Annotated in this window: 37 protein-coding genes and 2 pseudogenes; 21 read left to right on the top strand and 18 right to left on the bottom strand. The window is 69.6% G+C overall.

Going from position 1 to position 57,671, the window contains the following annotated elements:
* Window positions 1-3: 3 nt before the first annotated feature.
* Window positions 4-762 carry a LysR family substrate-binding domain-containing protein gene (locus ACIPPM_RS19545; protein ID WP_401449229.1) on the bottom strand — a complete coding sequence of 253 codons (759 nt, stop codon included), beginning with the start codon at window positions 760-762 and terminating at the stop codon, window positions 4-6.
* A gap of 58 nt (window positions 763-820) precedes the next feature.
* Between ACIPPM_RS19545 and ACIPPM_RS19540 the strand changes: the two genes are divergently transcribed.
* The 10 genes from ACIPPM_RS19540 to ACIPPM_RS19495 all read left to right on the top strand — a co-directional run bounded on the left by ACIPPM_RS19540 (window position 821) and on the right by ACIPPM_RS19495 (window position 17,644).
* Complete coding sequence (locus ACIPPM_RS19540; protein WP_401449227.1) at window positions 821-1,213, top strand: DUF5997 family protein; 393 nt, start codon at window positions 821-823, stop codon at window positions 1,211-1,213.
* A gap of 108 nt (window positions 1,214-1,321) precedes the next feature.
* Window positions 1,322-2,176 carry a DUF4132 domain-containing protein gene (locus tag ACIPPM_RS19535; protein ID WP_401449225.1) on the top strand — a complete coding sequence of 285 codons (855 nt, stop codon included), beginning with the start codon at window positions 1,322-1,324 and terminating at the stop codon, window positions 2,174-2,176.
* The gene (locus tag ACIPPM_RS19530) at window positions 2,173-7,164 is read left to right on the top strand and encodes a hypothetical protein (protein ID WP_401449222.1); all 4,992 of its coding nucleotides are present in this window, start codon (window positions 2,173-2,175) and stop codon (window positions 7,162-7,164) included. Before ACIPPM_RS19535 ends, ACIPPM_RS19530 begins: the two co-directional genes overlap by 4 nt.
* A 35-nt stretch (window positions 7,165-7,199) precedes the next feature.
* Window positions 7,200-8,357: an AAA family ATPase gene (locus ACIPPM_RS19525; RefSeq protein WP_401449220.1), complete on the top strand. Its 1,158-nt coding sequence runs from the start codon at window positions 7,200-7,202 to the stop codon at window positions 8,355-8,357.
* Between the two features lie 5 nt (window positions 8,358-8,362).
* Window positions 8,363-11,845 carry a DUF5682 family protein gene (locus tag ACIPPM_RS19520; protein WP_401449218.1) on the top strand — a complete coding sequence of 1,161 codons (3,483 nt, stop codon included), beginning with the start codon at window positions 8,363-8,365 and terminating at the stop codon, window positions 11,843-11,845.
* Entirely contained in the window at window positions 11,842-13,548 is a 1,707-nt protein-coding gene (locus ACIPPM_RS19515; protein ID WP_401449216.1) for a hypothetical protein, read from the top strand. Before ACIPPM_RS19520 ends, ACIPPM_RS19515 begins: the two co-directional genes overlap by 4 nt.
* A gap of 43 nt (window positions 13,549-13,591) precedes the next feature.
* Entirely contained in the window at window positions 13,592-14,332 is a 741-nt protein-coding gene (locus ACIPPM_RS19510; RefSeq protein ID WP_401449214.1) for a class I SAM-dependent methyltransferase, read from the top strand.
* Window positions 14,333-14,687: 355 nt separating this feature from the next.
* Window positions 14,688-15,893: a metallophosphoesterase gene (locus ACIPPM_RS19505; RefSeq protein WP_401449211.1), complete on the top strand. Its 1,206-nt coding sequence runs from the start codon at window positions 14,688-14,690 to the stop codon at window positions 15,891-15,893.
* A 71-nt stretch (window positions 15,894-15,964) separates the two neighbouring features.
* Window positions 15,965-16,558: a YdeI family protein gene (locus tag ACIPPM_RS19500; RefSeq protein WP_401450120.1), complete on the top strand. Its 594-nt coding sequence runs from the start codon at window positions 15,965-15,967 to the stop codon at window positions 16,556-16,558.
* A gap of 144 nt (window positions 16,559-16,702) precedes the next feature.
* On the top strand, window positions 16,703-17,644 hold the full coding sequence (locus ACIPPM_RS19495) for an amidohydrolase family protein (RefSeq protein ID WP_401449209.1): 942 nt from the start codon (window positions 16,703-16,705) through the stop codon (window positions 17,642-17,644).
* 81 nt (window positions 17,645-17,725) lie between these two features.
* Here ACIPPM_RS19495 and ACIPPM_RS19490 read toward each other — a convergent pair whose 3' ends face one another.
* The gene (locus ACIPPM_RS19490) at window positions 17,726-18,670 is read right to left on the bottom strand and encodes an amidohydrolase family protein (RefSeq protein ID WP_401449207.1); all 945 of its coding nucleotides are present in this window, start codon (window positions 18,668-18,670) and stop codon (window positions 17,726-17,728) included.
* A gap of 67 nt (window positions 18,671-18,737) precedes the next feature.
* On the opposite strand from ACIPPM_RS19490, the gene ACIPPM_RS19485 reads away from it, so the two are divergent.
* Entirely contained in the window at window positions 18,738-19,259 is a 522-nt protein-coding gene (locus tag ACIPPM_RS19485; RefSeq protein ID WP_401450118.1) for a MarR family winged helix-turn-helix transcriptional regulator, read from the top strand.
* 21 nt (window positions 19,260-19,280) lie between these two features.
* Here ACIPPM_RS19485 and ACIPPM_RS19480 read toward each other — a convergent pair whose 3' ends face one another.
* From ACIPPM_RS19480 to ACIPPM_RS19460, 5 genes are all read right to left on the bottom strand, one after another.
* Window positions 19,281-19,760, bottom strand: coding sequence for a hypothetical protein (locus tag ACIPPM_RS19480; protein WP_401449204.1), 480 nt, complete (start codon window positions 19,758-19,760; stop codon window positions 19,281-19,283).
* Complete coding sequence (locus tag ACIPPM_RS19475) at window positions 19,744-20,235, bottom strand: RNA polymerase sigma factor (protein ID WP_401449202.1); 492 nt, start codon at window positions 20,233-20,235, stop codon at window positions 19,744-19,746. The genes ACIPPM_RS19480 and ACIPPM_RS19475 overlap by 17 nt, the downstream gene beginning before the upstream one ends.
* A 133-nt stretch (window positions 20,236-20,368) precedes the next feature.
* Complete coding sequence (locus ACIPPM_RS19470) at window positions 20,369-20,968, bottom strand: class F sortase (protein WP_401449200.1); 600 nt, start codon at window positions 20,966-20,968, stop codon at window positions 20,369-20,371.
* Complete coding sequence (locus tag ACIPPM_RS19465) at window positions 20,965-21,375, bottom strand: sortase-dependent protein (protein WP_401449198.1); 411 nt, start codon at window positions 21,373-21,375, stop codon at window positions 20,965-20,967. The genes ACIPPM_RS19470 and ACIPPM_RS19465 overlap by 4 nt, the downstream gene beginning before the upstream one ends.
* Before the next feature lie 358 nt (window positions 21,376-21,733).
* Window positions 21,734-22,126 carry a hypothetical protein gene (locus ACIPPM_RS19460; RefSeq protein ID WP_401449195.1) on the bottom strand — a complete coding sequence of 131 codons (393 nt, stop codon included), beginning with the start codon at window positions 22,124-22,126 and terminating at the stop codon, window positions 21,734-21,736.
* Window positions 22,127-22,504: 378 nt separating this feature from the next.
* Here ACIPPM_RS19460 and ACIPPM_RS19455 point away from each other — a divergent pair, with 378 nt between their 5' ends.
* Window positions 22,505-22,972 (top strand): DUF5959 family protein, encoded by a 468-nt coding sequence (locus tag ACIPPM_RS19455; protein ID WP_401449193.1) that lies wholly within the window; start codon window positions 22,505-22,507, stop codon window positions 22,970-22,972.
* Between the two features lie 28 nt (window positions 22,973-23,000).
* Here ACIPPM_RS19455 and ACIPPM_RS19450 read toward each other — a convergent pair whose 3' ends face one another.
* Window positions 23,001-23,180 (bottom strand): hypothetical protein, encoded by a 180-nt coding sequence (locus ACIPPM_RS19450; protein ID WP_401449191.1) that lies wholly within the window; start codon window positions 23,178-23,180, stop codon window positions 23,001-23,003.
* 214 nt (window positions 23,181-23,394) lie between these two features.
* Here ACIPPM_RS19450 and ACIPPM_RS19445 point away from each other — a divergent pair, with 214 nt between their 5' ends.
* A complete protein-coding gene (locus tag ACIPPM_RS19445; protein ID WP_401449189.1) occupies window positions 23,395-23,559 on the top strand; it encodes a hypothetical protein in 165 nt (54 codons plus the stop codon).
* Between the two features lie 82 nt (window positions 23,560-23,641).
* Here ACIPPM_RS19445 and ACIPPM_RS19440 read toward each other — a convergent pair whose 3' ends face one another.
* Together ACIPPM_RS19440 and ACIPPM_RS19435 are read right to left on the bottom strand one after the other, a co-directional pair.
* Complete coding sequence (locus ACIPPM_RS19440) at window positions 23,642-24,151, bottom strand: hypothetical protein (protein WP_401449187.1); 510 nt, start codon at window positions 24,149-24,151, stop codon at window positions 23,642-23,644.
* A 149-nt stretch (window positions 24,152-24,300) separates the two neighbouring features.
* The gene (locus ACIPPM_RS19435; protein WP_401450116.1) at window positions 24,301-24,528 is read right to left on the bottom strand and encodes a hypothetical protein; all 228 of its coding nucleotides are present in this window, start codon (window positions 24,526-24,528) and stop codon (window positions 24,301-24,303) included.
* A 128-nt stretch (window positions 24,529-24,656) separates the two neighbouring features.
* Between ACIPPM_RS19435 and ACIPPM_RS19430 the strand changes: the two genes are divergently transcribed.
* A complete protein-coding gene (locus ACIPPM_RS19430; protein ID WP_401449185.1) occupies window positions 24,657-26,057 on the top strand; it encodes a DNA-binding protein in 1,401 nt (466 codons plus the stop codon).
* Between the two features lie 158 nt (window positions 26,058-26,215).
* Window positions 26,216-26,581 carry a DUF6221 family protein gene (locus tag ACIPPM_RS19425; protein WP_401449183.1) on the top strand — a complete coding sequence of 122 codons (366 nt, stop codon included), beginning with the start codon at window positions 26,216-26,218 and terminating at the stop codon, window positions 26,579-26,581.
* A gap of 367 nt (window positions 26,582-26,948) precedes the next feature.
* Here the strand turns inward: ACIPPM_RS19425 and ACIPPM_RS19420 are convergent, their stop codons facing one another.
* From ACIPPM_RS19420 to ACIPPM_RS19405, 4 genes are all read right to left on the bottom strand, one after another.
* Window positions 26,949-27,761: a hypothetical protein gene (locus tag ACIPPM_RS19420; protein WP_401449181.1), complete on the bottom strand. Its 813-nt coding sequence runs from the start codon at window positions 27,759-27,761 to the stop codon at window positions 26,949-26,951.
* Window position 27,762: 1 nt separating this feature from the next.
* Entirely contained in the window at window positions 27,763-32,142 is a 4,380-nt protein-coding gene (locus ACIPPM_RS19415; protein WP_401449179.1) for an AAA domain-containing protein, read from the bottom strand.
* 819 nt (window positions 32,143-32,961) lie between these two features.
* Window positions 32,962-33,369 (bottom strand): GNAT family N-acetyltransferase, encoded by a 408-nt coding sequence (locus ACIPPM_RS19410; RefSeq protein ID WP_401449177.1) that lies wholly within the window; start codon window positions 33,367-33,369, stop codon window positions 32,962-32,964.
* A gap of 132 nt (window positions 33,370-33,501) precedes the next feature.
* Entirely contained in the window at window positions 33,502-34,551 is a 1,050-nt protein-coding gene (locus tag ACIPPM_RS19405; protein WP_401103255.1) for a hypothetical protein, read from the bottom strand.
* A gap of 126 nt (window positions 34,552-34,677) precedes the next feature.
* Between ACIPPM_RS19405 and ACIPPM_RS19400 the strand changes: the two genes are divergently transcribed.
* From ACIPPM_RS19400 to ACIPPM_RS19390, 3 genes are all read left to right on the top strand, one after another.
* Complete coding sequence (locus ACIPPM_RS19400) at window positions 34,678-39,993, top strand: sacsin N-terminal ATP-binding-like domain-containing protein (RefSeq protein WP_401449175.1); 5,316 nt, start codon at window positions 34,678-34,680, stop codon at window positions 39,991-39,993.
* Window positions 39,994-40,488: 495 nt separating this feature from the next.
* A complete protein-coding gene (locus tag ACIPPM_RS19395; RefSeq protein ID WP_401449173.1) occupies window positions 40,489-40,956 on the top strand; it encodes a hypothetical protein in 468 nt (155 codons plus the stop codon).
* The gene (locus ACIPPM_RS19390; RefSeq protein WP_401449171.1) at window positions 40,953-41,891 is read left to right on the top strand and encodes a hypothetical protein; all 939 of its coding nucleotides are present in this window, start codon (window positions 40,953-40,955) and stop codon (window positions 41,889-41,891) included. Before ACIPPM_RS19395 ends, ACIPPM_RS19390 begins: the two co-directional genes overlap by 4 nt.
* A gap of 139 nt (window positions 41,892-42,030) precedes the next feature.
* On the opposite strand, the gene ACIPPM_RS19385 is transcribed toward ACIPPM_RS19390, so the two are convergent.
* The gene (locus ACIPPM_RS19385; protein ID WP_401449168.1) at window positions 42,031-42,294 is read right to left on the bottom strand and encodes a hypothetical protein; all 264 of its coding nucleotides are present in this window, start codon (window positions 42,292-42,294) and stop codon (window positions 42,031-42,033) included.
* A gap of 393 nt (window positions 42,295-42,687) precedes the next feature.
* On the opposite strand from ACIPPM_RS19385, the gene ACIPPM_RS19380 reads away from it, so the two are divergent.
* A complete protein-coding gene (locus ACIPPM_RS19380) occupies window positions 42,688-46,230 on the top strand; it encodes a hypothetical protein (protein ID WP_401449165.1) in 3,543 nt (1,180 codons plus the stop codon).
* Window positions 46,231-46,268: 38 nt separating this feature from the next.
* Window positions 46,269-46,577, top strand: a pseudogene (locus ACIPPM_RS19375) (transposase family protein); the annotation flags it as partial.
* A gap of 196 nt (window positions 46,578-46,773) precedes the next feature.
* Here the strand turns inward: ACIPPM_RS19375 and ACIPPM_RS19370 are convergent.
* From ACIPPM_RS19370 to ACIPPM_RS19360, 3 genes are all read right to left on the bottom strand, one after another.
* The gene (locus tag ACIPPM_RS19370; RefSeq protein ID WP_401449163.1) at window positions 46,774-47,031 is read right to left on the bottom strand and encodes a hypothetical protein; all 258 of its coding nucleotides are present in this window, start codon (window positions 47,029-47,031) and stop codon (window positions 46,774-46,776) included.
* A gap of 982 nt (window positions 47,032-48,013) precedes the next feature.
* Window positions 48,014-54,157, bottom strand: coding sequence for a hypothetical protein (locus ACIPPM_RS19365; protein WP_401449160.1), 6,144 nt, complete (start codon window positions 54,155-54,157; stop codon window positions 48,014-48,016).
* A gap of 204 nt (window positions 54,158-54,361) precedes the next feature.
* Window positions 54,362-56,656, bottom strand: coding sequence for a hypothetical protein (locus tag ACIPPM_RS19360; protein WP_401449157.1), 2,295 nt, complete (start codon window positions 56,654-56,656; stop codon window positions 54,362-54,364).
* A 256-nt stretch (window positions 56,657-56,912) separates the two neighbouring features.
* Here ACIPPM_RS19360 and ACIPPM_RS19355 point away from each other — a divergent pair.
* A pseudogene (locus ACIPPM_RS19355) lies at window positions 56,913-57,587 on the top strand (IS5 family transposase); the annotation flags it as partial.
* Window positions 57,588-57,671: the final 84 nt, after the last annotated feature.

Here is a 57,671-nt window from a genome sequence, read left to right as displayed (position 1 = left end):
GGCTCAGGGCTTGCGGCGCGGCTTCCCCGTACGGCCGCCGGAGCGTCCGCGCGCCGGGCGGCCGGAGGACTTGCCGCCGCCGCTCTGCTGCCGGGCACCGCCCTGGTCGGGCCGCTTCTTCTGCTGCTTGGGCTGCGGGGGCGTCGCCCCGGAGCGGCCTCGGGTGCTGTTGGCGGTGCGGCCCCGGACGATGCCGATGAAGTCCTCCACCTGGTCGGTGGTGGCCTCCTCGGGCCAGGAGAGCGCGATCTGCGACTGCGGGGCGTCGACGACCGTGCGGTAGGTGAGGTCCTTGCGGTGGTAGAGGCGCGCCAGGGACTGCGGGACGATCAGCAGACCGACGTTGGCCGCGACCAGTTCCAGCGCGTCCGGGGTGGTGGCGGGCCGCTCGAAGGCGGGTTCACCGGGCGGGGCGTCCCAGTCGAAGACGTCGTCGAGCGGGTGGAAGAGCACCTCGTCGGCGAGGTCGGCGAGGGTGACCTCCTCGGCCGCGGTGATCACGTGGTCCTTGGGGACGACGACCACGGTGTCCTCGGTGTACAGCGGGATCGCGCTGAAGAAGTCGCGGTCGACGGGCAGCCGTACGAAGCCCGCGTCGGCCTCCCCGGCGCGCAGCAGGGCGTCCGCCTCGGCGGCGGGGACCTGGGTGAGGGTGAGCGGAGTGCCGGGCAGGCGCTCGTTCCAGATCCGCACCCATTTGGCGGGCGTCACTCCGGGGACGTACGCGAGCCGGAACGACGGTGATTCTTCCGAGCCTGTCACCAGGCCAGGGTATCGGCCGTGGTCGGCTCCCACGCACACGGCCGATACCCTTGACCTCATGAGTTCGCAGCAGAGCACCCAGACGATGAAGCCCGCCACCGCGGCGAAGAAGCTGGGTGTGTACCTCCCCGCCACCCCCGCCGCCTTCCAGGAGGGTGTGGTCTCGCGCGCCGAGCTGAACGAGCTGCAGACCAACCCGCCCGAGTGGCTGCGCGAGCTGCGGCAGAACGGCCCGCACCCGCGTCCGGTGGTCGCGGCCCGGCTGGGCGTGTCCATCGCCGGTCTGGCGCGCGGCGGTGTCACCGAGCCGCTGACCACCGAGCAGATCGAGGCCCTGCGCGAAGAGGGCCCGGAGTGGCTGGAGAAGGAACGCGCGACCCAGGCGGAGGTCCGCAAGGAGGCCGCCCGCGTCAAGAGGCTGCACGCGGAGAAGGACGCCAAGAAGAGCTGACGCTCCGTAGTACCTCCTGACCAGCGCCCCCGGCCCGTCCGGGGGCGTTGTCAGTGGTGCCCCCTACAGTTCGTGTCACTTGATCTTTCGGGGTGCGGGGAGGCACGTATGGGGTGGGTTCCGGCGGGCGGCTACGAGGTCGCCCTCGACGGCGGGAAAGTGGTGTGCCGCAACGCGGCCGGACGGCTGCTGAAGACGGTGCCCGCGAAGATCGCCGATGATCCGGCGGTCGTGGGGCTGCGGCAGCTCACCGAATGGCTGGAGCGGCACGAGCGGGAGTCGCTCGCCGCCGTGGAGCGGTGGATGGTCCGCTCCCTGCCGGTTCCGCTCGCGGTCGTCACGCGGGTGTGGCCCGACCCGTCCTGGCGGGCCGCGCTCAGCGATCTGGTGGTCACGGGTGAGGACGGCCGGGTCGCCGGTTTCCTGCGGGACGCCGACCCCGAGCGCGGGCTCGGCCTGGTCGACCTGGACGGCGACACGGTGCGCATCGCCCCGGAGCGGGTCCACATCCCGCATCCGGTCCTGCTCGCGGACCTCGAGGAGCTGCGGGAGTTCGCCGTCGAGCTGGGCGTGGAGCAGCGCGCCCAGCAGCTCTTCCGCGAGGTGTTCACCCGCCCGGCCACCCTGTCCGCCGAGGCGGCCGAGGTGGAGGAATACGCGGGCGGCTCGTTCAAGGAGCTGCGTTTCCTGCACGGCCGCGCCACCCAGCTCGGCTACCGCGTGCGCGGCGGCAACGCCGTCTGCTCCGTCCTGGAGGACGGCCGGGGCGTCGAGGCCCGCGTCTGGATCGGCGACTACGACGGCTACGAGGAGACCGAGACCGGCCCGCTGACCTGGACCGATCCCGCCGGGCGGGTCCTGAGTGCCGGTCAGGTCGGGCCGGTCGCCTGGTCGGAGGGCATCCGCATGGCAGCCGCGCTGTACGCCGGCCGCGACATCGAGGACGAGGAGCGGGCGGCATGACGGACAGCGCCGAGTACGACGAGACCACCCTGACCGCCCTGCTGGAGGCGGGCGCCGTCCTGCCCGTGGGCAGCACCGCGCGCGAGGACGCCGACAGCCTGACGGTGCGCTCCTACGCCCACCCCGCGCTGGCCGACCGCCCGATCGTGCGGCTGGTCCCCGGCACCCTGGGCGAGGCCGAGGACCTGGCGCTGGAGTTCCTCGGGCTGGCCCGGACGGCGGAGCCGTTCGAGGGCGGGCAGGTGCGCCGGGAGACGCTGGGCTTCCCGGCGTGGGCGCTGGTGCACGACCCGGCCAACGGCCACCACGCGCTCGCCCTGGTCAAGGACGTGGAGCGGCTCGCCCGGCAGGCCAAGTCCCGCCCCGGCAACGCCAAGGAGGGCTTCGAGGCCCTCGGCACCCGGCTCGGCCGTGCGGTGCCGCACTTCCTGCCGACCTTCTACGAGCAGGCGGCGCGGGTCTTCCTGCAGCACGAGAACACCACGTACGCCGCCGCGTTCTTCGGCAAGGCCCGCGAGGCCGAGCGGGTGCACGCCCTCGCGGTGGACGAGGAGCGGCAGCGGGCGGTGTTCCTGGAGTTCGCCTTCGCCGGGGCGCTGACCGTGAAGGCACTCAAGGAGCATGTGCGGGACCTGGGCCGTCGGCTCGATCCGGCGGCCGCCTGGGCGCAGTTCCGCCAGCTCACGGTGGAGCGGTGCGCGGCCGGGATGCCGCCGTACGCCTCGCTGCCGCAGGACGCGCGCGGGCTGATCAGGTCGGCGGGGCTGGACCGGGACGCCGAGGAGCGTGCGCTCGTCGCCGACCTGGTCGCCTCTCCGGCCGCCGTCCGGGCGCCCGCGTCGTTCTGGACTGCCTACCGCCCGGTGCTGCGCGCGCTCGCCGAGGAGCGGCCCGCGATCAGGGCGCGGCTGCTGGAGATCATGCCGAGCGGGCTGGGGCGGAAGGCCGAGGACGACGAGTCCTGGCTGGCCCTGCTCGCGGAGACCGGTGCCGACCGGCTGCTGACCGACGAGGCGGCCGCGACGGAGCACGGCGTCGACCCCGCCGACTGGCTGACCCGCTGGGAGCTGTTCCGCAAGCACGGCGGATCACTCTCCGGGCGTTCCCCCGCCACGCTGGCGCTGGTCGCGCGGATGGCCGCGCCGCTGCGCGCGGCCGGGCGTCCGGTGGACCTGTTCACCGGCCGCTGGCACGCGGGCGCCGATCTCGACCTGCTCGACCTGTGCGCGGCCGAGGGCATCGCGCTGACCCTCCCGGCCGCGGACGTGACCGTCCATATGCCGCTGCACCCGTGGCTGACCGGCACCCGGCCCGGCCGACGCGACCTGGCGGCCATGGCCGCCGACCCCCGGCTGCGGCGGCTGCTGCACCGGGCGGTGGGCCAGGTCGGTGAGGGCCGCCTCGCCGGTGAGGTGCTGGAGTCGGTGGCCACGCACCCGGTGCTCTCCGGCGTGCTGCGGGAGTGGCTGGACGAGGCCGCCGCCGAGTTCACCGGCGCGGCCGGGCTGCCCGGTGCCCGCGAGGCGCTCGACCGGCTGCGGCCCTTCCGCCCGGTGGCCGCGGGGACGGGCCCGGACGCGGTGGCGCGGGTCGCCGCGCACCCGGTGCGGACGGTGCTCGGCCGGACGCTGCGCGCGGGTGTCCTCGACGAGCTGGGCTGGCCCGCGCTGGAGGAGGCGCTGGACGTGCTGGACGCCCAGCCGCAGCGCAAGAACGCGGACAACTCGCTGTCCGTCCAGGAGGCTTGGCCCGCGCTGATCCTGTCCCGGGGGGCGAAGGCGGTCGTGGTCGGCCCGGAGCGGGTGCTCCTCGACCACGATCTGCGGCTGCCCGACGACCTGGACCGCTGGCAACGCCCCCGGTTCCGGTACGTGGACGGGGAGTTGCTGGTCATCTGGTGGCACAAGAGCAAGCAGTACGGCTACTGGTCGGCCCGCCCGACCGAGGTGTTCCCGCTCGGCGGCGAGCGGACCCCGTCCTGGTGGTCCGGCAACGACACGAGCGTCCCCTCCCTGCCGCTGCCCGGCGGCGGCCGCGCCACAGGAGGCCGCATCCTGCACGCGGGCGACACCGAACTGCCCGCCGCCCGGCCCGTTCTGGGCGACGGCACCGCGTACTGGCGGCAGGGCAGGCACGGCAAGCGGACCGTGTGGCTGGAGTACGACCCGGCCACGGGGACGCACGGCCGCGCCTCGCTGCCCGCGCTGCTGGCGTCGGGCGTCCGCGAGGGCACGGAGCTGCTGGCGGGCCGGTGCGAAGTGCTGCCGCTCCAACCGGGCCTCGAAAACAGCCCGTTCGGCACCGACGGCACCGTGCTGGGCCGCTGGGTGCGCACCGGGCGCGAGGGCGCCGAGGAACTGCGGACCGCCGGAACGCCGGACGGCCGCACGGTGTCGGTGCCGGTGGCGCCCGGCCACGGCGAGGACGGGGTGCCGGTGGGCGCGCTGCGGCTGCCCGGCGGCGTGGAGCCCGTCGTCGTCCGACTGTCGCGCTCCATCGGCCTGTTCGACCTTGACGGCACCGGCAGGCTCGGCCAGGTCACGCCGGACGACCTGGGCGGCGAGTTCGCCGCGGGCACCCGGCTGGTTCCCTCGCTGCCCTTCTGGCACGCCCTGCGCCCCCGTGACGAGGCGGGTTCGGCCGTCCTGCGCGCCGTCACCGACGCGCGGGCGGCGGAGCTGATGCACAGCGTGGCCCAGGCGCTCGGTGAGCGGCAGCGGGAGCTGGCCCGAGCCGGTGAGGACGAGGCGGCGAAGGCCGCGGTCCGGACCGCCGACGAGGTCACGGTGGACGCCGTACGCCGGGTGCTGCCGGGGATCACCGATGCCCGGCTGCTGCTCGGTGTGGCGTCACTGGTGCGCTCGGCCGTGCGGCTGGCCGACTCCGCCGCCCTGTTCGCGGCGCCGCCGAAGGAGCCGGAGGCCCGGCCGACCGCCCGGACCGAGGGCATGTTCGCCGACTTCAGCCCCGAGTACGGCGACGACAGCACCCTGCGCGAGGCGCTGTCCGGGTTCGGCGGCATCCACGGCTGGTGGCGCTCGCCGCAGTGGACCGCGCTCCGGCAGATACGCGCGGTGAACCATGTGCTGTCGGGCAAGCCCGCCGACGGCAGGCCGCTCCCGGACGTGAAGCGTCTCAACGCCCTCCGGGACGGCTGGCGGGGCGAGGAGTTCACCGTCCCGGACAGCTCCACCCGGTGGCCGGTGGTGCTGCCCCAGCTGCGGGCGCTGGCACTGCGGGCCGCGTCCCCGGTGCTGTCGGACGGCAGGCGCGAGCCCTTGCTGCTGCTGTTCGAGGCACTGGCGGAGGGACCGCTGCTGACGGCCGAGGGCACGCTGCGGACGATCGTGCTCGGTGAACCACGCGGCATCGACGCGCGGGCCGGACAGGTGCTGCGACGCGACGGCCGCACGGTGGTGATCCTCGGCGCGCAGAGCGTCGACCACCGACGCGACCAGATCGACTGGCTGGCCCTGGACCACGATCCGAGCGGGAGGTTCGGCGCGGTCGCCCACTTCACGCTCGAACGCGAGGACCGGTACGCCCTGGTGGTCTCCGCGCGGGATCTGGCCGCCGTCGCGCGGCTGGTACGGGACAAGGGCGCCGCTCCCTGGCGGCCCGAGGCCCCCGCGGAGCTGGAGGCGGCGACGGGTGGCGGGCTCGGCCCGGCGCAGGCGTCCGCGCTGCTCGCCGGTCTGCCGCGTGAGCCGGGTGCGGAGGGTCTGGCGGTGACGGGACTGAAGGCCCGTCAGTACGCCTTCGGCGTCGCCCAGGTCGAGGCGCTCGGCTCCTCGGAGCGGACGGCGCTCATGGGCGCGCTGCTGCCGGAGGACCCCGCCGACCTGTGGCTGTCGGGCCCGGACACGCGCGCGGCCGGCCGCATGTGGTCCGACCGGCTCGGCTCGCTGGTGCGGGTACCCGAGGACCTGGCCGCCGAGCTGGCCGGGGTGGGCGCCACGCACGCCGAGGACCTGCTGAACCCGGACCGCACCCCGTGGCTGAGCCGCACCACGCGCCTCGTCCTCGACAAGGAGGGCGAACTCGTCCCGGAGGACCCGGCGGCGCTCCCGTCGGCCCATGCCGTACCGGGGGCCGTCACCACGCTCGCCGCGCTCGCCTACGTCCTCCCCCACGGTCACCCGCTGCGCGCCGCGCTCCCGGCCGGTCTCGCCGCCGTACGCCGTCGGCTGGCCGACCCGGAGCTGATGCTCGACCTGGGGTTGCAGTGGAGCGAGCGGAACACCCACACCGCCGTCGAGCTGCGCAAGACGTACGGGCTGCCCGCGACCGGCGGACAGGACGCGCGAGGTCTGACCCGGATCGGCGACGCGCTCGTGCTGCGGCCGTGGTACCAGGACGCGGAGACCGTCCTGGTGCGTCCGGCCGGGCTGTCCGGCCCGGGCGACCCGGTGTTCGGCGTGCTGGAGGGGCTGGTCGGAGCGGCCCGCACCAGTGCGCTGCGGGCGCTGGCCCTGGTCCTCGGCCCGGAGCTGGACGCCGTGGTGGCGCCCGGTGCGGACACCTTCGAGGGGTACGCGCAGAACCCGGCCCTCAGCGTGCCGGAACTGGTCGCGGAGGTCGCCCGGACGCACGGTCTCGGTGAGGACGCCGCCTGCCTCTACCTCCAGTTGCTGGCGCTGCCCGACCCGACGGACCGCGACACCGTCCGTTGGAACGGCTGGAAGCCCGCCCGCGCGAAGAAGGCCCGCGCGGAGCTGGCCGCGACGGCACTGGTCGTGGAGGCCAAGCGGCCGCGTGCCGGACGCACCCTCTTCCTGCCGTGCGGCTGGCGCGACCTGAAGTCGCCCGCGCTGCCGCTGGAGACCTGGAAGGAGGGGCTGTACCCGGTGCCCGCCCACCGCAGGACGATGCCCCTGCTCACGGTGCCGGAGCTGTTCGCCCGCGCCTGGGACCGCGTCCGCGCGGGCGACGCCCCGGCGTACGAGGAGCTGACCACCCGTGCGGTCCGCAAGGGGCGCCGCCGATGACCACCGCCCGTACCCGTGTGAAGGAAGCAGTCCCGATGAGCACCGCCCCCGCCCGTCAGATCGTCCCGCCGGAGGATCTCTTCGCCGCCGAACTGGCCTTCCTCGCCGCGTACGACACCGGCCCGCGCCCGCCCGCGTGGCGGCTGACCCCGCGTGCCGTGGTCACGTTCGTCATGGGCAGCGAGGGCCGGGCGCTGGCGCTGCCCGAGGACGCGGAGGTGCCGGAGGGGGTGCCGCGCAGGCTGGAGATAGCGGGGAAGTTCGTAGGGGACCGCGCGCTGGTGGAGCGGTGCGTGGTCACGCTGGCGGGTGAGCGGGGGCTGCTGCTGGTCGGGGAGCCGGGTACCGCCAAGTCGATGCTGTCCGAGCTGCTGTCGGCCGCCGTGTGCGGTACGAGCGGCCTGGTGGTGCAGGGCACGGCGGGCACGACCGAGGACCAGCTCAAGTACGGCTGGAACTACGCCCTGTTGCTCGCGCAGGGGCCCAGCAGGCAGGCGCTGGTGCCGTCGCCGGTGCTCACCGCCATGTCGCGGGGCGGGATCGCGCGGGTCGAGGAGGTGACCCGCTGTCTGCCCGAGGTGCAGGACGCGCTGGTGTCGCTGCTGTCCGAGCGGCGGATCGCGATTCCCGAACTGGCGGGCGGCGCCGATGCGTTGGCGCATTCGGCGCCGGGCTTCAATCTCATCGCGACCGCCAACCTGCGGGACCGGGGTGTGTCGGAGATGTCGGCCGCGCTGAAGCGCCGTTTCAACTTCGAGACGGTCGGCCCCATCACGGACATCGACGCCGAGACCGCTCTGGTGCGCGGCCAGGCGAAGGCGTCGGTGGAGCGGGCCGGGGCGGCCTTCCAGGTCGACGACGCGGTGCTGGAGGCGCTGGTGACGGCGTTCCGGGATCTGCGCGAGGGGCGGTCGGCGGAGGGCTGGGAGGTGGAGCGGCCGTCCACGGTGATGAGCACGGCGGAGGCCGTGTCCGTCGCGGGCGCGCTGGGCCTGGCCTCGGCGTACTTCCCCGGCGACCGTGATGTGCTCGGGCTGCTGCCGGGCCATCTGCTGGGCGTGGTCCGCAAGGACGACCCGGCCGACGCGGCCCGGCTGCGCGGCTACTGGGACGGTCCGGTGCGGCGCCGGGCCGAACAGGGCTCCGCCACCTGGCGCACCCTGTGGGACCTGCGCACGGTGCTGGAGGGCTGAGGACCGTGGCCCACGCATCCCCCGAGGCCGTGGTGGCGGCCCTGACCGACCCGGCGGCGCCCTTCCTGATCGGCGTACGGCATCACGCGCCCTCGCTGGCGTGGGCGGTGCCGGCGCTGCTGGACGCCGCGCGGCCGGACGTGCTGCTGGTGGAGCTGCCCGCCGAGTTCCAGGAGTGGCTGCCGTGGCTCGCCCATGAGGACACGGTCGCGCCGGTGGCCCTGGCGGCGGCACCCGAGGGCGGGGGCGCGGGACCGGCGTTCTATCCCTTCGCGGACTTCTCCCCGGAGCTGGCCGCCGTCCGGTGGGCGGCCCGGCACTCGGTGCCGGTGGTCGCCTGCGATCTGCCGCTGGCGGACCGGGGGTGGGGTGAATCGTCCGGCACGTCGGAGCCCGTGGTTCCCGGTGTCGCCGCCGCGTTGCGGGCCCGGCTCACCGGTCGCCGTGACGACGACCTGTGGGACCGGCTGGTCGAGGCCACCGCCCCCGGTTCCACGCCGGAGGCGGTGCGGCGGGCCGCGCTGCTGACGGGCTGGGCGCTGCGGGAGGACGCGGCGGCCACGGGCGGGGTGCCGGAGGTGGACCTGCGGCGCGAGCACCGGATGCGGTCGTGCCTGGCCGCCGCCACGGCGGACGGCGGACGCGCGGCCCTGGTGGTGGGCGCCTTCCACGCGCCCGCCCTGCTCACCCCGTGCGACGCGTCCGCCCTGCCCACCCCGGCCGAAGTGGCACCGGCCGCCACCTGGACGACCTCGCTCATCCCGTACACCTACGCCCTATTGGACGCGCGTTCCGGTTATCCGGCGGGCATCCGCGATCCGGAGTGGCAGCATCTGGTGCTCGACGCGGCGGGTGATCCCGGCGCGCTGGAGGAGGCACTGACCGGGGCGGCGGTACGGGTGTGTGCCGGGCTGCGGGCGCTCGGCCACCCCTCCGGGCCCGCCGACGCGCGGGAGATCGCCCGGCTGGCCGGTGATCTGGCCCGGCTGCGCGGGCTGCCCGCGGCGGGCCGGGGCGAACTGGTGGAGGCCGTGCAGACGGTCCTCGCGCAGGGCGAGCCGTACGGGCGGGGGCGGGCCGTGGCGCGGGCGATGGAGACGGTGCTCGTCGGCACACGCACCGGACGGCCCGCGCCGGGCGCGCCGCGCAGCGGGCTGGCTCCGGCCGTCGAGGCCGAGCTGGCGGAGCTGGGGCTGCCCGGCCCGGTGGAGTCGGGCCGGGGTCCGGCGCGCGATCTGCGGCTGAACCCGCTCCGCTCCGACCTGGACCGCCGCCGGGAACTGCTGTTGCGGCGTCTGTCGGTGTGCGGGGTGCCGTACGCGGAGTCCAAGGACGTCGTCGGGGCGGGCGGCGCCGAGGCGCTGACCTCTCGCTGGGAGGTCCGCTGGACACCGGCGACCGCCGCGCTGCTGACGGCGGCCGGTGTCCGGGGCGTCACCCCGGCCCAGGCCGCGGAGGGGGTGCTGCGCGAACGGCTGCACGGGGAGCGGGCCGAGGGCGGTCCCACGGCCGCGCAGACGCTGCGGGGGCTGGAGGAGGCGGCGGAGTGCGGCCTGCCCGAGCTGGCCGACGAGCGGCTGACGGAGACCGGGGCCGTCCTCCCGGACGCGGGCACACTGCCGGAACTCCTGGCCGGTCTGGCCCTGTTGGACCGGTTGCGGGCCGGGCACGTGGCGGGGCTCGACACGTCGGAGGACCGTACGGCCCGTGCGGGGGCCGTGGCCGAGCTGCTGACGACGGCCGCCGTGCGCCAGGTCGACGGGCTCACCGGCTCGGAGGACCCGGCCGATGCCCGCGCCCTGCTCGAACTCGCCCACCGTGCGGATGTGTTCGGCGGTATCCGGCTCACCGACGCGCTCGCCCGGCTGGCGGCCGGGGGTTCCCCGCTGATGCGCGGTGCGGCCGGGGCGGTACGGGTGCTGCTGGGGCACGAGGAGCCGAGGCTGCTCGGGGACCGGGTGGCGTCCTGGGTGGACGGTGCCGTGGACGCCGGGTCCCGGTCGGCGCTGACCGCGCGGCTGGCCGGACTGCTCACGGCGGCCGGGCAGTTGCTGGAGTCGGCGGCGCCCGCGCTGGAACCGCTGCTGGAGCGGGTGACGGAGCTGCCCGACCCGGAGTTCGTGGCGCGGCTGCCCGCCCTGCGCGGCGGGTTCGACACGCTGAGCCCGGCCGCCCGTGAGCGTCTGCTGTCGAGCGTGGAGGAGCGCCTGGACGAGCGTCACCTCGGGGACACCGGCGGCATCGACCCGGTGGCGCTGGCCACCTGGACCGGCGCCGACCTCGCGGCTCGCGATGCCCTCGCGGCGCTGGGCCTGCTGCCCCCGCCGCGCCCCGCCGACAGCGCACCCGAATCCGCCGGGCCGGCCCCCGTGACCGGGAACCGGCTCACCCCGGCCGACCGCTGGCGCCTGGTCCTGGGCCGCCGCACCGATCGTCTCCCCGCGTCCGCCCGCCCGTTGGCCACCGCGCTGGACGAGCTGTACGGCAGCGGGCGCGGCGAGGGCAGCCGGGGCGACCTCACCGGGCCGACGGGCAGAGGCGGCCGGGAGCCGTCGTACCCCGGGGTCCGGGAGTGGTCCGAGGAGCTGGCGGCGCTGTTCGGGCCGGGTGTCCGCGAAGAGGTGCTGGCGGCGGCCGCCGACGCGGGCCGGACGGACGTGCTCACGGAACTGGACTCGGACGCCGTACGCCCCTCCGTCGGCCTGCTCCGCTCGGTGCTGCGGCACGCGGGCGGGCTGCCGGAGGCACGGCTCGCGGCACTGCGGCCCCTGGTCCGGCGTCTGGTGGACGCCCTGACCCGGCAGTTGGCGACGCGGCTGCGGCCCGCTCTGCACGGCGCGGCCCTTCCGCGTCCGAGCAGTCGGCCGGGTGGCGGACTCGACCTGCCGCGCACGCTGCGGGCCAACCTGGCCACCGCTCGCCGGGCCCCGGACGGCACGGTGCGGGTCGTCCCGGAGCGGCCGGTGTTCCGTACGCGGGCCCGGCGGTCCGCCGACTGGCGGCTGATCCTGGTCACCGACGTGTCGGGTTCGATGGAGGCGTCCACCGTCTGGGCGGCGCTCACCGCCTCGGTGCTGGCCGGGGTGCCGACGCTGTCGACGCACTTCCTGGCGTTCTCCACGGAGGTGATCGATCTGACCGAGCACGTCGAGGACCCGTTGTCGCTGCTGCTGGAGGTCAGCGTCGGCGGTGGCACGCACATCGCGGCCGGGCTGCGGCACGCGCGTGAGCTGGTCACCGTGCCGTCGCGGACCCTCGTCGTGGTGATCAGCGACTTCGAGGAGGGCTATCCGCTCGGCGGTCTGCTGGCGGAGGTCCGCACGCTGGTGGGGGCGGGCTGCCATGTGCTGGGCTGCGCGAGCCTGGACGACGCGGGCCGCCCGCGCTACGCCACCGGGGTGGCCGGTCGTCTGGTCGCGGCCGGAATGCCGGTCGCCGCCCTCAGCCCGCTCGAACTCACACGCTGGATCGGGGAGAAGATCGCATGAGCCCGCAACTCCCGCCGGTCGCACCGGCCGTGACCGCCGAACTCGTCGCCGCGCTCTCGCCCCGGCTGCGCAAACGGCTGGACGCGGGCATCGCCAAGCTGGCGGACCGCCCGGTGAGCCGCGACGGCACGACCGTACGCGTCGCCGTGGACGACACCGCGCACGTCGAACTCCGCGCCCCCGAGGGCACGGTGACCCGCGCGGACGACATCCACTGCGGCTGCCTGCTGGCCCCGGCCTGCCTGCATCGGGCGGCCGTCGCCTCGGCGGCGCCGATCGCGGAGGCGGCACCCGCCGAGACGCCTGCGGTCGATGCGGAGACACCCACACGGACGGACCGCGCCACCGCCGGGCAGATCACCGCCGCGCACGCCGTGCGGACCGCCGCGGCGGCCGTGCTCGACGCCGGTACGGACGGCTGCGGGGCGGTGCTCCAGGCGGAGTTGCTGCGCGCGGCGCACACCGCGCGGCTCGCGGGTCTCCCCCGGCTCGCGGCCTCGGCCGTCTCGGTGGTCACCGCGCTGCGCGCGGCCCGCTCCGCCGACCCCGCGTACCGGCTGGCCGACCTCGCGACCACCCTCGGCGACACCCTGGCGGTGGCCCACCGGCTGCCGGACGCCGAGGGCACGGAGCTGGCCGAGCTGCGCGGCACCGCCCGCCAGCCGTACCGCCCGGACGGCTCGCTGCGCCTGTACGGCCTCTTCTCCGAGCCGGTGCTGACGGCGAACGGCTACGCGGGCGCCGTCACCTGGACCGCCGACGCCGAGGGCAGGCTGTACCAGGTGTCGGACGTGGCACCCGGCGGCCCCGGCCGGGCGGTGGGCGCGGCGGACCGTACCGTACGTGTCGGAGACACGGCGCTGACGCACCGCGAGCTGTCGCGGGCGGGGCTGGCGATGTCCGGGGCCACGGTCTCGCCGTCGGGCCGACTGGGCGCGGGGGCGGGCGTACGGGCGGTGCGCGCGCCCGGTGTGGAGTGGCGCGCGGAGCCTGTGGACCAGCTTTGGGCGGCACCCGCGGCCGAACAGGTCGCACGTGCTCTCGCGGGCGGCTCCGACCTGCTCTTCCTCGAAGTGGCGCTGAGCGGTACGGCCCGCGAGGCGGCGGGCGACTGCCTGCTGGCGGAGTACGCGGGCGGCACCGTGCGCCTGACCTCCGCCCATGACGACCCGGCACTCCCCCACCGCGACAACCTGCGTCTGCTGGCGGCAGCCCCCGGCACCCGGCTCCGGATCGTGGCCCGCCTGACCCCGGCCCCGCACGCGCGGGCCGCCCTGCTGGCGACCGAGCACCCCACCGTCACGGGCACGCGTGTCGATGTCGGCTTGGACCGGCTCCAGCGCGCCGATCTGCCAACCACCGGGCGAGCTGCGGCCCTTGCTGTGCCGCCGGTGGAGGAGGCGCCCGTGCACCTGCTGCGCCGCCGCGTGCACCAGGCGGTGGCGGGCGGCCGTCGCACCCTCTCCTTCCCCGGCACCATGGCCACCGACGTCCGCCGTCTGAACGCCCACGGTCTCGGTACCGCCGCCGATCTCCTGGCCGAGCTGCACGCCTCGGCGACGGAGCGTTCCCGCGACGTCTTCGGCCGCCTGCTCCCGGCCGACACCACCCGGTTCGCCCGCGGCTGGCTGGCGGCGACCCGCTACACCGCGGAACTGGACCGGGCGCTGTGCGCGGCCGCGTGGGGCGCCCGGGACGAATAATCGCGTCGACAACGCCCCACCGTCCCCGGCAGAGTGGCCACCCGTGACGAGCAGCGAACTGTGGAACCGCGACAGTGCCGAGCGCTACGACGCCAAGGAGACCGAGATGTCCTCGGCGGCGGTGCTCGGCCCGACCCTGGACTTCCTCGCCGAACTGGCCGGAGAGGGACGGGCGTTGGAGTTCGCGGTGGGCACCGGCCGGGTGGCCGTTCCGCTGCGGGAGCGGGGGGTGCCGGTGACGGGCATCGAGTTCTCCGCGCACATGGCGGCGGTGCTGCGCCGGAAGGTGGACGAGGAGACGCTCCCGGTCACCCTGGGCGACATGGCCACGACGGTCGTACCGGGCGAGTTCAGCCTGGTCTACCTCGTCTACAACACCATCTCCAACCTGCTCACGCAGGACGAGCAGGTGGAGTGCTTCCGTAACGCCGCCCGGCATCTGGCGCCCGGTGGACGCTTCGTCATCGAACTCGGTGTGCCTCCGCTGCGGCTCCTGCCGCCCACGCAGTCGGCGGTGCCGTTCGACGTGTCGGCGGGGCACATCGGATTCGACACCTTCGACCTGGTGGACCAGATCCTGGTCTCCCACCACCTCACCCGGGACGGCGAGGACGACCGGTACCGCCGCTCGGCCTCCCGACACCGCTACGCCTGGCCCGCGGAGCTGGACCTCATGGCCCGCATCGCCGGCCTGAGCCTGGAGCGGCGGGTGGCGGACTGGACCGGAACCCCCTTCACGGACGCCTCGACCCGCCACATCTCGGTCTGGCGCAAGCCGCTCTGAGCGGACCAACGCCGCTCGCGGTGCCGACCCGCCCCTGCCTCCCCGGACAGCCTCTGGTCCCCTGTTACGCCCCCGGGTCCCGGCGCTTCCCCGACAACTCCCTCGACCTGGGCACCGGGTTCGACTGCTTCGACCCCCTCGCCCGCAGCGCGCCGACCGCCTGCTGCCCAAGAACCTCCTGGAGAGCCTCGGCTTCGTGGACCTGACCGAAGCCCCCGGAGGGCAGCCCTTTTCGCGGCGGCGGACAATGGCTGCACGGAAGCTCTGCGCGAGACTGCCGGGCCCACGGCCGGATGACCGGTACGAGGACCGCCTCGCGGCACTGTCCGCCGGACAGAACCTCAGAAGGGGAAGCGTGACCGAGACCAGCAGCACCCGATCCGCCGCCGACGACTCGGGCGAGGCACCACGGAGCCGGCTCCAGCAGGCGATGCGGTACATCCCCCTGGTCGCCCCCGTCCTGCTGTGGGCCGTACCGTGCTGGGTCCTCCTGTACACCGGCCAGCACTGGCCGCTCCCCGCGACCCTGATCGGCACCGCGCTGTTCGCCCTCGGCCTGGTCGGTATGCCGTTGGCGATGGCGCGCGGCCACGGGCGGCGCCAGCAGGACCGGGCGGCGATCGTCGGGGACACGCTGCTGGGCGGCGCCTGGGTCCTGTTCACCTGGTCCGTCCTGCTCGGTGTCCTGCTGCGGCTCGCCCTGGTCGTGGCGGGCGCCGGTGACGGACAGGCCCGTGCGCGCGTCGTCACCTGGGCCGTCCTCGCCGTGACCGCCGTCCTGCTCGCCTGGGGGTACGCCGAGGCTCGACGCGTGCCGCGCGTGCGCAGGCTCGACGTGCGACTGCCGCGCCTGGGCGCCGGGCTGGACGGCACCCGAGTCGTCCTGATCACCGACACCCACTACGGTCCGCTCGACCGCGCCCGCTGGTCGGCACAGGTCTGCGAGACGGTGAACACCCTGGAGGCCGATCTGGTCTGCCACACCGGCGACATCGCGGACGGCACGGCCGAACGCCGTCGCGCCCAGGCCGCTCCCCTGGGCACCGTCGAAGCGACGCGGGCCCGCGTCTACGTCACCGGCAACCACGAGTACTACAGCGAGGCCCAGGGCTGGGTCGACCTGATGGACGAGCTGGGCTGGGAGCCGCTGCGCAACCGCCATCTGCTGCTGGAACGCGGCGGTGACACCCTGGTGGTCGCCGGGGTGGACGACGTGACTGCCGAGTCGTCCGGCCTGGCGGGCCACGGTGCCCACCTCGCCGGAGCCCTGGACGGCGCCGATCCCGACCTCCCCGTCCTGCTCCTCGCCCACCAGCCCAAGTTCGTCGACCGCGCGGCGGCGCACGGCATCGACCTCCAGCTCTCCGGCCACACCCACGGCGGCCAGATCTGGCCCTTCCACCACTTGGTCCGCCTCGACCAGCCTGCCCTCGCCGGACTCACCCGGCACGGCGCCCGCACCCTCCTCTACACCAGCCGCGGCACCGGCTTCTGGGGCCCGCCCTTCCGCGTCTTCGCCCCCAGCGAGATCACCCTGCTCGTGCTCCGCTCCGCGTCCTAGGGCGGGACCCGGCCGCGTCGTCGGGCGGACGGCAGAGGACCGTGCGCGAACGCGTCATGCCGATGGGCCGGATGTGGTTCGCTGCTGGAGTGACTCAGGACTTGGAGATCGTCGCGTTCGAATCCGCAGAGGCGTTCGAGGCGTGGCTCGGTGCGAACCACGCCGCCTCGCCCGGCCTCTGGCTCAAGCTGCGCAAGAAGGGCGCCGGAATCGTCGCGCTGGACTACGCCCAGGCGCTCGACGTGGCCCTCTGCCACGGCTGGATCGACGGCCAGAAGGCCAAGTTCGACGACGAGTGGTGGCTCCAGCGGTTCACCCCGCGCACGTCGCGCAGCAGGTGGTCCAAGGTCAACCGGGACAAGGTGGCCGCCCTGACCGAGCAGGGCCGGATGCGTCCGCCGGGGCAGGCCGAGGTCGACCGCGCCAAGGCGGACGGCCGCTGGGAGGCGGCCTACGACGGCGCGAAGACCGCCACGGTGCCGGACGACCTCGCCGCGGCCCTGGCCGCCGACCCGGCCGCGGCGGAGTTCTTCGGGACACTGGACCGGCAGAACCGCTACGCGATCCTGTACCGGGTGCAGGACGCCAAGAAGCCCGAGACGCGGGCGCGCCGGATCGAGAAGTTCGTCGCGATGCTGGCGAAGGGCGAGAAGCCGCACCCGTAGACGCCCGGGTACCGCCGCGTTGCCGCGCCGGTCCGGCCGCGAGGACCACGGGCACGTTCGGGGCGGCTCGGATGGCGGGCGTGATCTTTGCGGGCTACTTTCCGAGAGGACCCATCGAGGGGGGCGTACAGAGGGAGACGCCGGATGGCGAACGCGGACCGTATCGATGTGCACACGCATGTGGTGCCCCCGTTCTGGGGCGAGGCGCTGCCGAGCCACGGCGGGGACCCGTCGGGCTGGTCCACCCCGGCGTGGAGCCCGGAGGCGCACCTCGGGTACATGGACGACCAGCAGATCGCCACCAGCGTGCTGTCACTGACCGCGCCGAGCGTGGTCGGCTGGGAGGGGCAGGAGCGCCGGGACATGGCGCGCAAGGTCAACGAGTACGTCGCGGAACTGACCACCCGGTACCCGGGCCGGTTCGGCAACTTCGCGACCGTCCCGCTGCCGGACGTCGAGGGCGCCGTGGCCGAGGCGGAGTACGCGCTGGACGAGCTGGGCGCCGACGGGGTCGTACTGCTGAGCAACTACGAGGGTTCCTATCTGGGCGACCCGAAGTACGCGCCGCTCTGGGAGGCGCTGAACCAGCGGTCGGCCGTGGTGTTCATCCATCCGGCCCGCCCGCCGATCGAGACCCTCGCGGGCGTGCCGGGCCCGCTCGTGGACTACCCGTTCGACACCACCCGGAACGCCGTGCAGATGGTGTTCACCGGGGTGCTGGACCAGTACCCGGACGCGAAGATCATCCTGTCGCACGCGGGCGGCTTCGTCCCCTACGCCGTGATGAGGTTCTGCGAGCTGCAGCCCGCCCTCGAACCCGAGGGGCCCACCACCGAGGAACTGCTGGCGAAGTTCAAGCTCTTCTACTGGGACACCGCCCTGTCCTCCGGCCCGGACGCCTTCCCCAGCTTCCTGGCCTTCGCCGACCATGAACGCATCCTGTTCGGCAGCGACTTCCCGTACGCCCCCGCGCCCGTCGCGGCGGCGTTCAACGAGCTCCTGGACACGAGCAGCGGCCTCACGGACGAGCAGAAGACCGCCTTCAACCACGGCAACGCCAAGCGGATCTTCACGCGCCTGGCCTGACGACGGCGGACGCCCTCCGTACGACGCGCCGATGCCCCGCACCAGTGGTGCGGGGCATCGATAGCGCCGGGAAGTTCCGGGTCAGCGGGCGAGGCGGGGGAAGAGCGCCTCGGCGTTGCCGCGGTCGATGGCCGCGGCCTGGCCCGGGGTGAAGTCCGGGTAGGTCTCCAGGAAGTGGTTGTAGTAGCTGCCCGCTTCCTGGGGGGCGAACGGCCAGTCGCTGCCGTAGAGGACGTGACCGGGCTCGGCGAAGGCCAGCAGGGCCGGGAGGGCGGACGGGCTCGCGGACAGGGCGGTGTCGAAGTAGAACCGCTTGAGGTCGCGCAGGATGTCGTCGGCGTTGCGGTTCCGGTCCACGACGGTGGAGGTCAGACCGGAGAAACGGTACGCCGCGTACGGCAGGAAGCCGCCGCCGTGGGACAGGATCACCCGGACGTTGCGGTACCGGTCCATGACACCGTTGAGCACCATGTTCAGGGCGGTGCGGGTGGTGTCGAAGACGTAGTCCGCGAGCGGGGCCGGGGTGCCGGGCAGCAGCGTCATCGGGGGCTGCGCGGGGTGGACGAAGACGTTCGCCGAGCGGCGGTCCAGCTCGGCCCAGAGCGGCTCGAAGTCCGGGTCGCCGAGGTACTTGCCGTGGGCGTTGGACATCAGCACCACGCCGTCGGCGCCGAGGACGTCGAGGGCGTACACGGCCTCCGCCACGGCGGCGTCGAGGTCGGGCAGCGGGATGCTGGCGAAGTGACCGAAGCGGTCGGGGTTGTCCTTGACGACCTCGGCGCCGTACTCGTTGACGGCGCGGGCCAGGTCGCGGGCGTCGGCGTCGTCACCGAGGTGGATGCCGGGCGAGGTGACGGACATGACGCCGGTGGCGATGCCCTGCTGGTCCATCATCGCGATCGCGCTCTGGGGGCTCCAGGCCGGGATGGCCCAGCCGCCGGAGGTCAGGCCGCGAGCGGCCAGGGTCTCGGCCCAGACCGGCGGGACGATGTGGTTGTGGACGTCGATGCGTGCGGGGAAGTCCATGACTTAAAGCCTCCTAAAGCTTAGCTTGCTAACGACTTCATTTAGTAAGCTAACAGTCATGCGAGAGATGAGCAACCACGAAGAGGAAGACCCCCAGGGCGCGGCCGGGGACGAGGCGGGCGTGCGCGAGCTGGCGCAGGCCGCTGACCGGCTGTTCTACGCGATGCGCCGGTCCCGGGCGGCCACCATGGGGCACTCCGGGGCCGGGCTGTCCATGGCACAGCTCACCCTGCTGGAACCCCTCTCGGCAGACGCCAAGGGCGACGGACTGCCGGTCGGCAAGCTTGCCGCCACCGCCGAGGTCAGCGTCCCGACCGCCACCCGCATGCTCAAGCAGCTCGAAGCGGCGGGCGTGGTCACGCGGCAGCGCTCCCCCCACGACGAGCGGCAGGTCCTCGTCCGCCTCACCCAGGACGGCGCCGACCGGCTCGCGGCCATGCGGGGAGATCTCCGCGCGCGCCAGGCCGAGGCGCTCGCGCACTTCACCCCCCGGGAACGCCACGAACTCGCCGCGCAGCTCCAGCGCCTGGCCGCCGTCATCGGCGACACCATCCCCCTGCCCACCGAGGGGGACACCGCTCGGCCCTGACGGGGGGCGGGTTCGAGGTGTTCAACGTGCGGCGGAGGAGCGCGTCGGGTCCGTCGACGGCGCCGTACGCAAGGCCGGGGGCGAGGACCGGCGCTCCGTAGGGGCTGCCGAGGGCAGGGCCGAGGGCGATGCGGTGACGGCCGTCGGGCGGGCGGGCCTGCTGGGCGTGCCGGTCGAGGAGCGGGCATCGGGGCGTGGACTCACGGGGACCGGCGTAGTGGGGGCGGCGGGGCTGCTCGCGGGGGGCGGGGCGAGGGGGACCGTCGGGGAGACGGGGTCCTGGAAGGCGCCGCGCAGGACGGGTGCGGCGAGGAGGGCGGCGGCCGCGCAGGCCGCACCGCCCACGACAGCGGTGCGCAGGACGCGGCGGCGGGCCGCGCCACGGCGGATCTCCTCGTACCGGCCGGGTGGCGGTGCGAGGTGCCCGGAGGGGGGCCGCATGATGACGGCGAGGGGGTCGTCGGGTTCGAAGTCCGGACCGTCGTCACTGTATGTGATCAAGGCTTCTCCTCAAGTGGGCGCGGAGCAGTTCGCGGGCCGCGTGCAGGTCGGCCTTGACGGTTCCTTCCTTGCGCCCGGTCAGTTCGGCCACCTCCCGGATCGGCAAGTCAGCGTAGTAGTGCAGGAGGGTCGGTATGCGCAGTCGTTCGGGGAGCGCCTGGACGAGCAGGCGGACCGACGGGTCGTGCTGCTCGGTGGGCGGGAGGACGGACGCCTCCACGGTGGCGCGGCGCACGGCCCGGCGTTCGCGCTCCAGGCGGCGCCAGTGGTCGCGGACGATGTTGGCGGCCGTGACGTAGAGGAAACCGCGGGGCTCCGACACTGACGTCCAGCGGGCCCAGAGGCGGGTGAACGCCTCCGAGGCGATCTCGTGGGCGGTCTCGTCGTCGTCGACCAGACGGCGGCACCAGCCGGCCAGGCGCGGATAGAGAACGGCGAACAGCTCGGCTGCCGCTTTCTCACGGGACCGTTTCAACACTCTCCAGGGGGGGTGGGGGCATTCTTCACGTCCGGTGCGCGGGGCAACCCATGGGGAAGACCCCGGACCGAGGCCGTACGCTCCACGGCGTACGTCGCGTCGGTCCGGGATCGGGGCGGGCGGCGACCGGTCAGTGAAGCGTGGTGCGCAGCGCGGCGAAGACGATCACGTTGTCGCGATAGCCGTCGCCGGTACGGGGGCCGCCGCAGGTGATGAGCCGCAACTCCGGCCGGTCGACGTCGCCGTACACCGCCTCCGTAGGGAACTCCGCCTTCGCGACGGTCCGTACGGAGGTGACGGTGAAGTCGGCCGATGTGCCGTTCTCCAGGCGCACGGTGACCTCGTCGCCCCGGCGCAGCCGGTCGAGCCGACGGAAGACGCCGTCTCCGTATGCGCCGACCGTGACATGACCGAGGATCACCGAAGGGCCCGTCTGACCCGGCGTCGGGGAGTTCTGGTACCAGCCCGCCTGGTCGTGCGCGGTGATCGGCGGCACCTGCACGGTGCCGTCCGGTGCCAGCCCGAGCCGCATGACCGGGGTGTCGACGCCGATCCCGGCAATCCGCAGGCGTACGGGGACCGAATGGCTCCGCGCGGCCTTGGACGGAGCTGCAGCGGGCCGGGGTGTCATGTGCGTGCCCTGTGCCCTGTCGCCGCCGTGGCTACCGCAGCTCACGAGGAGCGAGCCCGCCGCCGCGGTGACGAACCCGCGCCTGGAGAGGTGGGTCATGCCCCGGTCGCCCGTCGGCGGCGTACGAGGAAGACCGCCGTGCCGCCCGCCGCGAGCACGCCCGCGGAACTGCCGCCGATCAGCATGCCGCCCGAGCCGGAGCTGTCGGAGCCGGTGGTCACGCCGGTGTCGGGCGCGCCACTCGGTACGACGCCGACCTGGCCGCGTCCGTCGCCCGGCGCGACGGACGGCACGGGGGTGGCCGCCCGGCTCGGCATCCGGGTGGGGACGGCACTCGGCGCCTCACTCGGCTCCGCGCTGACCGGCACGCTCGGCCGGGCCGACGGCGCGGAGGCGGCGGGACGGGGGGTCGGGGACGAGTCCGCCCCGCTGGCGAACGCGGGCACCGTGCTCGCCAGCACGGCGACGCACGCGGCTGCCGTGGCGCTGAGGACTGTTCGGCGCATGTATCGCTCTCTTTCGTCGTCCGGCCCGGCGGGTGGCCGGACCGGCTGTGTGATGGATCGAGCGAAGAGACGAGACAGGGTCGGGGCGGGTTGTAAAGGATCGGCAAAGCCGTGCGGGGTGGGGCACGCGGTCAGGCTCGGGCAGACACTCCCTCAGCTTTCGGGAGGTCTGCACGCAGAAGCCTCCGTCCGCGTGTCTGCCACACGTCACCCAGCCCCGGGAGGTCGAAAGTTCACCTCTCCAGTGACGGCCAGGCACGGCTGCAGGCTCTTCCACTGCACGAGGAGATCGTCCACTTCCACGAAGTGGGAGACGCCTCTGAGCGGGTCACCCACCTTCCCGGACCGCGCACGACTGTCATCGGATCGCCCGGCTGAGACGCTCCGGCATCGCTTCCACGGCCCGCAGCACAGGAACCGAGGAGGCGACGACAAACAGGCCGAAGAGCGTGATGGGCAGCAGCCCTACGGGACGCAGCAGCCACGCCGGATTCTGCTCCAACTGGGGCCAGTTGGTGATCCAGTTCGCGATGACGTCCAGCCCCATGACGCCGCAGGCCAAGCGGACCCCTACCGGCCGCACGAGTCCCACCAGTACGACGACCAGCGGGTCCAAGACGGCAAGGCTGACGAAGAAGACCTGCAACGGCACCGGGGCGAAGGAGGCGTAGACGTGGATTCCACCGCCGACCAGATCCAGGAGATGGGCAACAGCCCCTTCAAGGAAGCCGATCAAGTACACCGCGAGCATCCATCTGATCCGCCGCGGCTGGCCCCTCCATCGTTCCCGCACTCCGCTCCTCACCGAGCTACAGCCCGTAGTCCTGGGCCAACTTCTCCCCATCAATGCCGCGAAGCGCAAGCTCGGCGTCCTCACCCTCAGGTACCTCCGGTGCCGGCTGGAACCAGGCGACGGCGGCGGAACCCACCATTGCCGGCTCGAGCGCCTTGGAACAGATTGCACCGACGCAGGCCATGGCAGGCAGCACTTCAACAGGACCGAAGGCTCCCCCTGCACTGCGCCCGCCGGTGGCAACACCCTGACAACTCCCCACGCGACGCCCCGGTGCGGGACGACTGTCCGCGCGAGGCATCATGGCGGCAGGCGACGTCAGCGTGGGGAGCAAGAGTGATCGAGGGCAGTGCTGTGGATTTGATCCACCTTGCTGACGAGGGAAGCGGTCTTCAGATTCGGGTCCTGGGCCGTCACATGCCGGGAGTGCCGGCCTGGCATGACTTCCTCGACGCGGAGATCGTGGTCACGGGCGGGTTCGCTCAGGGACGCCTGTCGGTGTGCCTGGCCCCGGACGATGTGGACTGCTGGTCACAGGTCCTGGATGCGCTTGCCGCAGGGCGGGAGGCGTCGTGGATGGACGATGGACGCAACCCCGAGATCCGCTTCGAGCCCTCCGGCCAGGACGGGGTGGTCGTGATCGCGGTGGAAGACCATGCCGGATCGGGGACATCGGTCCGCGTATCGGTGCGCTTGGCCGAGGGATGGGCCGTGCGGCATCGCGATCAGTTGCGGCGCGTCCGGGACACCTGGCCGCAGGAGGTCGTGCAGACATCCCCAGGCACCTACGAGTGGCGCCGCTGACTGCCGTGCAGGTGGGCTGAGCCGCGTTTCACGAGCCACCGCCGGGCACCCGGTCGTACCCGCGGTCGACAAGAACGACGGCCAGGCGCCGACGCGGCCGGGCGTGCTTGCCTCGCGCAAGCAGCACGGCCTGAAGCAGTGGGGTGAGCTGGGTGACGTCGTTGTGATGGCCGCCCGTCAGCGGCCGGGTGGAACTCGTCGTCCTCAAGGAGCTGTTGGGTCACGCCCGATGCCGGCGTCCTGGTGGTCGACCGGCGGAGCGGCAAGGTGGGCGTGGTGATGGGGCATGTGGGGCCGTACGTGCAGCTTCGGCCGCCGTGCGGTGGCCGGGAGTGGGACATGCCGCCCGAGGACGTACGTATGCCGACTCAGACGGAGGAGTTGCGCGCGAAGGTGGCCGCGGCCAAGCGGAGGTGGGGACGGTGACCCCTCGCTCGGTCCTGCGCTACGAGGCCTGGACTCTCCAGCCCGACCGCGAGCCGGACGCGAAGCCGGTCCTGTACGCGATGCAGTGCGCCGTGGACGGAGAGACCTCGCCGACTAGCGAGGACTTCACCGAACCGCAGAGCACGGCCGCCACCCCGTAGCAAGCTCGCCGGAACTACCTTCGGTCGGGATTTCCTGGCACATTAGGCAGCAACGCATGAAGAGTAGACACTGCTTCGAAAATTACCTTCCCACACTCTCGTGACTTCCCCGACAGCGGAATTTTTCAACGCGCCGAAGAAACGCATTGTCTCCAAGCTCTGGATGAGCCGACAGGATCTCACACATGGCCGAATCGAGCAATTCAGCAACGGATTTATGGTATTCCGTAACAGGAATACAGACGCTTTCCTCTGCTCGATCTGAAGCGATCCTCAAACCCTTCGAGTCCCGGATGAAGTACATGCGGAAAGAGCCAGTGGCTGACTCAACCTGAGATCCTCGATGAGCCTGCAGCTCCCGGCAGCCAAGATTTAGCATCAGACAATAATCAAGCAGGGTCTGATTTGGCTCATCGACACCAAAATTGATTCCGTTCACCACAAATGAAACGACAGCCCGAAAAATGTCGAAGGTGAAAGCGCTGGCACTGACCTGCCCCCACTCGACCTGTCCCCCTGATGAGTCGGCAGGAGTCCAGGCCGCAGACCAGGAAGGATCTTCGACTCTCCGCTCGATGCTGAACTCAATCACCGGGGACGCTCCTGGGCTAGAAAATCCGATTACGGGCCCTGGCCTAGTACGAGAACACCGGGGCCAGCGACGTCGGCGGACCAGGGTTCCGTCAAGATCACACAGTGCTCCGGCCGCAACTGCCATGATGGGTGACGGTCGACAACGACTCAAGGTGATCGAACCGGGCTCTGCCCGTCGTCCAGGACGCGGATCACACGCCGTACTTCGTCGTCGCTGAAGGTGGTGAGCGCAATGGTCGTGTCGTCCCTGGTGATCGTGATCCGCGGGCTCTGCGGTCGAGTCCGCTTCCAGGCATCGGGCAGACGAGCACAGTTCTCCGCAACTTCCGCATGGTCAAGGCCAGTCAGGAGGCGCCTGACCGCCGACGGCTCCACCACAGGCAGAATCCAGTTTCCGGGAAGGCGCCGAGGCCGATCTGGTGTTCGGCAAGACGGCTGTCGAGCGGCGAACCGGCACACGTAGGCTCTGAACGTCACGCTGCCGGTTGTTCCAGGAGGGGACCGTGGATCATCTCTTCACCGTCACAGGTGAGACGGCCATACCGATCTCGCGCACCGGGTTGGCTGCCGAGAGTCTCCTTGAACGGCAGCACCTGCAGGAATGGGTGATCGCCCACCCTCAAGTGCTCGGGGAGTCGGTGCTCGTCATCACCGCGGAGTACGACCGGTGGGCCGACACCGATGGCGTGCCGGCGCGAGACAGGCTGGACGTCCTTGGGCTGGACGCAACCGGACGCCTCGTCGTGGTGGAGCTGAAGCGCGGAACAGCCGACCGGGACGTACACCTCCAGGCGATCACCTACGCCGCTCTGGTGTCCCGGTTCGACCTCGACACCCTCGCCGCGGCGCATCGCGATTTCCTGTCGCGGAGGGGGAGCGACCTCGACATCGATGCGTGCAAGCAGCGCCTCCTCGACCACGTGGACGGAGAGTGGAGTCCGGAGCTCCTCCAGCGCCCACGCCAAGTGATCATCGCTGCCGACTTTCCCAAGCAGGTCACCCACTCCGTGGTCTGGCTGTCCGAAATGAGCCTCGACATCGACCTCATCCAGGTAGGGCTGTGGAAGGTGGGAGAGCACATCGTCGCCGGCTTCACCAAGGTCTATCCGACCCCGGAGGTGGAAGAGTTCACGCTCGCACCAACCCGGATCGAAGGCGAGGCTGCGGCCAAGAAGCTTCAGGAACGCGCACGCGCACGCAACGCCGTCCACGTACTCGTCAGTGCGGGCCTGCTGCCTGAAGGCACCAGACTGCGGATGACACCGCGCCACGGCACGACGGAAGCTGTCCGCGACGCAATAAACGCATGGCTGGAAGAGGACACCCGCCGGGCCACAGCCACCTGGACCAACAACACTGCCAAGCCACTGGTCTGGGACGCTGACGGCGCCTCCTACTCCCCTACCGGACTGGCCAATCACATCTTCACGAGCGTGACGAGCCGCACCGCCGACGGCATACAGGGCACGACATGGTGGGACGTCGACACTAGCCAGGTTCCCAGCGATGTCGATGTCGAAGAGTGGGCCGCCCTGGCAGGGTTCAACCTCTCCGGTCTGGCCAAGCAGCTCACCGGCACCCGCAAGGACTGGACGATGCTGCACACCCTGCTGGGTGCTGTACCGACCGGACAGTGGACCACCTACGGCGACGTGGCAGCGGTGATCGGCAGCCATGCCGTTCCGGTCGGAAGACACCTGAGCGCCTGCAGCCAATGCCCCAGCCCCTGGCGTGTCCTGAACGCAGCAGGACGTGTCAGCGACGGATTCCAGTGGACGGACCAGACCCGAACGGACACCCCGATGGAGATCCTCAAGGCCGAGGGTGTCCACTTCGACGGAGCCATCGCCGATGCTGAGATGCGCCTTGGCCAGGACGATCTTCGGCGGCTGCTCGACAGCTGAGATCGGCAGCATGCCTCCACAGCTGTCCAAGTTCCCAACCCTCGACTCCGCCAACCTCCGCAAGGAATAAGCCAGGACGGCGGACTTGGCGATGAAGAAGCAGCTCTGTCAGACCTGTCCGACATGATGGCTACGTCAGATTGCACCGAGGGGGCACGATGAGAAGTGATGGAATCGCAGACCTGACGAACTTCCTCCGGGCCCGTATCGACGAGGACGATGCTGCAGCACAGGCCGTGAAGCCCGGCGCGGCCGAGGACGCCGCAGGGCTGAAGGCCAAGGTCCTCGCCGACGTCGCCGCCAAACGAGGTGTCCTGCGGTTCGTGGAGCGGATGCTGCAACAAGCAGAAGACGACGACTACATGGTGCGCGGCCCTGCAACGAGTACGCTCTCTGCCACTGCCTTCCCGCTCCGCCACCTCGCTGCGGCATACGCCGCGCACCCCGATTTCCGGCCTGAGTGGGAGCCGAATGAGGAGGAACTCGAGCCGGACCCGAGGCTCAATCGCTTCGGCCGGGCATAGGTCGCAGGACTCACAGAGAGATCGGGGCGCGCCGCTGCCCTCCCCCTGTGGCGTGCCTCCATCCTCCTGACGCCACCGGCAGCCCAGGCGAACCGGCGGCCCCGCTGGAGATCTCTCACGTGGTGCGGCCGGACATCACTCCCACAGTGACGGCAGACCCAGCCCTACCCGAGGAACGACAGACGGACGCGACGGTTCGCGTTGTCGCGATTTGTGTCCACCAAACTCCGTTAAGGCAACCCCGAGGATAGCTAGCCGCCCGGCACCTACATAGCTCACAGATGACCTTCTCGGCCGGTGGTCCTCAGCATCCCGGATGTGGCCCACCGACCGAACGTAGCTACGCGCTCCGGTTCCCAACGGCGGGCTAGACGCTACTCGCCGCCAAGTCATTTAGGACGGCGTTGACAGTGGACCAGCAGAGGTCGGCTGTATCGAAGTCTGCGCTGTGCTTGGCTCGCTTCTCGGCGAGCGGGTGAACCAGGTTTCGGTAGGTCCGCAGGAGCTCCGAAGCCATCTTCGCGTCTTGGTCGATCCATCCATTGACGTAGGCATGCTGAACAAGGTCCTGCATCCCGGCCGAGCGCAGCGGCTTGGAGAGCGGCTCGCTGGCAGGCCTGACTTCGGCTGCGTGTACGAGCACGCCTTCGAGGAGGCTGCCGAGCATGATGACCGCTGAGGTGTAGGCGCCGTGTTCTTGACAAGTGCGCGCTTCGTCCAGACGTAGCTGGACGGCGCGGGCCAAGTCGGGATCAGCGACGATGTCGGTGATGGTGACCTTGAGTTCGACACGCTGCGGCCGTGGTGGTTCGTCGGGGTCGTATTCAGTAAGGCTGGGTCGGCCGTTGCGGTAGTCGACGCGGAGTCCTTCAAGGGCCAGGACTTCTTGGAGGCGTTCGATGACGGGGGTGTACTCGCTGGGTTGTTGTTGGTACTCGCGCCGGTCGGCCAGGCGTAGAACGACACGCTTGATGTCTCCGGCGTCGTCTTCCTTACGTTCGCGCAGGAGGTCCAGAAGCCATGGGTTTCGTGGGCTGCCGTCGTGATCGGGAACGTCGTCCCAGCCGGCCCGACGGAGGAAGGGCGCCAGCTCCCAGCCTCCGCGGCGTTTCATACCTGCCTCATCGCCGCTGATCATGGCGGCCAGCTCTTCGAGAGTGCTGTCGTCGAAATCTTCCATGTCAGGCTGCCTCGCTGTCGTCGTCCAGTTCACCGTCATAGGGGTCCACGTCTTCCTCTTCAGGCTCGGCTTCAGCCAGTCCGACCGGTGCCCATACCGCTCGAGGTTCTGTGCCATCAGCGGATGCGTCTGACGTGGTCCGCGGGTGGATTCCCAGGTCGGTCAAGCGTTTCCACAGGGGGGCCAGGGCATCTTCCGGCGAGAGAGCAAAGGCGCTGCTGCGTACGCGCCAAAAGGTCCAGCCTGCGCGGCGTAGTTCTCGTTCCCGCTCGGCATCGTCGTGGATCTGTTGCCTCGTGGAGTGGTGGGGACTTCCGTCACACTCGACGGCGAGACGCCCGTGCCCCCCGGTAACGACGAGGTCGATGCGCTTGCCGTTGACTTCCCATTGCGGCACTACGTCGTAGCCACGTTCCTTGATGCGTAGGTAGACGCGCTGCTCGAAGAGCGAGTCGAAGGGGGCGCAAAGCTGGTCTGGGGTGACGTTGGCCGGCTGGCGGGCGTGGGTGTAGGGCGGGGGCGGGCTTTGCATGTAGGTGAGCAGGGAGCGGCGGAGGTCCTTGCTGCTCAGTTGGTCCACGGTCATCGAGTGGAAGAGCCACATCTGGTCGCGAGCTCGGCTGGCTGCAACATTGAAGCGCCGCTCGTGGCTGCGGCCAGTTGCCGCGATGACGTTGGCGCCGTCGACGACCATGGAGAGCAGGATGACGTCGCGTTGATCGCCTTGGAATTCTTCGGGAGTGCCGACCAGGATGTTGTGGCGTTCGCGGGCGGGCATGTCGATGCGGAGGTCGACGAGATCTTGTACGAGTCGGGTCTGGGCGCCTTGGCGCAGGATGATGACGCCTAGGCTGCGGTCGGCATAGGCCGGGTCTTGTGTGAGGCGGTGGAGCTGGTCAACGACCGCTTCTGCTTCAGGTCGGTTGATCAGCTTGTCTCTGCGTCCCTCGCAGTGGCCTTCTGGAACATGGATGACTTTCAGTGGGGGGAGCCGGTCCGAGCCGTGCTGGCGGAGCAGGATGAGCTCGTTGTCGGGGTAGAACTGCATGGAGGACCACTTGATGATCTCGGGCATGCAGCGAAAGTGTTCGGTGAGGCGGACTACTTCAGTGAAGCGCGAGGACAGCAACTCGTACAGGTTGGACTTGGGGTCGAAGCCTTCGCGCTGCCAGGGTTCAAGTGCGTCCATGCGTTCGTCGAAGATCTGTGTGATCCGATCGTGCTTGCTACCGGTGTAGTAGGGCGCGCACTGGCGGTCGTCTCCGACGACGATGATCCGCGGGGCGAGCCATAACAGCAGGAGGCCGTTCAGGCCAACCTGGCTTGCTTCGTCGACGATCACAACGTCGAAGGAGTCCGGTTCCGGGCTGATCGTCTCGGCTACCTGTCTGAGTGGCATGATCCAAGCGGGGACCGCGCCTTGGGCTGTTTGCATGGCTGAGCGTGCGTGTCGTTGGTGGCGTTTCCCGTAGTCCGTTGTTCCTTGGCCGGCATTGGCTATGGCGCTGGCGTAGGCGGCCAAGGCTTGTTTGTGTTTCGTGGTCATGCGGCTCACGCAGTGCAGGGCAGCACGGTCGCAGACGAGGCCTTCCACCAGAGCATGCAGTCGGGCTTCGATCTGCGCGAGTTCTCCTTCGAGCTGCTCCTCGCGGCCGGGGCGGAGAACTGTGTCGAGGAAGTCCTGCGCTTGCCGCCAGGCCCAGGCTTGAGGGAAGACGGCGAATCGGGCACGCCACTGAGTAGCAAGGGGGTCTGCGGCGAAGACCTGTGCCAGCTCGGGATGGGCTTCGCTCAAGCGTTGGAACAGCTTCCCGGTCTCTCGGCGGTCCGCTTCACGCTGGTACGCCAGCGTCAGCGCTTGCACAGCGCTTGCGTAGGCATGGGCGTTGCGGGCAGCTGCGGCATCAGCCGCCCGCCGTAGTTCCTGGACGCCTTGCGATTGTGGCTGAGGAAGGCAGGCGAGAATCTCCTCAAGCCGACGGTTTGCGGCTTTGACCTGCAGCAGTCGCCGGGCCTGTGCTGTGTCTCGGCGGATGTTCTGCCACTGATCAACCGTGGTGACAGGTGCTGGGATGCCGCTGGTGAGCAGTGTCGTGTGGACTTGACAGATTGCCGCGACACAGGAGTCGATGGCATGCAACATGGACGCTCGGTCGAGGAGTTGAGAAATGAGCAGGTCCGGTGCGTTCTTCTCGACATCCGATCCGACGCCTGCCCATCGGCTGCGCAGGGTACGGGCGTGGGAGCGCATCTCCAGATGGCGCACCACTGCGGCGATCTGTTCTCGGTTAGCGAGCACCATGCCTTCGACTCGGCACTGTTCCAGGAGGACTCGGGCTTGTTTAAGAACAGCTGGCCGTGGCCAGCGTTTGTTCAACTGCCCATTGCGCAGGAGGTACTCCTCGACATTTCGGCCGCTGACTAGAAGTTCCTTTTCCTCGCCTTCGGGAAGCTGTGGCATTTCCACTTCGAGGAAGGAGGCAGTCGCGATCTCCTGTTGGGTCTGCTGGGCTCGCTTTGAGGCGTTGCGGATGCTGTCCCACATCGGTTGCGAGCGTCGTGCGATTCCGTCCTCCAGAGCGCGATTCGCCCAGGTTTCCTCCTGCCACGCCGTAGGGTCCGCAGACAGCCCCACACTCTGCAGAGCCTGCTGGGCTTCCTCGAGTAGAGCTTCCACAACAGCGAGCTCTGCGTCACCGTGGTCGGCCAAGGCTTGGGCTAGTGGTGTGACGGGTTCCGGCCCAAGGACTTCCTTGGCTGCTTCTATGTCCCTGATGCGGCCGGCGACGTCTTCAGGGTTCGGCAGGGTGGAGGGATCGGGGCAGTACTGGATGTGAGCATCGAGGATTTCTGGGCCATGCTCGGTCACCAGCAGCCATAGCCGCTGTGCTTCTTCGGTGTCCAGAGGGGGCAGTTGTCCTGGCTGTGGAGGCAGCGGCGGCAGCCACTGATAATCGGCCGTTCCTCGCTCGGCCGCCTGCACTATCTCGTCGAGGCGGCCGCGGTATCCCGGTGCAATCTCGGGGTGCTCGTACCACTCTGCTTCCCGTACCGCTCTCAGGTGTTCTCGCAGCTTGGCCTGTTCAGCCATGAGCTGATGCCGCTGAGATTGCTGGGTCTCGATGCGCTGCTGCAGCCGCTCGGGGTTCGTAGTCGCGCTCAGGTGGGCCAGAGCTCCCAGAGACTGGCGCAGATCGGAGCTGCCGCCCTGCCACTGATCGCGCTGGAGTACGCACATACTGCGCAGGTTCGGCGGCAGCTGATCGATCAGCACCTTCAAGGCCTGGCCCTTCTCGCTGGTGACCAGAACTCTCTTGCCATCAGCGAGGAGCGCAGCGATCAGGTTGCTGATCGTGTGAGTCTTTCCGGTGCCTGGGGGGCCTTGGACTACCACGCTGGTGTCATGCTGCAGCCTCTCCAGCACGTCCATCTGGGCCGCATTGGTGACCATGGGGAACAACGGTTCCGGGCCCAGCGCCGGAGGGACGGAACCGTTGCTGCTCCCCCAGGCGGTGCGTTGCTCGGGTTCGAGGTCGTAGAGCAGCTGCGCTAGCCCCAAGGGGGCTTGCGCCCCGGGACGCTTCAAGACTCGCGCGATGCTTTCGAAGAAGCCGAGCACCGAGCGCTGGCCATGTTCGCGCAAGATAACAGCCGGCGCATGATGCAGCGAGCGTGCCTGCGGATCGGCGGTGATGTCGGGATGCCCACTGCCGGAGTCAAACGAGAGTGTTCGCTCGACGCCGAAGGCACGCTGCGACCATGAGCGCACCGCCTCTGACGCCCGGTCCGACAGAGGATGGAAGGCGACTTCCTCCACCTCCGAGCGAACGACCCCCAGCAGTTCCGAGGTGTAACCATCGGACTCACTGAGAAACTCGGTGTCCTCCAAGCGGCCCGACTGACCCGGCACCAAAGACACCGTGACGTTGACCGAATTCGGATCAACCGTGAGGGTGACAGGGACGGTCACAATGTGCCTACGCACTCGAGCCGACGTTCGCTCGGCCCCTACTTGCAGAAGGCCTACTGCCAGGACTGTTTCGAAAGAGTCACCGTCCTGCTGGACCTTCTTGGCAATCCGGTACAACTGCTGGTGCAGACGGCGGTGCGGCACAGCAGCCAACTCCTCCTGCGCCCACCGCTTCCATCGATTGGCCCAGCTTTCGTAGGCCTTACGCACCTCCGAACTGCCGATTTCCAATGCCTTCGGGTCCACGTCCTGGTCAGCGAAGGGGTCTGTCTGTTCGCTGACGACCGACGCATCGTCGAGCAGCTCGGGAGGCTCCGCCGCGGCGGTCGCAGCGGTCTCGACTGATACGCGTCCCTGCAGAATCGTCGGCAACCGCGGTGCTTCCAGGGGTGGGCGGTGCTTCACCACCATGATGCGGGAGTCAGCGTCCTTCGCGCGCCGGACGAGCCCCTCTGGAACGTCTGCAAGCCACACCACCTCGGGGTATTTGCTGCAGTTCCTGACAGGCCGGTAAGCACCTCGCACCAGCTCTTGAAGACAGTCGACCAACACGCGAGTGTCACGGACAGCTTTGGGATCGCTGCCGTCGCGTACTGCCGGGCGTACCATCACATCCCCCAAACGCCCGCCACCATGGCAAGCCTTCCAGAGTCCATGAGCACTACAAGTTAGGCAATGTGGCAGACTCAGCCACGACGTTTTTCAGACAAGCAGCGGATCACTGCTCGACCCGATCGGCAACGCCTGAGATAGCAGATCGGGCGGCTACTGCAGGAGCACCGCCGAGCACGAACGCGAAAGGAATTAAACCCCGGTCCGCGGGGTCACCTCTCCTCCGGCTCCGAGCCCGCACCTGTATCCGTATCTGTCCGCAGTTTCAGCACCGGCAAGTTCGCCCACTTCTGCCGCGTCGACACCTCCGTGTGATACGAGACCAGTTGCACCGGCTCGGCCGCGATCGCATCGCGAGGGCCCGGCCCACGATCTCGTCGCTCTCGTCTGGCAGCCGCACCTGCCGCGGGTTGTCGAAGAGCACCTCGACCTTCACCCGTCCCAGGCGCTCATCGCTACCCAAGAGCCGGTCGGTGCGGCATCGCCTGCCTGCGCCCGGCGCTCCTTCTGCATGCGGTGGAACGGGACGCGGCCCAGCTTCTCGGCGCCATCCCCATCTGCGCTCACTTACCGGTTTCGCAGTGCCCCGAAGTGACGGCGCGCCAGCCGACCGTACGGCTACAGCTGGTTGGTCATGTCGCCGTCGTCGTCTTCGTGGAACCCCAGGGCAGCGTAGAAGGCGACCATGTCGGGCTCCCACGCCGCCATGAGCACCTTCGTGTCCGGGAAGGCGGCTAGTACGTGGGCCATCAGCGCCCGCGCCACACCGCGCTTGCGGTGCTGCGGAGCGACGATGATCCGGTCGACGGCGATGTAACCCAACTCAGGAGGCCGGGAGGCACCGTACACCCAGCCGAGCACCGTGTCACCAGCGGTGCAGAGATACGCGAAGACCGGGTCCCGGTCTTCACCTGCGAGGCGAACGGCGCCGCTCGGCGCCGCGACCAACGCCCACTGTTCCTCTTCACCGATCGTGTTCGCGGCGGCGAGGTCAAAGGCAGCGATTGGACGCACATCGAAAGTCATCGGCTCAGACTACGAGCGTCAACAGTTGCGCATTGACCGGGAGGCCAGGTAGGGGGCGGAGCGCGGCGGCTGTCGTGGAGAGGCCACGCCGCTTGTCCGTCGAAGCTGTCGATCTCTCGTCTTCCGTCATCATCATCCCTTGCCCAGGAACGCGGGCGGTGCGGGAGCCGCCGCGGTGGGGTTGGGGCGACAGGTGGTAGTGAAGGGGTAGTCGTTGCTGACCCATAGCACGCCGGCCAGCTCGGGGGGCATGGTCCAGCGCGGCGGGTTGGACAGGTCGACATCGACGGGGTGGTGGATGAACGGGTCGCCGAAGTTGAACTGGACGCTCAGCGTGGGGGAGCCATTGAGCAGGTCATCGAGATGCTGGACGTGGACGCCGGTGAACTTATGGGCGCCGGCCGCCACGATCAGCGGTAGTCCGGCTTCCTTCGCGAGCGTCCGGTACTTGTTGACCTTCTTCTCGATTCCGGCGGTGACCGAGCGGGCGGAGACGACACCGGCTATGCCGCTCGGGGGGATGAGGATCGTGCTCATTCCGGGAGGCCGCATGCTCTGGCCCGTACGTGGGTCGGCCTGGAGCAGGAAGGTGTAGCCCTGGCTCCTGAAGACGCTCTGGTGCAGAGGGGAGAGCAGTGCTCGGCGCAGGTCCTGAGCGATCCTCTTCGCGGTGCGGGCATCAGGGGCGGCGAGTGGGCGCGTGGGGTCGCCAGCCACGGTGAGGACGACGGGGACCGGTACCTGCTTGAGACGCTCGACCAGGGCGTGCCACGCCTTCATCTTCGCGAACGTTCCCTGCTGCGGGCTGTGGGTGAGGACCTCGACCAGTGCGACCGGCGCGCCGTCTTCACCGACGACGGTCCAGTCAGGTGTCAGCTTCCCCCACCGGCGCTCGAACTCCACGCTGAAGCCTTGCCGCCGCAGCGCCGCGCCTGCGGCGAGTTCGATGACGTCGGGCCAGAAGTTCTGGTCGCGCCACAGGTTCGCGGCGAAGGTCTCCGCAGCGGCCTCCGGCAGGAGAGCGAGCTGTTCGTCCAGCCAGATCCGCCAGGGCTCGTACTCGTCCAGCACCGCCAGTTCGTAGGAGAGCATCCGGTTCTCCGGCGGACGCTTGCCGTAGCGGTGGCGCTGTTCGGCGACGAACTGGGGGCCGAAGCGCCGAAGGGCCTGTTCCGTGGTCATGGGCCCGGATTCTCCGCTTTCCCGCCCCCGCGCGCACCCAGTTTGAGAGGCTGCTCGTGCAGTTGTGGCAGACGGGCATAGGAGTGGGGGCGTAGCGGTATGGCAGCGGGGGACCGACGAGCGTCGATGGAGCGTGTGCGGCAGCGCCGGTCGGCGGCCGTGCGCAGGCGCGTGCACGAGAAGGCGCTGGTCGAGGTGCGTGGCTGTCTGCGGGACTGGGACGACGACCGTGACGCGGCTGGCGAGGCCAAGGCCGTGATCGATACGCTCATCGTGCCCGAGTACCAGGGTCGGGCACTCATCGAGTTGTTGCAGAACGCACATGACGCGCACCTGGCCGGTGCCGCCGACGGACGTGTTGAGATCCGGCTGGACGAGGACGAGGGTGAGTACGGCACCCTCTATGTGGCCAATCGGGGCAAGCCGTTCAGCAGCAAGAACTTCAAGGGCCTGTGCAGCATCGCCTTGTCTCCCAAGCGTGCCGACGCGGGGATCGGCCACAAGGGCGTCGGGTTCAAGAGCGTGCTGAACCTGTGCGACGCCCCTGAGGTCTACAGCGTCGGCAGGGAGGGGTCCCGGGCCCCCGACGGGCTCACCTTCCGCTTCGCCCGGCTCGACGACTACGACGCGCTCGCCCGCGAGGTGGCTCCCGAGCGCGCGGATTTCGTCGACTACTTGAAGGCGAACCTGCACACGCTGAAGATTCCGGTCTTCCTGGAGGAAGCGCCGAAGACCGTCCACAGCTTCACGCGCCGGGGCTTCGTGACCGTCGTCCGGCTGCCGCTGAAGTCCGCCGAAGCCTGCTCGGCAGCAGCTGCGCAGGTGCGGGAGCTCATGGACGACAGTGCCCCGTTCGAGCTATTCCTCGACCGCCTGGAACGCGTCCAGCTGGAGTGGCGGGCCGCGGGGGAAAATCGGCGCAGGACCTACGACCGTCAGGTTCAGGTGCTGCACCGGGCCCGTGGCCTGACGGTGCAGCAGGTCACCTTGCGCCGGCGGATGCGACTGATCGTCGTCTGCGGAAAGGTCGACCCGGACCGCGCCCGGGAGGCGCTCACCGCGTCGATCGAGAGAAGCGGGATGCGACACGACTGGATGGCCTGGGAGAAGAAGGCCGAGGTGCGCATCGCCGTCCCGGTCGCCGATCCCCTCGACAAGGGGCGGCTGTACACCTTCCTGCCGATGGGCGAGCAGATTGCGGCTCCTCTGCGCGGCTTCGTCCACGCCCCCTTCTTCGCCGAGCTGAACCGGCGCTCGTTCAACGCGTGGGTGCCGTGGAACGACCTGCTGCTCGACACCGTGGCCGAGACGTGTGCCCGCGCGGTGCTCGCCACGACGGACGGACGCGCACCCATTCCCTCCGGGGCACTGGTCGACCTGATGTGCTGGCAGCCGCCCATGGCACTGCCCCGGCTCACGTCCGCCTTCCGGCGGCTCGGTCGCGACATCGCCCAGGTGCCGTTCATCCCGACGATCGCCGCGGCGTCGGGCACGCGCACCTCCTTGAACCGGGCAGTGCTGTGGGAAGGAAAGGAACCCGCCACGGCCTTCACCCCACATGCGGTCGCCGCCACGGGGGTCGCGGATCTCCTCGACCCGCAGCTCCACCCCGTTCGGCTACGGAAGCTGGTGTCTTTGGCTGGGAGTATGGGCACGCGCCTCGAACCGCCCACGGAGCGTCTCGCCTCCTGGGCCGAGCGGCTCGCCGAGGCCACCGTCCGCGGCCCCTTCGACCCCGGATGGTGGGCGGACTTCTACTACGACCTCTCACAGGAGTTCCCTGACGGCTCGGACGTCACCGGCAAGCGGATCATCCTCACGGACGGGCCGGCGCTGGCACCAGCCGCCGCGGAAGGAGTCTTCTTCGACCGGGAGTCCCCACGGGGCGCCTCCCTTCCGGCCCTGCCCACCGGGCTGTCGGACAGGCTGCACTTCGTCCACGAGGCCATCGACTGGACCGGCAAAGGCCGCAAACGCAGAGCACAGGGCCGCACCTGGCTCAAGACCGTCGGCCTCGTCCACGACTACAGCGCCGACCAAGTGCTCGAGGTCGTGGCCGCGGCCCTGAGCGCAGACGGAGAAGGCGAAGACGACAACAACGTGCGCATGGCCTGCCTCCGCTACGCCTGCGCGGTGTCGCACACCCTGGAGAAGGAAGGTCGCAAGCCTCCGCGGCTGCGTGGTCTCCAGGTCCCGACGCGGGGCGGCTGGCAGCACGCGGGCTTTGCCATGTTCGGGCCAGGGTGGCCGGGAGAGCACTCTGGGGTCGATGACACCCTGACCCGGTTCCTGGAGCATGTCCGAGAACTGTCGCCCACACTCACCCAGACCGAGCAATGGCTCCTTCCGCGCCCCGAGGAGCTGTGCGGGGGCACAATCTCCGTCGAGGTCATGCTGCGCTTCCTCGAACGGCACTATGTCACTCACGGCCTCCGCCCCCGCTACGAGCACTTCCGTACCGAAACGCGAGGTGAGGACCTCAACCGGCCCGCCCGATTCTGGGCCCCGGGCAAGCAGGATCTGCTGCCACAGTGGCGGACGGCCGCCGAGCACTGGCCGAACCGGAGGCGGGTCGGCTTTATGAGCGTTGAGTACCACTCACGCTCCAATACCGCAGCCGTGCTGCCCGGGCAGGAGAAGTACGCCGCCTTCAGCGAGGAGGACCGCAGGCTGTATGCGGAACTCATCGTGCACGGCCTCGCCTTCGCCTGGCCCGACTCCGCGCTGGAGATGCACTTCGTACGCCACACCGACTCCGCCGGAACCCCGTGGCCCACCCCGCTGGCCGCCTTCCTCACCCACGCGCCGTGGATCCCGCAGACCTCGGTCTCAGGCTCCCCATCAGAGGGAACGGTGTTCGCGACCGCAGGCCGTGCCTGGTGGTGGCAGGGGACGCAGTCCCCGCTTCCGTTTCTCAGCGTGGTGCCCGCGGCCTTGCGCAGCAGTCGGTCCACCAAGCTCGTGGCGCGCCTCGGCCTGCTCGGCATCCGCTCCTGGGACGACGCCAGGACCGCGCTCGACCGGCTCGGCCACCTGCCCGACCTGGTGCAGGCCAGCCCTCACCTGCGCGAAGGCAGGCTCGCGCACGAAATCAGGCGGGAGTACGAGAAGGCGTGGGCCCAGCTGCTGCCCGCTCAGGGCGGCACACGCGCCGCCGACGGCGTGCCCGCCACGCCACCGCAACGGCTGCTGGTCCACCGGGCCGGCGTCCTCGAATCGCTGGACCCGGCGCAGACGGACGAGACGGTCTTCGCTCCCGACCCTGACGGGGCTCAGAACCGGGTCCTCCTGGACCGTGTCCCGGTGCCCGTGATCCCGATCGGGGACAAGGCGCTTGGAGCCCGGGTCCACGCCTTCCTGGACAATAAGGCTGCGTTCGATGTCCAGCGGTGCGGCGACGCCACACGCGACATTCAGGCCGACGGGTTGCCCGTCCGTGAAGCGATACGCCTGCCGCTGGCCCAGTACGCGGGCCCCTGGCTGCTCACCCTGGTCGCCGCTCTGCTGGAGTTCGACGAGGAACGCGCGACCCGGACGGAACTCGTGGCCGTGGCCGAGGCGACCAGCCTGCTGCGCCAGTGCGAGGTGGCCGTGGCCGACGAGGCCGTCGTCTGGATCGCCGGACACCGCCTCACCGAGAACGGGACGGAGCGCGCCCTGCTCCACCCCGACCCCGACCGCCCCTGTGTCGTCGTCGTGCACAGCGGGCTACGCACCGGCTGGCGGATACTCCGCTCCGCCGCACCCGCCCTCGCCGCTCTCATCCGTACTCCCCACCTCGAGCACATCCTGTGGAAGGCACTGACCCGGCTGGAGGAGCGGGGTCTGAAGACGGACGACGTTTCCGAGGAAGATCTCGCGGACGTCCTGGACTTGCGGCAGCACCAGCTGCGCGCTGTCCTTGCCGAGCGGGCCTCGCAGCGCTCCGGCAGTCCGCGGCTCGTGCCGCTGCTCGGCTGCCTCGACCTCGACCTCGCGGAGGAACTTCAGCAACGCATCGAGGACTTTCCCGACCGTGCTGCCCTCCTGACCTGGCTTGCTTCCCGGATCGGTGCATCGGACGCGGAACGGCTCATGAGGCTCCTGGACGACGATGATCCCGAACGGCAGCTAAGGGCCCTGTCCGTAACCCTGGCCGAGGCCAACCGCGCCTGGCAGGCACTGGGTCTGCCGCAGATCGACAACACCGACCGGCACGAACGGCAGTTCGCGGCCTGGCTCCAGCGGAACCGTCCCGTACTCGCCGAGCGAGTCAGGGACGCCCACGCCGACGACTACCGCGCCGGCAGGTCCCTGACCGCCTACGTGCGGTTGCGTGGTCTGCCCTTGCTCGCGCCGGCCCCGGCCTGGCACACGACACTCTGGGACCTGTCCGATCAACTCCTCCAGGCTCATGGGGACACCTGGCTGGACCGATCGCTCCCCGCGCAACCGTCGACGTCCCGCGCGCTGAGGCCGCTCACCGAGGTCCGCGAGTCATCCGCCGCCGCAGTCCACCAGCATCTGCCGCGCCTACGGAAGCTGATCGAGGACTGGCAGCGTCTGCACCGGACAAGCCGCACCGTGGTGCCTCCGTCCCCGCAGGAGGTACTGCGAGCGCTGGACGACCAAGGGCTGCTGGACTTCGAGGTCCTGTCCAAGAAGGCGTTGATCACCTGGCTCAACGACCACAGCCACTGGCCGGCGGGTATGCCGCTGTCGGACCGGCCGTCTCAGCTCGGACTGTCCGCAACCACGTCGACGCCAGCCGGGAACAGCGGCGCGACCGCGAGCACCGGCCGATCCGGAGCGCCCCTGCCGGGCCCCCAAGTGGTCCTGAACGGCAGGCTCGTCCCGGCAGGCCCCGACGACCTGGCGGCGCTGGCCCGTGAGGTGGCCGCGGACCTGACGCCGGAACAGCGCGCCACCCCGGCCACGACCGTCACGGCACTCGCACCGCGCATTCCCCGGCCGCGGACCCTGTCACAGCCCGCCACCGGATCACAGGGCGGCTCCTACCAGGCGGTGGGCAACGACCAGGACCGCACCGTGCCGGTGGGCCTCGCGGGGGAGGCGGCGGTGGCCACGTGGCTGCACGAGCAGTTCGGCGTCGAACCGCAGAACTCGTGGAAGTCGAGCCTGCGCGTGCATGGACTCGCTGGTGCCCGGCCGGGGGACGACCGGCTCGGCTACGACTTCCTCATCCACGACGGCGAGGCGACCTACCTCTACGAGGTCAAGTCGTCCGTGGGCAACAGCGGAGAGATCATCCTGGGCGAGTCGGAGGTACGACGCGCCTCCCGGCTGGCCGAGGGCGAGACGTACTTCCTCGTGTACGTCTCTGATGTCATGGACCGCGACCGCCGCAACATCACCGTCCTGCCCAACCCATTCAGCGCCCCCGACCTCGCCGGCTACGAACTGGTCAGCACCCAGATGAGGCTCCGATTCAACCTTGGCTGACCCAATCAGGACTTCCGCAGTCGCCGCCGGTCAGGGGTTGGCACCTGGGCCCGGCCGGTCGCGGTCACCGGCTTGCCTCTCGCCGTCGGCTCCACCGTCCAGGCCTACGGTCTTGAGTAGCAGCGGTACACCAGTTCCCTGCCAGAGCGGGCGGCTGGCCAGGACGCAAACGGCACCACGTACACCTTCCGTGTCCGCCGCCGAAGCCTCAACTCGAGCGAACTCTAGGACCGAATCTTGCGGCATCTGAGGGCTTCAGACCTGCGCGTTCGCGAATCGAGCTGCACGCCTGGCCAGGAGCGCCTTGGAAGAGGTGAGGTGTGGCACCGCAATGGCGGTCGCAGCAGCCCTCATTCTTGGGCGGCCCTCAGTAGCTTCCGGGGCAAGCTTGGGAGCCGAGACTCAGGTTGCAGACGGTACCGAGAGCCGATCTGTGACCGACAAGAGAGTTATCGAGAGGCGAACCCGCCCGCGTAGGTTCAGAAGGAGGGCACCGTGGATCATCTCTTCACCGTCACAGGTGAGACGGCCAAACCGATCTCGCGCACCGGGCTGGCTGCCGAAAGTCTCCTTGAGCGGCAGCACCTTCAGGAATGGGTGATCGCGCACCCGCAGGTGCTCGGGGAGTCGGTGCTCGTCATCACCGCGGAGTACGACCGGTGGGCCGACACGGACGGCGTGCCGGCGCGCGACCGGCTAGACATCCTGGGCCTGGACGCAACCGGGCGCCTCGTCGTGGTCGAGCTGAAGCGCGGTACCGCGCCGACCGGGACGTACACCTCCAGGCAATCACCTACGCCGCCCTGGTATCCCGTTTCGACCTCGGCACCCTCACCGCGGCGCACCGCGACTTCCTGTCGCGCAGGGGGAAGAACCTCGACATCGATGCGTGCAAGCAGCGTCTGCTCGACCATGTGGACGGGGAGTGGGGTCCGGAGCTGCTCCAGCGTCCCCGGCAAGTGATCATCGCCGCTGACTTCCCCAAGCAGGTCACCCACTCCGTGGTCTGGCTGTCGGAAATGAGCCTCGACATCGACCTCATTCAGGTGGGGTTGTGGAAGGTGGAAGGGCACATCGTGGCCGGCTTCACCAAGGTTTATCCGACCCCGGAGGTGGAGGAGTTCACGCTCGCACCTGCCCGAGTCGAAGGCGAGGCGGCAGCCAAGAAGCTGCAGGAACGCGCACGCTCACGCAACGCCGTCCACGTACTCGTCGCTGCGGGCCTGCTGCCCGAAGGCACCAAACTGCTCATGACACCGCGCCATGGCACAACGGAAGCCATCCGAAATGCCATCAACGCGTGGGTAGAAGAGGACATCAGCAGAGCAACCGCAGTCTGGACCAACAACACTGCCCAGCCACTGGTCTGGGATGCCGACGGCGCGTCCTACTCCCCCACCGGACTGGCCAACCACATCTTCACGAGCGCAACGAGCCGCACCGCCGACGGCATACAGGGCACAACATGGTGGGACGTCGACACCAGTCAGGTTCCCAGCGATGTCGACAGCGAAGAATGGGCCACCCTGGCAGGACTCAACCTCTCAGGCTTGGCCAAGCAACTCAACGGCACCCGCAAAGACTGGACGGAGCTGCACACCCTGCTGGGCGCAGTCCCTGCCGGACGATGGACCACCTACGGTGACGTGGCAGCAGTGATAGGCAGCCACGCCGTTCCGGTTGGAAGACACCTGAGTACCAGCGGCCAATGTCCCAGCCCTTGGCGTGTCTTGAATGCAGCAGGACGCGTCAGCAACGGCTTCCAGTGGGCGGACCATACCCGAACGGACACCCCCGCAGAAATCCTCGGAACCGAAGGAGTCCGCTTCAACGGGGCTGTCGCCGATGCTGACCAGCGCCTCGGCCCGGACGCCCTCCGGCAACTACTCGACATCTGAGAAGCGACCGCCTCCGGGGAGCACCGCGCGTACGACACGGCACCGAACGAGTGTGCCATTAAGCACTCGGCGCATGCGCCGCAGTTGTCTAAGTTGGTGACCTTCGACTCCGCGAAACTCCGTTAAGACAACTGTGAGCCTAGACCCTGAACTGGGCCTCGTAGGGCGCCTCGTTGTTCGGGACGAAGAGGTCGCGGCTCCAGATGCCGCCGCGCCGACAAAAGAAACAGCAGGTCAGGTCCGGTTCTCCTCTCAAGTAACCGGGCTTGTCTCGTGCTCCGAACAGCATCAGATAGTGGATCATGAAACGCCATTCCCAATCTGACGGCCCGGGGCCGGTCCGCAGGCAAGCCCTGTCGCCCTCAGAGGTTCGCACGTCTTCGACGACCTCGGCGGCGTGCATGGCCACCCCACTCTCGCAGGGACCACAACTCCGACTCCTTGGTCCAGTTGACGCCGGTCGACTCATCCCACCCACTCAAGCGGGGGTGAGCCGCTCGCAGCGAACTCTGTGACGGCAACGAAGATGTGGTCCCTGCGCGAGCGGGGGTTAACCGCGCAAGCCGCTCGCCGGCGCGCGGCCTGCTCAACGCGCGCGTACTCCTCCGGCTCGACGGCGGGACCCTGCGGCCCGCTCTGATCCAAAGGAACCGGCGGTCCAACTTCGTTCGTTCTTAGGCGAGATGTAGGAGCCACGCCCGTCAGCGCTGACGCTCTAACGAGTCTGAGTGCTGCTTCTGGAGTCGGCCTGGCTGCGGGCGTCCCGGAGAGTCCACTATGCCTAGAATATGGATTTGTGAATCTTCCAGCACGTGTACGGCAGGCTCTCGGTGAAGCTGTGCATCCGGGAAAGTTTGAGCAGTGCGCCTGTGCCCTGCTGAAGTCTCGATACCCAGGGCTGTCGGCGGTCGAGGAAGGCCATGACTTCGGCCGTGACGCAGATATTTACTTCCCCTTCGACGGCGACACCCTGGATGCGCGGGGACGTCTCATGGTCACGACGGGCGATCCTGTGGCCAACGTGCGCAACGGCCTGCATCGGATGCAGGTGGAGGGACTGCGTGTCGACCTTGTGGTGGTGGCCTGTTCTAAGCCGGTCAACGGCCGTACCCGCAGGGCTCTCGACAAGCTGTGCTCGGACCGAGACCTGCCCCCTCCCCACGTCTACGGCCAGGAGTGGTTCGTTCCTGAGCTGGTGCAGGATGCGGCCTGGCGCAGGAGTCTGCTGGACATTGAGGGCCGGCTCGGAGCGCTACTCGATGAGCCGCTGACCCCACCGAGCGTGGCGTCTCTCCCCTCGCTGGTTGGCAGGGCCGACGAAACACAGGCCCTGTCCGGTGCGGTCGACGCCAGCCAGGACGTGGTGCTCGTCGGCGTTCCAGGGGTGGGCAAGACGCGGTTGACCGGTCAGCTGGGCACGCGGGCGGTCTACCTTCAGCCCTCTGCTCTGGACCACCTCCACGACGACCTGCTGCTGACGAAACCGCACGCAGTGGTCGTCGACGACGCCCATGCCCATGCTGATGCGGTAAGTGCTCTCCGACATGCGCGCCGTCAGACGGGTCTGTCGTTCTCCGTGGTGACCACGACTTGGCCGGACCGGCTTGAGAGGGTGCAGGAGTGGCTCCCCGGGGCCACTGTCATCGAGGTGGGCCTACTGGAGCGGCCTCAGATGAACGAGCTGGTGGAGTCCGCAGGTGTCACCGGGTACCGGTCCCGGGCCGCGGTACTCAATCAGGCAGACGGTCGGCCGGGCTGGGCGCTGGCATTGTGCGAGTCGCTGGCTGGCGGTGCGGGCCAAGACGTTTTCAGTGGCAAGGCCCATGTGGCGCACGTCGAGAGGTACTTGCGCGAGGCGACTGCCTCGCGCACGGTGCTGGACGCGCTGGCCTGCGTGGCCGCTCTGGGCGGAGCATCGCCTGAGACGCTGTATGCCCTCGCGCCTGTGGTCGGAGTGGCTCCGGCCGAGCTGTCGGGCATGGTGGAGGATCTTGCACACAACGGGCTGGTGGAGTACCGCGCCGGTGTGTGGCACTTGCAGCCCGCCCTGCGCCCGGCACTGGTGGCCCGCTGGTTCTTCACTGCCCCGACTCGCCGGCCGTGGGCAACTCTGGTGACCGCTTTTCCTGATCATGAGCTGGATTTGGCGGCTGCGGTAATGGTGGCGGCGGCGGCTGCACCCTCCTCTCGTCAGGCGCGCGAGGAGGCTGAGCGATGGGTTAGGAAGCTGCCGACAGCCAGTGCCTGGGACACCGGCAGGTTCGCCGTAGTCGCGAAGTATGCGAATCTGGATGTATCCGCAGCCGAGTTCGCAACAAACGCCGCCCTGTCCGTCCTGGCCGCTCTTCACGAGCCGGACGGGGCAGTCGGGATGGAGGCAGGCTTCCTCGGCGATGCAGCGGTCAACCAACTGGTTCAGAGCGCGCGCCAGTTTTTGCTGCCCGCAGCAATCGCGGGACTGCTGGCCATGGCCGTGGGTGACAACCGTCGCCGTCACTCCACACCACTACATCCGCTGCGCGTGCTCAGCGACTTGGCCTGTGTCATCGATCCTGACTTCGGCACGTCCCTGGAAATCCGCACGCGTCTTCTGCGGGCCGTACTCGCCTGGATTCGCGACCACTGCAGCAGCGAAGAGCAGTGGTGTGTGGCTGGCGAGGCTCTGGCGGGCATCTTCAGTGTCGAGGTGTCGGGGAACTGGCCCGAGCCCGGGACGCACGACACGTACACCGTCGCTCGCGGGATCGATGCGGCGGACAATCTCGCCGGGTTGATCGTCCTGTGGGAACAGGTGGTCCCGCTTCTGACCAGTGATGAGGGCCTTGAGAACAGGGTGCTCTGCCCACCACACGCGCTGATCGCGCTGCTGGAGATGGCGCTGGGCTGGGTCCGTCTCGGGCTGGGCGTCTCCTCTCAGGAGGCCGTCTCGGCGGAGCAGACGCAGTACGGTGCCGAGGGCGGCCGTCGCATCCTGGACACGCTGTATCCGCTGCTGCAGCGCAGCGCAGGTACGGCGCTGCGTGCACATCGCGGGCTCGCCAGCATCCGCGACCGTGCCCGTGAAGCCGGGTACGAGCTGCCCGTCTTTGACGTCAATCCCGATCTGCAGTCCTTCTGCGAATGGGGAAACGCCGACTTCGTCTCTGACGTCGAGACCGCCACCGAGCAGGTCCACTCCCGAACGACCGCGCTGGCCGGGAAACTGGCAGCCCTGGGCCCTGACGCGGGAGTGGCCCGTTTCAATGAACTGATCGAGCAGGCAAGCCTGGTGGGTGAGGGTGCCGGCCATCTGACCGCTGTCCGCACGGGCGAGCTGATGACGGATCCGGCTGCCTGGTACCAGGCGGCATCCGCTTCGGAGTGCCGCATGCTGCAGGGCGCCGCCCTGACACAGTGGCTCACGCTGGCTCCGGACGCGATACCGACGGCCGTGCTGCAGGGCGCCGTCGGGGACACGCGTAGTCGGCCCGCCGCCATCAGTGCGGTCCTTGCGCGCAGCGTGGTGGACCGGGCAGGAGAGACGGTGATCGCTTCGCTGCGGGCCGAGGACGTTCCCTGGCTGGATATGCTGTTCTGCCGCGACGCGGACGACGTCATGCACCGGCTGCTCGTTCATGAGGATCCGGCCGTCGCCGCGAGCACAGCGGTCAGTTTCGCCGTGGGCACCGCGCATGGGCCCGCCCTTCCTGAGGACTGGCGGGCAGCATGGAGCAGTGCCTTTGAGGGGCTGCTCGTCGACCGTCTCACCTCGCACAATCAGTGGAGAGCGGGCCACGTGCTTGCGTACGTGGCCGAGCACGACGCCGACACCTTCGAAAGGTGGTTCCGTCACCGGCTGCAGGACATGGCTGCCCAGGGCTGGTATTCCTCCCCTCTCCCCCATGACAGCGAGGATCTGCTGGCTCTCCCGCCCCGCCCGCACAGGCTCCGTCTGGCTCTCCAGTGCATTGGTATGCCCCGTATCGGCCCCAGCGCTCTGGTCCCTCTGATCAATTCGGACACCGAGCTGGCCAGACAACTGCTCGACGAGCACGCCGTCGATCCCGGCCGGCTGGTCACCTGCCTGGAGGAGCAGCGCAACACAGCCCTGGAAGAAATCGGTCCTCTGCTTCTGGAGCGGGGAGTGTCCGCGCAGCAGATCGCAGCCGCCGCGGCCTCGTACAGTTCCTGGTCAGGTGACCGCTCACGCATAAACCTGGAGCTCATCGACTACTTCACCGCTCTGGCCGATCGTGTCCCGGCGCTGCGGACGGTAGCCGCAGCCGGCTGCTCACAACAGCAGGAGTTGCTCCGCGAGGCAGAGGAGAGAGAACGCGACGCACGCGTCCGTGGCTGGTAACGAGTTGGTGCGTAATAGCGGGTGGGCATGGTATGTCGATGAGGGGTACGACTGACCGTTTGGTACTCACGCATCCGTTGTTCACGGGTATCTCTCGGGATCATCTTGCATCGCTGGTAGCGGAGTTGGCCGGGGCCTGTGGCTGGTGTCGAGGGACCTCGGTTCCGGGCCAGAGGCGGCAAGCAGAAGCGTGCGCCGGGTGCTGACGCCCGGCACCAGCTGGTATTCGTGGACCTGCTGGTGGCCACACTGACCACTTGCGCCACGACCTGCCGCACTCGGTTCTGGCCCGGCTCTATGGCGTGGATTGCTCCACCGTGACCCGGGCTGTCGAAAGGGTCCGAAGCTGACGCGGGGCCAGTACATGATGGGCACGTGATCTCTACGCAGGCGGAAGCAGTCCGCTGTTGGGCGACTTCCGGATGGTCTGAGCGCTTGGCGAAGCTGCACCAGAGGACTTGTATCGTCGGCAGATGCCAGCGGGCGGGAATGTGCCTTCGGACTCTCTTGCCTTCTCGGCAACGGTCATGCTGAACCTGACTGTCAAGCGAGCGCATCGTAGCCGGCTGCGGTTGCCTCCATAAGGTCCGGCCGCGCTCCGTTCGCCGGGTGCACGATCCGGATCAGACCCCCGTCGTGCAAGTCGAGCACCGCCTGGTAGAGATCGAACTGCTTCTCGTGCCAGGCCACCCGGCGCGGGTCTTCCTCCGTGGCGCTTCGCTCGAAGTCCGGCGGATTGATCGTGTTGAAGAACGTGGATGCAGCCACCGGCTCCGGAAACTGGGCGATCAGACGCAGCAACTCGCGCTCGTCACCGTTCAGCGCTCTGGCCGAAGCGTTGGGCTCCTGCCGACGAGACAGATCCTCCTCCCGTCGACGAGTAGGTTGCCTCTGGCGCGGACCTGTCGCTGCTGTTCGAACGGACGGTCCCCAGTCGAAGAGGGGGTGCAGGTCACTCGTCAACTTGACGAGGTCATCAGGGTCGGCGAAGTCGATCCGGGCAGCAGCGCTGCCCCGGCAGGGCCACCGGCCCCCTTCGAGAGAGAGCCTTCAGCCTGCAGGCAAACGCCAAGACCTGCGAATATCCTCAAGTCCTGAACCGAGACGGCCAGTACCGCGACGTAAGCGAGCAGGTGCGAGATTGCGCTAAGCCAGTTCCCAGGCTCGGTGGGCTATCGTGCGCCTGCGGCGATGCCCTGTAGAGAGGAACCTCCGTCCGGAGCAGCTATGACCATTCCGGAAGGCGTCCCGTTTGGTGCGGCCGGAAGCCGCTCCTACAGTGAGGTCAGACGCGGCACTATGCGAGGAACGACAACCGAACGCTACGGTCATGGTTCGAGACGTTCGTGTCCACCAACCTCCGGTAGGACAACCCCAGCCTATCCGGATGGCTGGGCACGCAAGTCCAACCATGGAGGTCACCTCGCGCGGTGACCTCCACGGTTGGAGCATCGGCTCGGCATGCGATGGCGGGCCGTTCCCAGCCCATCACGCCAGCGTCACGGCTTCCTTGCTGACCCGGATCACGAGTCGTAGCGTTCGGTCACTGCCATCGCCGTCCCTGCGAGTACTCCTCCCACAGGTGCCTCAGCCCACTCGGCGAGCAGCAGCGGCTTCTCGTCCGCGGACTTCAGCAAGTGAGCGATCTCGGCGGCAAGGGCGGGACCGCGCTTCTGCGGTCCCGGCGCTCCTGCTCCGGCCTTCGCCCTGCCCCTCCGGGCCCTGCTCCTCTGTTCTCCTCCGTCCTCGGGCCGGGTGACGTGGCTCGGCCGGGGTCACGGCCTCATGCGTGGTGCGTAACGCACCCCCGCAGAATCGGTTCGAGTCGCAAGTGTCCGTCCTCTCGGTCGAAGACTTGAAGGGCGTCGAGACAGGAGATGATCCATCGGGCCTCCTCCTCGTCCTCCAGGCCCACCACCGCGAGTGCCACAGCGGTCACAGCGCTCACCAGATCGAACCGATCCTCCTTGAACTCGGCTGCGAGCGCCTGGTAACCAGCGGCGAGCAGGGGGTCCGCGTAGACTCCGGTCGCCTCGGTGAAGGCGCGGGCATCCGCCTGGTCCATGCGGATGCCCGCAAGCTGGCGGAACACCTTTTCGGCATCGCCCAGTTCGCCATGCAGACGGTGCGCCCGACCGACCAAAAGCGGCCAACCTCCGGTCAGTTCGTAGAGCCGGTCAAGACGATCCTCGGTGTGGAACATCTCGACGCGCTGCGCCCAGCCCCGCAAACTGCGACGATCATGGCGGCGTAGCGCGACGGGGGCCGCATGAGTATGCTCGGTGCCCGTCAACAGTGTTCGCCACAAATCCAGTTGATCGATATCCGTGACGAGGACGACTGCTCGAGTGACGCCGGGCGTGCCGGGCAGCAGCGTCTCGGCCTGGTCGACGGACTCTCTGCAAGCCTCCGGCCGGGCCGGATAGTTGGCGAAGTCACTGATGATGACCCTCCGTTCACGTGGTGCTCCGCCCGTGAGTTCTTGGCGGTACACGCGTCCGTTTCCAACGGCCGGCAGCTTCCAATCGGCGATGCGTCCTGCGACCCTGCGAAGGGTGTCACCGACGTCGGTGACACCCGTCGCGACGCTGCCCAGGACGACCCGCGTCTGGTTGGACCGCTCCCCGAGCAGGTCGTCGAGCTGGGTGATGGTGAGCGGGGCGGGCCGACCGTCCGGCAGCTCGGGACGGCCCTCCAGCACGATGCTTTCCTGGAGTTCGCAGTCCTGTTCGGCCCTGAGCAGTCGAGCCTCCACCTCATGGGAGCTTCCGATCATCCGCAGGGCACTGGGACCCCGCAGATGCCAGCCAAGACCGTCGTGGTTGGGGGCGAGGATGCCGAGACCGACCATCTCGGAGAGGTAGGCACGGAAACCCTCGGTGTCCAGCTGCTCGAAGCCCTTGCCCCAGTAGGTCTCGCACTCCTCACGCAGTTCGGTGTCGCTCAGCCGCATCTCCAGGCCGCGATGCCGGGCGTGATAGGCCAGCACGTTAGCGATCACGTCGTAGCGGTGGTCAAGGCTCAGCGTGTCCTTGAAGGCGGCCGAGATGCTGTCCCGCAGCCCAGTGTCCGATTCCACAACCTCGATGTCCGCCGGTTCCACCTTGTACAGCGGCCCCGCGAGTCCGTTGGGCCCACGCCGTGCCCGCTTGCGGTGCATCACCTCCACCAGTCGGTGGCCGAACATCTGTAGCAGGAAAGGCTGGTAGGAGCAGTATCCGAGCACTCGGTTGACCAGGTCCAGGTCGAGAAACTCGAAGCCGAGGGCCCGCATCGGTTCCACCAGTAGCTCGGCGGCGAACTGGGGAGCGAGCGGACCGATCACCTTGGGCGTCTGCGCGAGATGACCGAAAGGTCCGTTGCTCGCCATCTTGGAGAACCGCTGCACGGAGTGCAGGCCGGCGAAGACGACCTTGGCCCTGTCTTTGGTGTCGTCCCCCAGTCCCTTGAGCTTCTTGGTCTGGTTGAAGCGGGGGGCGTCCGCCTCGAAGAACTGGTCACATTCGTCGAGCAGGATCAGTAGCCGCCGACGTGAGTCACCCCCGGTCCATGCCTGGATTCCCGCGCGCACTCGCTCGGAGATGTCCTTTACGGGCTTACGGCCCTGGGGAGGGCCCAGCACCTGCGCCTCGGTGAGTTTGCGGTCCAAGACGCTCCACAGCGTCTCCGGCCCGAGCGAGCTGCCCTTGCCGATGTTCTCCTGATCGAGGTTCACGTACACCGACAGGTGGTAATCGGGGTACTGCTCCATGAACTTGTCCCCGGCGTCGGCGAGCAGCGCCGACTTGCCCAGGCCCCGGCCGCCGAAGATGACCTGGGTGCCGCGCGGGTCGAGGATGCTCATGCGTTCTGCGTCCCGGCCATAGAACATCTCGCCGCCGATCCGGCCCCGCTTCTCCCTGATATAGGGGTTGACACCGGAGAACGGCAGCAGAGTCTGCGTAGCGATGCTCACCTGGCGGTTTCCGTGGGCCGCGAGGTAGGCGAGTGCTGCATCGTCCACGACCAACAGCGGCTGGGACAGCCGTCCCGAGCCCACGGCGAGCTCGATGCGGGCCTCCCGGCTGAGGGTGCCGAAGTAGAGCACGACCAGGCTTGTTCCACTGGTGTCGCGCTCGGCCCAGCTCATCACGACCTTGGCGGGTGGCCGGCCCCACACCATCATCACCCGCAAGTTCCCGCCGTGTTCGCGGATCTGAGAGCCGAAGGCCGGCGCCTTCGCCCTGCCGTTGATCGCCACGTCGGTCGCCTCGAACAGCCGGTACTCGCGCCGGTGCTGGGACCGCTCATCGAGCTGCCGTGCGCTCTTGGCGTCGTAGCCGAGCAGCTTGAGAAGTGGCGGCACTCGCCGTGTGTGCGCCACGTTCAGCCTGTCCTTCGGCTCGGTGGTGCCCATGAGCCGCCACTCGTCGAGGGCGTCCGCCGCGAGCGCCGCCTCGTCGGTGGACAGAGCACTGTAGTCCAGCACAGGAACGGCGGGATGCGTACCGCAGGACCGCACCAGGCCGACCAAGTCGCGGTCGATGCCACCTCGCAGTCCGTCGGGCACCGCCGGGAAGAACTCGGCCAGATGGGACTCGCCGTTCTCGATCTCGGGGACGTCCTCGCCGATCTCCAGGAAGTAGACAAGGTCGGCGGCAGTGGCCAGGTCGTTGGTCTCCAGGCGTCGCAGCACCTGCGCCCGCTGGTCCGGGGTGCTGTCCAGCACGTCGAGGCGCGCCCGGATTCGGTCGGCCGCCTCCCGCCGAAAGTCGGGGAGGCCGCTCCGTACCGTGTCGAGGCCGCGGCGTACGGCGACCAGGTCGTGCGTGTCGGTCTTGTCGAGCCGCTCCCCGGCATCCGCGAGCAGCTCCTGGAGGCGCAGATCCTGATCGTCGGTCACGGCACCGTCGGCCTGCGCACGATGCAGCTCGGCTACGAGTTCATCGTGCTCCCCGCGCAGTTCTACACGCCGCACGCTCTCGCGCTCCTCGACCTCGAGGAGCAAGGGCGGCAAGAATTCCCCGGTCCGGGCCGCGGGCAGTACCCCACGTCCGGCCAGTTCCACGATGGTACGGACCGCGGTGAAGGCGTCGCGGTCGAGTCGCTCGGCGACGGCCTCCGGCCAGGTCCGGTCGACCGCGGCGAGCAGTACTGCCGACGAGGGCCGCTCCTCGACCGAGTCGCACACCTTGAGCAGTTCCGCGTCCAGCACGATCTCAGGAGGAGTCGGCCCGCCCGTGCGCATGGTCGCGTTGTCACCGGTCAGCAGACCGTACAGCTCCTTCATCGAGGCACGGGCCGCCCACGCCGTCGCGGCGGCGAGACCTGCCGAGCGGCCAGCGAGCTGCTTCAGTTCTGCCAGCACGCCGTCCTTTCCGTCCAGCAGCGCCTGCCTGAGGGCGGAGATCTCCTTCACCGCGCGGTTGCGGTCGGACCGGTCGCCCCGGCGGGTGCCGTCGACCACCAGGCACCACTCCTTGGCCGGACCGACGGCGCGCTCCACGAGGTGCACCAGATCCTGCCGTCCAGATCCCTGAAGGGGTTTACCGCTCGACGAGCGGTATTTACGGTCCATTCGGTCGATCTCGCTATTGACCTCGGCCAGTTTCGACAGGCGTTCCGCCTGTTCCCGCACCCGCTGGATTGCGGCACGGTCGTCGTGCGCGACGGCCGTCAGGAGCGAACCGAGCAGGCCACCCCCGGGTACCAGCCACCGCTTGGCGATCTCCGTCGCCCTCGCGAACCGCAGCCGTTGCGGCGCCAGCAGCGCGTTGCAGTGTTCGCGCAACTCCGCCAGTCGTGCGTCGAGTTCGGCATCATCGGCGATAACGACCAGCGGCGACGCGATCAGAGCACCGCTGAGCGCACGGTCGGCGACCGCGGTCGCCGCACCGCCGAGCTGGTCGGGAAGACGGGGTGTCAGCGCCTTGAGCTGAGCCCCCGCCAGATGGTCTCCGGTGATCAACGCTGTCCGCAACAGGGCTGGGAACAGCAGGAGTTCGCTGCCCTCGGTGTCGCGCCCCGCGTAGCCTCCGTAGCTCTCCAGAAGGTCGGTGGTGAGCCGCGCGCCGCGGCTGTCGCCGGAACTGAGCAGCGCGGCGGCACCGGCCAGCCGGAGCGCCGCCACCTGCGGCTCGGGACGACCAGCGGCACGCGCCATTTGATGGGCAAGCCCGAAGCGCCGCTCGACGATCAGGCGGGCGAGGATTCGCTCGGCCACAACCTCCTCGGCGCTGTCCTCATCCGGCTTCCCGCCCGTGGAAAGGCCTCTGTCGTGCTGGGACGGCTCCTGGGCATGAGCCGCCCCAGGGGAGGACATGCGTTCGCCGGACGGGGCCGCGGCCACGCTCGCAGACGCCGCGGTGGGCGCGCTCGAACTCGGGATCGCACTGGTGGGCATAGACGTAAGGACGGCGTCGAGAGTGGTCGCCGCAATGCTGTCCACGGATGCCGCGAGCTGCTGGGCGGCAGGGCCGCAGGGTTCGGGAACCGCCCCCACGGGCGGAGCGATCCGCTCTTCGGAGGCGGCTTCGCGGGAGTGCGGGGCGGCATCATCCCCCGGGGCCAGATCCGACGACGAGGGAGGCGAGCCCACAGCAGGTTCCTCGTCCAGCGCGCCAACCGGTCTTCTGTCGGCCCTCGCCTCCGATTCCGCCCCGGCCGACGGGCGGGGGAGCGCCTCGGGCTGCGGGAACGACAAATCGGTGACCATGACGGCGGCCATCGCACAGGTAGGGAGTACCCGTACGACCTGTTCCTGCAGAGCGAGGATCTCCGCCGCCGCGTCCGCCTGACGCCCCAATCGGACGATCCGCACCAGCGCCAGGAGAGCTGCGCTCTGCTCGCGCTGTTTCTCCCCCCACGTCTGCTCTCTCAGCAGGCTTCGCGCCGCTTCCCGTGCAGCCTCGGCCGCCGAGGCCGCGGTGCTGCCGGGGCGGCATGCGACATCCAGCAGCTCCCGCAGGGTCTCCCTCGCCAGGACGTCGTGTTCACTCGCCGCCCGGTGCGCATCCGCGGCGCGGATCATGTCGTCCAGACGGCGGGACACTCCTGTTATCCCGGCGGCGGCGAACACCGTCTCCGCCCGGTCGAACAGGGCGTTCAGTGCGGTCAGCCGCAGCAGGTCATCGCGCTGTGGCGGGCGTCCGTCCGTGACCGCGGCTATCACCTTCTCACCGGCCTGCCGGGCGAGGGCAAGACCCGACTCCAGCTCTCTGCAGATCTCGTCCGGCTCCGGCGCCAGCTCTGCCTCGTGAGCCGTCCCCGATGCCTCGGCGGCGACGATGTCAGCAGCGGTCGGCGGCACCCCTCGGTGCGTGGTTTCTTCGGAGGTCGCTCCCCTCTCCTCGGGCATGCCGGGCTGGAAGGCGGGGTAGGCGTCCGCGATCTCCCTGGCCAGCTCGCCGACCCTGCCGAAGCGTGACTTCTCGTCCTCGTCCGCGTTCCCGGCGAACCAGTCCTGGTCCGCGGCCCAAGCCAGAACGTGTGCGTCCCCGACCGATGCGTTGCACCATACGAGAACCGTGGCCCTGACGAGCGATTCTCCCCACCGGGATACCGGGTCTGACGCGGCGTCCCCCGAGGGGGCGTAGACATGCTGGCCTACCTGGTTCATCGCGGTTTGGGTGAGGGTCTTGACCGCGCAGGTGCACGCATGCTGCCGCGCGTCGCGCTGAAGCCTGCCGAGCACATCCCGGCACAGGGACTTGCTTGCCCGCCGCGGTGCCGCGATGCGGATGCCGAGACTGTCCAGCAGAGACTGACGGTCCTTGGGCAAGAGTGAGTTGAAGGCCAGCTCTACCGCACTGACGGGGAGTTCATGCACAGCGGTGACAGCCGGCGCTGTCAAGGCCCTGAGCGCCTCCGCCAGACCTTCGAGTTCCCCGGCGGGGACACCTCGCGGGGACAACGGTGGCCCCGTGACGACGTGGTACCGGTCTCGCATACAGGGGTACTCCGTTTCCTCATGCTTCTGAACGGTGCACGGGCTGGACCTGACAGTTGCGGGCCCGCCCTGGCAGGTGCGGTGTCTACAGGGCGGGCGCGGAGCCGACCCGGCGGTGCGGGAATGAGGATGGCGCCCGGCCGATCGGCTGAGGTCGCACAGTTGGTGTGAACCTCCGGAATCGATCGGGGCCGAGCGGACCTCTCAGTGTCCGCGTGTGTGCTCGGTGACGAAGGTGTAGCCGTAAGGCAGTTCCCAACCGTCCGCCTTGCCAAGACGGCGGCAGTAGTCGCGAAAGGCCGCGCGCTGGACCTCACTGGGAAAGCACCCCGGGCGCAGGCGGCGCAGGTGACCGGGAACGAACTGGACGCCAAGCAACGCACCGCTCTCGTCGGTACCGCCCCAGGGGCGTATCACTCGTCGTTCCAGCGGTCGGTATCCGATCAGCGCGATGACCGGCTGTCCATCGCGCGCTGGGTGGTGGGGGCGCCCCTGGGCATCCCGGCTTCCGAGAGCTGGTTCCAGCACCCGCTGCGCGAACAGTTCCATGACTGCCGACTCCAGGGAGGCGGTCTGTGCGCGGGCCGGACGGTGTCCGTAGGCTGCCGTCGGCAGTGCCGCACGGTCCATGAGAGCGTGCCCGTCGGGGGTGAGTAGCCCACAGCGCCGCACCGTGCGCATGACCAACTGCCGTGGGCCAAGTCCATCCGCGCTGTCTCCGTGGCGGTTACTGCCCGGGACATCTTCGCGGGTGAGCACGCGCGGGTCGTAGCAGTGGCCGGTCTCGCGGTCGCCGATGAGTACCCGCTCACGGAGGAGCGTGGTGGTCATGCGGATCGTGGCGTCACCGAGACGACGGTGGACCTCGATCATCAGTCCGGGAAAGAAGTCGGTGGGCCAAAGGACTCCGGTCAGCCGTGGCGCTTCGTGGCCGAGGTCCGCAGTGACGTCTTGTTCCGCCTCGTTCTCGTTCACAGTCTGCCCCGCGTGGCCCAGTTCCAGGCGCAGGGTCGGGTATCGGTCATGGGACCGGAAGAGGTCGCGTACCGCTGCCGGGGGCAGGGAGAACCAGCCATTGATGAGGTGGGCCAGCCGCAGGGGCGCCCGCCAGATGACGTCGGTGCCGTCGCTGCGCAGAAGCTCACCAGAGCCGAGAGAGGCATCGTCGGCGAGCGGCAGATCTACCGGAATCAGGTCCACGTCGGGCTCGGCCTGGTGCTCCACGTTCGAGGGTAGGGCCGAGGCCCAGCCGCGCCTGGCCGGTATGAAGGGGTCCTCCAAGGGCTCCGACGCACCGGGGTGGTGGGACCGCCAGACGCCGCCGCTTTCGAAGGCGTCATCGAGAGTGATCCGGGATCCGCTCACGAACAGACCTCGTTCGCTTTCCCGCTGGACGACATCGGCAAGCGCCACATTCGCCCGGCACACCGCGGCAGCGTAACCGGTTCCGGTGAGCAGGTCCGCTGCCCCGGGGAAGGCGCGAAGCCTCGGGCCGACGGCGGTGTATACGGTGTGCTCGGAAGTGTGCATGTACCGCCGCTTTACTGGCACGGCTGCGTGTTCCACCGCCGCCACCAGGGATCTTAGGTCGTCTCCGCCCAGCGGGCCGGTGTCACGCCAGCAATCGGCCAGGGAGGTCCTGGTCATGGCGTACTGGCCCCACGTACGCAGCAGTTCGCTGGAAACGAGGACACCCCGAATCGTGTCGAAGAGGCCAGCCAGCCCCGCCCGCAGATCCTCGTCACGCGTCCCGCCGACCAGTTCGGCGAGGGAGACGGGGACAAGAGGGCTGAGCAGCTGGTCCCGGGCGGTGCTCAGCAAATGGTCTGCGTATGCGGTCAGTTCATTGCGCCGGGCGGCCTCGTGGGAGGGGTAGCAGACGTCGACCACCAGATGTCCATCCGCGTTGATCCAACCCTGACGGGTACGCAGGCGGTGGATCTGGGCGGGCGAAAGACGCAGGGCCGGTCCGAAGGCATCGAGGTCGGGTACCAGCAGTTCCCTTCGTCGTGGCGCGGCCCCCTCCCCTGGCTCGCCCGGCCCCTCGGCCCCCGCAGGCGCCCCCGACACCCACGCCGGTACGTCACCGTGCGCGGCCGCCTCCGGGTGAGCGCCCTCCCGGTAAACGATCTCGGCGAAGAGGGGGTCCGATCCCGTGGTCACGCACACCATCGCACCGACCGGCAGCACCGGAACGCTCCCGCCCAGGGTGATCACGGGAAAGTCCTCGGGGCGCAGGGGGCTCGCCCCGTACCCCTCGCCGCAGAGGTCGTACCCGAAATACACGGCGTTGAAGGCGACCGCCGTGTGCACAGGTGCCCGACGGGCCGCCACGACAGCCTGGAGGTAACTGAGTAGCCGCTCCCGCTCCTCCTCGGGCACCGCGTCGTACCCTGCCGTCATGGCGGGCGTCAGCAGCGCTCGCTCTTCATACGGATCCGGCACCTCCGGCCCCACACGCTCGCTCTTTGCAGCCAGCTGATACGGGTCCCCACCCATTGCACCTCCGCCTCACCACGAGCCCGCCCCGGCTCATCTGCGGTGATCCCGCAGCCTATGCCCACTCCTGGCATCTCTGTGGCACATTCATGAGTTTGCCTCGGCACACCGCGACATCTCTGCATTTTCCGTCACGGCCGAATCCACCCACCCCGAACGATCGCGGCGTTTCACCGACAGCAGATAACGCACACAAGACCAGCCGGTTCGACCTCGCCGTACTTCAGCGGTACGGAGCGTGCAAGGTACGACGACCCTGATGGATGGCCTGTCCAGCGGGAGTCCCCTGCGTGATGTCCCCACGGAGACGGTGGGCTGTTCCGGAGTGACGGCCTGGCGTCGGCTGCGGAACTGGAACAGGGCCTGCGTGTAGCCACGTCTTCATGACGCCCTACTGAGCGAGCGGTGCCGCGCTGACCTGTTGGACCGGGGGGACTGTGCCGTGGACGGCTCGCATGTCCGGGCTCTCAAAGAGGGGATCACGTCGGCCCGTCGCCCGGGCTCGCCCCGGCTCCGAGCACCACCTGATCGTCGACCGGCCTTGGACCCGCTCGCCATCCCGCTCACCGGCGGCAACCGGCACGACGCCACACTGCTCCTGCCTCTGCTGGACGCAGTGCCGCAGATCCGGCGCGTTCCGGGACGCTCCCGCCGCAAGCCTCTGCGGCTGTACGCGGACCGGGGCTACGACTTCGACAAGTACCGCCGCCTGCTGTGGAAACGCGGCATTAAACCCGTGATCGCCCGACGCGGCGTCGCTCACGGCTCCGGGCTGGGCACGGTTCGTTGGGTGGTCGAGCGCGCCTTCGACGGGCTGCACCAGTTCAAACGGCTCCGTATCCGCTGCGAGCGGCGCGCGGACCTCCATCAGGCCTTACTTGAACTGGCCTGTGGCCTCATATGCCTCCGCCGCCTGCCGACCTCGTCCTGAAACGATCACTAAGGCGGCCACGAAACCGTCGACGACTCCACCTGCGGCTTCCAGGATTCCGGCCGCTCCGGTCCGACCGGCGCA

It is taken from the genome of Streptomyces sp. NPDC090119, from assembly GCF_044747085.1.
Lineage (GTDB): Bacteria > Actinomycetota > Actinomycetes > Streptomycetales > Streptomycetaceae > Streptomyces.
The sequence above is the reverse complement of the archived record's forward strand: the minus strand, read 5'-3'. Positions and strand labels throughout refer to the sequence as shown.

Coding starts and splice junctions, on each gene's coding strand:
- ACIPPM_RS19540 (WP_401449227.1), top strand. CDS start 821: ATGAGTTCGCAGCAGAGCACCCAGACGATGAAGCCCGCCACCGCGGCG.
- ACIPPM_RS19535 (WP_401449225.1), top strand. CDS start 1,322: ATGGGGTGGGTTCCGGCGGGCGGCTACGAGGTCGCCCTCGACGGCGGG.
- ACIPPM_RS19530 (WP_401449222.1), top strand. CDS start 2,173: ATGACGGACAGCGCCGAGTACGACGAGACCACCCTGACCGCCCTGCTG.
- ACIPPM_RS19525 (WP_401449220.1), top strand. CDS start 7,200: ATGAGCACCGCCCCCGCCCGTCAGATCGTCCCGCCGGAGGATCTCTTC.
- ACIPPM_RS19515 (WP_401449216.1), top strand. CDS start 11,842: ATGAGCCCGCAACTCCCGCCGGTCGCACCGGCCGTGACCGCCGAACTC.
- ACIPPM_RS19500 (WP_401450120.1), top strand. CDS start 15,965: ATGTGGTTCGCTGCTGGAGTGACTCAGGACTTGGAGATCGTCGCGTTC.
- ACIPPM_RS19495 (WP_401449209.1), top strand. CDS start 16,703: ATGGCGAACGCGGACCGTATCGATGTGCACACGCATGTGGTGCCCCCG.
- ACIPPM_RS19490 (WP_401449207.1), bottom strand. CDS start 18,670: ATGGACTTCCCCGCACGCATCGACGTCCACAACCACATCGTCCCGCCG.
- ACIPPM_RS19485 (WP_401450118.1), top strand. CDS start 18,738: ATGAGCAACCACGAAGAGGAAGACCCCCAGGGCGCGGCCGGGGACGAG.
- ACIPPM_RS19470 (WP_401449200.1), bottom strand. CDS start 20,968: ATGACCCACCTCTCCAGGCGCGGGTTCGTCACCGCGGCGGCGGGCTCG.
- ACIPPM_RS19465 (WP_401449198.1), bottom strand. CDS start 21,375: ATGCGCCGAACAGTCCTCAGCGCCACGGCAGCCGCGTGCGTCGCCGTG.
- ACIPPM_RS19460 (WP_401449195.1), bottom strand. CDS start 22,126: ATGCTCGCGGTGTACTTGATCGGCTTCCTTGAAGGGGCTGTTGCCCAT.
- ACIPPM_RS19425 (WP_401449183.1), top strand. CDS start 26,216: ATGAGAAGTGATGGAATCGCAGACCTGACGAACTTCCTCCGGGCCCGT.
- ACIPPM_RS19420 (WP_401449181.1), bottom strand. CDS start 27,761: ATGGAAGATTTCGACGACAGCACTCTCGAAGAGCTGGCCGCCATGATC.
- ACIPPM_RS19415 (WP_401449179.1), bottom strand. CDS start 32,142: ATGGTGGTGAAGCACCGCCCACCCCTGGAAGCACCGCGGTTGCCGACG.
- ACIPPM_RS19410 (WP_401449177.1), bottom strand. CDS start 33,369: ATGACTTTCGATGTGCGTCCAATCGCTGCCTTTGACCTCGCCGCCGCG.
- ACIPPM_RS19405 (WP_401103255.1), bottom strand. CDS start 34,551: ATGACCACGGAACAGGCCCTTCGGCGCTTCGGCCCCCAGTTCGTCGCC.
- ACIPPM_RS19400 (WP_401449175.1), top strand. CDS start 34,678: ATGGAGCGTGTGCGGCAGCGCCGGTCGGCGGCCGTGCGCAGGCGCGTG.
- ACIPPM_RS19385 (WP_401449168.1), bottom strand. CDS start 42,294: ATGCACGCCGCCGAGGTCGTCGAAGACGTGCGAACCTCTGAGGGCGAC.
- ACIPPM_RS19365 (WP_401449160.1), bottom strand. CDS start 54,157: ATGCGAGACCGGTACCACGTCGTCACGGGGCCACCGTTGTCCCCGCGA.
- ACIPPM_RS19360 (WP_401449157.1), bottom strand. CDS start 56,656: ATGGGTGGGGACCCGTATCAGCTGGCTGCAAAGAGCGAGCGTGTGGGG.